Origin of the sequence: Nocardioides glacieisoli (genome assembly GCF_004137245.1) — a bacterium.
In the GTDB taxonomy this organism is placed as follows: Bacteria; Actinomycetota; Actinomycetes; order Propionibacteriales; family Nocardioidaceae; genus Nocardioides; species Nocardioides glacieisoli.
In genome coordinates this window covers 170,170-225,447 of sequence record NZ_SDWS01000008.1, presented here as the reverse complement: position 1 = coordinate 225,447, position 55,278 = coordinate 170,170, and the positions used below count along the sequence as shown (strand labels likewise).

Below are 55,278 nucleotides of genomic sequence, written 5' to 3'. Positions count from 1 at the left end.
GGTAGCTCCACACCTCACTCGGAGGTCTTCGTCATCGCCAAGCAGAAACGCCGTACCTAACGTCCGTGGTCAGAACAGCTAGAGCGTCGGCGCGTCCGGGCCGACCCGCTCCGCCAGCCACTGGGCGACCTGCGCCTCGGTCGGCGCCAACCCGTCGGAGATGACGTGCGGCGCGACGCGGGAGAAGTAGTCGGTGACCATCCCGTCGGACTCGCGGACCAGCATGCCGGCGGCCTCGCCGCCGACGATCCACGAGCCGAGCACGACACGGTTGCCCTCGAAGCTCGGCAGGTCGGTGTAGGCCTGGTAGACCCAGCCCTCCTCTCCGTAGCCGCCCGGCATCACGACGTCCTCGATCATGTCGTCGAGGTGGATGCGGATGTTGTCGCCCTCGCGCCCGTGGAGGGGCTTGGCGACCCAGCGCTCGAGGTCGCGCGGCTCGTCGAAGTACGCCGGCAGCAGGAGACGGTGGCGCGGGAAGAGCTCCCACAGGACCGGCAGGAGCGCCTTGGTGCTGAGCAGCGCCTTCCACGCGGGCTCCACCCACCTGACCGGCCTCGCCTCGGCCCGGTCGACGATCATCCGGCCGAAGGGCTCGGCGAGCATCGCCTCCCACGCGTAGAGCTTGAACGCGTTGCGGACCGGCTCGTCGTGCACGTCGCGGTACTCACGGTCGTCGGGGTTCCAGCCGACCTCGGCCATCGGGTGGGCGAGCGCGAGCCAGCCGGCCTGCACGGCGGTGTCCATCAGGTAGTGGACGGTCATCTCCATCTCGCCGCCGTCGTAGGAGTCCTCCTCGCCCAGGTCGTAGAGGAAGTGCATCCGGTCGCCGTCGAAGTGCCCGGAGCGGCGCAGCGTGCGCCAGGTCTCGACCAACCGGTCGTGGACCGAGTTCCACTGGTCCATCTCCGGCATCACGTCCTCCATCCACTTCCACTGGATGACGCCGGTCTCCACGAGTCCGGTGGGGGTGTCGCCGTTGATCTCGAGCATCTTGATCGCGCCGTCGGCGCCGTAGGCCAGGTCGAAGCGCGCGTAGAGCGCCGGGTCACCGGCCTCGATCGAGCGGCGTACGACGTCGATCGAGCCCGCAGGCAGGCCGAGCCGCTCGTCGGTCATCGTCGTGGCCATGTGGGTCACCGCCTGCAGGCACATCGCCCACAGCTCCTCGGTGGCGACCTCGAGGGCGTCGACCTCCTCCATGGTCACCTCGTACCAGGCGTCCTCGTTCCAGTAGGGCAGCTCGGAGCCGTCCGGCATCTTCGTGGTGGGGAAGACCAGGCCCTGCTCGACGACGCGCTCGCGCCAGCCCTCGCGCGCCCGCGACCGGTGCCGCCACATGGTGGGTGTCCCGCCCGCTCAGGCGATGCTGGCGCACACGATGGCGCCGACCGAGACGGCCACGGAGGCGGCGACGTAGGCGAGCGGACGCACCGGTCCGGGCTCGGTCACGATCGTGCGCAGGCTTCCGGGCGTGATGGCCTCGATGGCGAAGAACATGATCGTGTTGAGGACGATGCCGACCACGCCGAAGGCGACGGTCCAGCCGAGCGCCCAGCCGAGCGACGTCTCCCCGTTGGTCCAGATCGCGGTGAACAGCACCGCGGCGTTGGACAACAGCCAGGCCGACGTGACGACGCCGGCGGAGCGCGAGTGGGCGTGGACGGACTCCATGCCGTTCTCGTCGACGCCGCGCAGGTGGGTGCCGAGGTGGCCCGGCGTCGCGAGGTCGAGCACGTAGTAGGCGGCGACGAGCATCGCTCCGCCGACGAGGGCGTAGGCCACGGCGTGGAAGAGGGCGTTGAGCAGGTCGGTCACGAGGTCTCCTGGGGGCAGGGATGGGAGGGGCGTACGGGGTGGCGGGCTCAGCCGCCGAAGCTGCGGCCGCTGCCGCCGAACCCGCCCTTGGTCGTGCTGGACTTGACGGTCGACCCGCCGGTGGTGGGCAGTCCGCCACGCTGGACGGAACCGTTGAGCGTGCTGCCGCGGTAGGTCCCGCCGGTGACGGTCGAGCCGACGCCGGGCACCACCGACCGCGCGGCGAGGTAGTACCAGAAGAACCCGGTGCCGGTGCCGTTGTAGTCGGAGTCGTCGTCGCACTGGTCGTCGTCGACCCGCTCCTCGGTCTGCGGGTCCACGCACACGGCGGCGTAGTCGGCGCTGGACGAGCAGCCGGTGAGGCTGGAGGCCATGAGCGCGGTGATGCCCAGCGAGATGCTGGTGGACCGCATGCGGCGGCGGGCAGTGGTGGTCATGAAGCGGCTCCGGGAAGGTCCTGTGGGTCGTTCTTCTGGGCGAACATCGCGAGCATCTGCTCGGCGACGTCGGTGGTGGCCGCATCCGCGGCCTCGTGCTCGGCGAGCCGGCGCTCGAGCCACTCCCGGCCGTGCTGCGCCTCCAGGGAGGCGAGGGTCAGGTGCTCGAGCCGGCTGATCCGCTCGTGGACGTCCTCGAGGACCGCCGCCACGGCCAGCGACTCCTTGTCGAAGACGAGGTTGGCGATCACGTGGCCGATCGCGATCGGCACCAGCACGAGCATCGAGACGATGAGGACCGCGCCGATCGCGCGGCCGGCGGTGGAGGAGGGGTAGAAGTCGCCGTAGCCCACGGTCGAGCCGGTGACGATGCCCCACCAGAGTCCCTCGATCGGGCCCTTGTCCTCGAGCACGGCGTAGGCGAGCGAGCAGGACACCCAGATCCCGAGGACCACGAGCACCAGCAGGTGCGGGGCGTTGACCAGCCCGCGGACCGGTCGCGTCACGAAGCCGATGCGCCGCGCGACGGCCCTCTCCGCCTCGTCGACCTCGCTGTCCACGTCAGACGCCACCTCACCCATTGCGCACCCCCCGGATCCCCCCGCGCTGTCGCGGCGACTATAGGGCTTCCCTCCGGGAGCCCCGCCAAACGCGTCGGGCAGGCGCTCAGCGCACCAGGTCGGCGTACTCCTGGTGCTTCTCGATGTACGACGCCACGTAGGGGCACGACGGCACGACCGCGAACCCGCGCGACCGGGCGTCGTCGAGCGCGCCGCGGGCGAGCGTCGCCGCGTGGCCCTGGCCGCTGTGCGCGGGGTCGACCTCGGTGTGCACGAGCGTGATCACGTCGTCGCCGAGCCGGTAGACGAGGAAGCCGACCACCTCGTCGCCGGCGCGCAGCTCGTAGCGGTGGTGGTCGGGGGAGTCGACGAACACTATGTCCACAACCCGAGCCTAGGCCCCCCGAACCACGAGGTGACTTGTGCGTAACCCCGGCGGGGCGGGAGGGTGCACGACATGGCAGCCACTGCGTCGTCGTACTCGATCACCATGCGGCTGTACACCGCGCCCGACCACGGCGTCGTCGGCGCCGTCGCGACCCAGATCGCCGCGTCGGGTGGTGTGGTGACCGCGATCGACGTGACGGAGTCGCGCCACGACCGGCTCGTGGTCGACGTGACCTGCTCGGCGTCCGACGCCTCGCACTCCGAGGAGCTCGTCGCCGCGGTCGCCGGCGTCGAGGGCGTGACGGTGCACAAGGTCAGCGACCGCACCTTCCTGCTGCACCTCGGCGGCAAGATCTCGGTGCAGTCCAAGGTGCCGCTGCGCACCCGCGACGACCTGTCGATGGCCTACACGCCCGGCGTCGGGCGGGTGTCGATGGCGATCTACGAGAACCCCGAGGACGTCCGCAAGCTCACCATCAAGGGCAACTCGGTTGCCGTCGTCACCGACGGCTCCGCCGTGCTCGGCCTCGGCAACATCGGCCCCGGTGCCGCGCTGCCGGTGATGGAGGGCAAGGCCGCGCTGTTCAAGCGGTTCGCCGACATCGACGCGTGGCCGATCTGCCTGGCGACGCAGGACACAGACGAGATCGTGCGCGCGGTCGAGATGATCGCCCCGGGCTTCGGCGGCATCAACCTCGAGGACATCGCCGCCCCGCGCTGCTTCGAGATCGAGCGCCGGCTGCGCGAGTCGCTCGACATCCCGGTCTTCCACGACGACCAGCACGGCACCGCGATCGTGGTGCTCGCCGCGCTGACCAACGCGCTGCGCTGCGTCGACAAGGAGCTCGCTTCGGTGCGGATCGTGGTGTCCGGGGCGGGCGCCGCCGGCACGGCGATCGTCACGCTGCTGCTCGCCGCCGGGGCGAAGGACGTCGTGGTCGTCGACCGCGTGGGCGCGCTGTCCGCCGACGACTCCTCGCTCTCGAGCGCGCACACCGAGCTGGCCGCCGCCACCAACCCGCGCCGCGCGACGGGCTCGCTGCAGGAGGTGCTCGTCGACGCCGACGTGTTCGTGGGCGTCTCCGCGCCCAACATCCTCGACGCCGAGTGGATCCCGACGATGGCACCCAAGCCGGTCGTCTTCGCGCTGGCCAACCCCGACCCGGAGGTCGACCCGGCCCTCGCCGGCAAGTACGCCGCCGTCGTCGCGTCGGGTCGCTCCGACTACCCCAACCAGATCAACAACGTGCTGGCCTTCCCCGGCGTCTTCCGCGGCCTGCTCGACGCCGGCGCCGAGGACGTCACCATCGACATGCTGCTCCGCGCGGCCAAGGCGATCGCCGACACGGTCAGCGCCGAGGAGCTCCACCCGGCGTTCATCATCCCGAGCGTCTTCCACCCCGACGTGACCAAGCGCGTGGCGTCCGCGATCAGCGGCCGGGAGAGCTAGCCCGTCACCTTCCGGGGCCACCAGAACTTCTCGCCGAGGGTCAGCGCGAGCGCCGGCACCAGCACCGTGCGTACGACGAGGGTGTCGAGCAGCACGCCGACGAAGATGATCGCCCCGAGCTGGGCGAGCACCACGAGCGGCAGCACACCGAGGACGGCGAACACCGCGGCCAGCAGGATGCCGGCGCTGGTGATCACGCCGCCGGTGGCGGTCAGCGCGCGCAGCATCCCCTTCCGGGTGCCGTGCTCGCGCGCCTCCTCGCGGGCCCGGGTGACGAGGAAGATGTTGTAGTCGACGCCGAGCGCGACGAGGAAGAGGAACGCCAGCAGCGGCACCCCGGTGTCCATCGCCTCGAAGCCGAAGACGCCCTGGAAGAGCCACCACGAGGCGCCCATGCTGGCGGCGTACGTCGCGACGACGGTGGCCACCAGCAGCAGTGGCGCCACGATGGAGCGCAGCAGCAGGAGCAGCGCGCCCAGGACCAGCAGCAGGATCAGCGGCAGGATGAGCAACCGGTCGCTGGCGGCGAAGTCCTTGGCGTCGAGCGCCTCGGCGTCACCACCGCCGACGTGGGTGTCGCTGAAGTCGGCGACGGCAGAGCGGACGTCGACCACGATCGCTTGTGCCGCGTCGCTGCCGGGGTCGGCATCCGGTACGGCGTCGATGCGGGCGATGCCGTCACCGCTCGTCGTGATCCGGGCCGAGTCGACGCCGTCCACACCTTCGACGGCCGTCAGCACCTGCTCGGGATCGTCGCGGGTGACGACCTGCACCGGGTCGCTCGTGCCGGCCGGGAAGGACTCGCCGAGGCGCTCGGCGGCCGAGATCGCCTCGGGCTTCTGGAGGAACTGGTCGGCCGGGTCGAGCCCGGTGGTGATGCTCAACGTGCCGCTGGCGAGCACGGCCAGGGCGAGCACGGTGCCGACGACGAAGGTGCGCGGCCGTCGAGCCACGGCGTCGCCGACGCGGTGCCAGAGCGAGGAGTCGGAGTCGACCAGGACGGTGTCGCCGACGTGGGGGACCTTGGGCCAGAACACCCAGCGGCCGAACAGCACGAGGGCGGCGGGGAGGACGACCAGCGCGAACGTCGCGGCGATCACGACGCCGACCGCACATGCGAGGCCGAGCCCGCGGGTCGTCGGGATCGCCGACAGGAGCAGCGTCAGCAGGCCGAGCACCACGGTGATCGAGCTCGAGGCGACCGCCTCCGCGGTGCGGGAGACCGCGCGCGCCATGGCGACGTGACGCGACTCCTCCTTCTTCAGCTCGTCGCGGTAGCGCGAGATCAGGAGCAGGGCGTAGTCGGTGCCGGCACCGAAGACCAGCACGCTGAGGATGCCGATGGTGGACTCGTCCCAGGCCACGCCCGTGACCTGCAGGACGTTGGTCGCGACGATGGCGGACAGGCGGTCGGCGATGCCGACGACGGCCAGCGGAACCAGCCACAGGACGGGGCTGCGGTAGGTGATGATCAGCAGCAGGGCGACCACGCCGGCGGTCGAGAGCAGCAGGCGGAAGTTGGCGCCGTCGAAGACCTTGCCGAGGTCGGCCTGGATGCCCGCGGGCCCGGTGACCTGGACGTCGAGGCCGTCGGGGGCGTCGTCACGCAGCTGGTCGCGCAGGTCCTCGACCTTGTCGATGTTGTCCGTCGCGGACGTGGAGGTCACCGGGATCGCGGCGAAGGCCGCGGTGCGGTCCTCCGACACCACGACCGGGCCGGCCTGCCCGCCACCGGGGCCTCCGCCCTGGCCCGGCTCGCTTCCGGGCCGCCCGCCTCCGGGCTGGCCGCCCTCGCCACCAGCAGTGGAGAGCAGCTCGACCGCCTGGGCGGTGAGGTCCTCCTGGGCGGCCTGGTCGATCTCCCCGGACGCGGCCGTCCAGAGCACGATCGCGACCTGGCCGTCGTCCTCCGGGAGCTGCTCGGCGAGCTCGACGGCGAAGGTGCTGTCGGCGCCCGCGGGCAGGGTGTCGAGGGCGCTGTTCTCCCGCTCGCCCTCCGGCACCAGGGCGATGACCGCCAGGGCGAGGAGGATGGGCACGAGGGCCACGAGCCATGCCGTACGACGTCCGGACACGAAGCGGGCAGGAGCGGGGGGCTGGTGACCGGGCACGTGAGTTCCTAGGCTGTAGTGGCTAACCGAGTAGATTGCTAAGTAAGTTAGCCATTATGAACGCGACACGCAAGACGAGAGGAACGCCGTGACTCGACCGGGGGAGCCCGAGCAGGGCTGGGACCAGTCCGGCAGCCTCGAGGCGCTGCGCGAGCTGGTCACGACCGGCGCGCGGGTCAACCACGTCGTCGCCCGGCGGGCCGGGATCAGCGACACCGAGCTGGTGACGCTCGAGCACCTCGCGCGCGAGCAGATCGGGCCGGCCGAGGTGGCGCGCCGCCTGGAGGTGTCCACCGCCGCGGCCACAGGCATCGTGGACCGCCTCGTCTCACGCGGCCACGTCGAGCGTCGTCCGCACGAGGCCGACCGGCGCCGTACGGAGCTCGTGCTCACCGAGTCGGGCCGGGGCGAGGTGGTGGGCCACCTGCTGCCCATGTTCGTCGCGCTCGACCAGCTCGACCGCGGCTTCACCGCCGAGGAACGCGAGGTCGTCGAGCGCTACCTGCGCGGCGCGATCGCGGCGTTCGAGCGGGTGCTGGAGCCGTAGGGCTCAGTCGTCCTGGCCGGCCTTGCGGTGGGCGACGAGGGCGGCGCCGACGATGCCGGCGCGGTTCTCCAGCCTGGCCGGGATGATCTCGGTGTCGATCTCGATGAGGTGGCCGAACTTCTCCCACGACTTGCTCACGCCGCCGCCGACGACGAAGAGGTCGGGGGTGAAGAGGCGCTCAAGGTGGCGGAAGTAGGCGGTCAGGCGCTCCGACCAGTCCGCCCAGCTGAGGCCCTCGCGCTCGCGGGCGCTGGTCGCGGCGCGGGACTCGGCGAGCACGCCGTCGAGCTCGAGGTGGCCCATCTCGGAGTTGGGCACGAGCACGCCGTTGTAGATCATCGCCGAGCCGATGCCGGTGCCCAGGGTGATCACCATGACGAGCCCCGTGCGGCCCTTGGCGGCGCCGTACTCCGACTCCGCCAGGCCGGCGGCGTCGGCGTCGTTGACGACGTGGACCTCGCGCCCGAGCGCCTCGGTGAAGATCGCGTCGGCGTCCTCGCCGATCCACGCCTTGTCGATGTTGGCGGCGGAGAGCACCACGCCGCGCTGGACGATGCCGGGCACGGTCACACCGACCGGGGTCGTGGACGAGGGGAAGCTGTCGACGATCTGCTGGAAGACGGCGGCGACGGACTGCGGGTCGGCCGGCTTCGGGGTGTCGATGCGCACCCGGTCCTGAGCGAAGTCGCCGCGCTCGAGATCCACGGGCGCGCCCTTGATGCCGGTGCCGCCGAAGTCGATGCCGATGGGGTGCTCCATGGGGTGCTCCATGGGGCAAACCCTAGGGCAAACCTCAGGGCATCTCGCGGCGCGTGCTCACTGCTTGTTCTTGTAGGGGAGCGGGTAGGCGGTGCCGTCCATCGTGAAGGTCGGCGCGATCCCCATCGCCTCCAGGATCGTCGGCATGATGTCGATCGAGGTCACCTCCGCGTCGAGGTCGCGGTGGGAGAGGTAGGACCCCGCGAAGACGATCGGGATCTGCTGCGACGTGCGCTGGATGCCGCCGTGGTCGCCGAGGACCGAGTACGTCGTGTCGTCCGGCAGCGTCGCGATCAGGTCGGGGCCGTGGTCGGCGGCCTGGGTGTCGACGAGCTCCTGCGCCTTGGCGTCGAACCACGCCCGCTCGGCCGTGCCCATCCGGTCGTGGCGCACCGGCGTGATCCGGGTGAAGTGGTCGCCGTCGCGCCGCCACACCGCGGTGACGTCGGGCATGTCCTCCATGATCGCCGCCGCCTCGGCGACCTTGGCGGGTGACTGGTCGGTGAGCCAGACGTTGAGCGAGGAGTCGCTGTAGGAGAGTCCGAGGTTGCCCGTGGCGACCAGGGGTTGCAGCGAGGGCTGCGGCTTGTCGTAGAAGACGTCGTTGAGCGGGTCGCCGTAGTACCAGTTGTAGTAGCCGTAGTCGTTCCCGGCGCCGAGGGTGCCGTGGAAGTGGCCCTCGTCCGCGGCGACCGAGCCGTGGTCGGCGGTCAGCACGACGAGGGTGCTGTCGAGCTCGCCGCTGTCCTTGAGCGCGCGCATGATGCGGCCGACCTGGGCGTCGGCGGTCGCCGTGGCGTACTCCATGTGCGTCATCGGGTCGTAGCCGGGCGTGGCGTCTTCCGGGTCGTTGATGCCGCCCCACATGTGGGCCGCCTTGTCGACGCCGGGCAGGCTCACGAAGATGCCGCTCCAGGCGTCCTTCTCGTGGCCCATGATGTCGAGCACCGCGTCGGTGGCCCAGACGTCGCCGCCCTGGTGGGCGGGGTCGTTTCCGACGACGTACCGGTCGTCGGTGGCGGGGTAGAGCGAGGCAGGCAGTTGGCCGGTGTCGTAGATCGTGTCGCGGGCCACGACGTAGCGCGAGCCGCACTCAGCGGAGATGTAGGCGGGGACGTTGATGCCGGTGGGCGCGCGGCGCCGCTGGGTGGCGCCGGTGGTGCTGCCGGGGACCGGACACGTCTTGCTGGCGAAGGTGATGACCGAGGTGTTCGCCGATCCCGGCCCACTGAGGCCGTAGGCGGCGTATCCCTTGGGGCTCACCGTGAAGACCTTGCCCGTGTCGTCGAGGTAGTCCGAGAGGTGCGGGGCGCCGGCGGCCCGCTGGAGCGGCGCCATCTCCGCGGCGCCGAAGTTGCTGGTGATGTAGAGGCCGCCGGCGGGACCGATGAGCCCGCGGACGTCGCGGTAGCCCTCGTTGGTCCACCCCATGTTCCTGGGCTGCATGCCGGTGGTGAGGACGTTGTGGGTGGCGACGGTGACCGAGCCGGTGTGGCCGAGATAGCCGTTCGGGGTGTCGACGCCCTGCGCCATCAGATACTCGACGTTCTTCATGTCGTACTTCTCGACGATCTCCTTGCTGAGCGCGTCGACGACGATGATCACGACCTTGTCGGGCGGGCTCGCCTTCGGCTTCGCCGCGGCGCCCGGCGACCCGGCGGCGGCGATCGAGGCCACCACGGCGGCGGCGGTCAGGGAGACGAGCAGACGTCGACGGGCCATGGGCACTCCTGGGGTAGCGCGGTCCAGAGGCCGCTGCCGATCTCGGCACGGTAGTCCTCGTCGGCGACCCCGGATAGGGCCGTCTAGTCACGGCGCAGCGGTTGACAAAAGGCAGGCTCTTGTCAAGACGGTTTACAGATCGTATGGTCTTGTAAACCCGATGCAGGAGGTCAGAAGATGCCTGGCTACCCCACCCGACTCGCCCCCAGCGGCACGGTGCCCGAGGGCACGACCGAGCTCTGGAAGGACCAGAAGCGCTACCTGTGGCTGATCGGCCTCGTCGTGCCGAGCCTCGCGTTCGTCGCCTTCGGGGGCTACGTCGCCACCGGCTGGAGCGTCTTCTTCTGGATCGGCCCGATCGTGATCCTCGGCGTCGTCCCGGCGATCGACCTGATCGCCGGGCTCGACCGCTCGAACCCCCCGGACGACGTGATCGAGGCGCTCGAGGAGGACCGCTACTACCGCTGGATCACCTACCTCTTCCTGCCGATCCAGTACGTCGGCTTCCTCGGCGCGATGGCCGTCGTCGGCGGGTGGGACGTCTTCAGGGTGCTGGCCGACGCGCCGCTGACCACGATCGACAAGATCGGGCTCGCGATCTCGATCGGCTGCATCGGCGGCATCGGCATCAACACCGCCCACGAGCTCGGCCACAAGAAGGAGGCCAACGAGCGCTGGCTCTCCAAGATCGCGCTGGCCCAGGTCTTCTACGGCCACTTCTACATCGAGCACAACCGCGGCCACCACGTCCGGGTCGCGACCCCGGAGGACCCGGCCAGCTCGCGTCTCGGCGAGAACTTCTACCAGTTCTGGCCGCGCACGGTCGGCGGCTCCCTGAAGTCCGCCTGGCGGCTGGAGAAGCGTCGGCTCGCGCGCCGCAAGCAGAGCCCGTGGCGCCTCGACAACGACGTGCTCAACGCGTGGCTGATGTCGATCGCCCTCTGGGTCGCCGTGGTCGCGGCGTTCGGCCTCGAGGTGGCGCCGTACCTCGTCATCCAGGCCGTCGTCGGCTTCTCGCTCCTCGAGGTCGTCAACTACATGGAGCACTACGGGATGCTGCGCCAGAAGGTCGGCGAGGGCGACCGCCAGCGCTACGAGCGGGTGCTGCCCGGCCACAGCTGGAACTCCAACAACATCGCGACCAATGTCCTGCTCTACCACCTGCAGCGCCACAGCGACCACCACGCGAACCCGACCCGGCGCTACCAGACGCTGCGCGACTTCGAGGAGAGCCCGGTCCTGCCGACCGGCTACGCCGGCATGATCGTGCTCGCGATCGTCCCCGCGATCTGGCGCCGGGTGATGGACCAGCGCGTCGTCGACCACTTCGGCGGCGACGTGACGCTCGCCAACATCAGCCCGCGCAAGCGTGAGCTCTACCTCCGCCGCTACGACGCCGTCGGCCACGCCGAGCGGGCCGAGGCGGCCCGGGTCACCGCCGAGGTGCTGCCGGGTGCGGTCGCCGAGGTGCTGGCCGCCCGGTGCCCCAGCTGCGAGTACGTCTACGAGGTGGCCGCCGGCGACGAGCACGAGGGCTTCGCGGCCGGCACCGCCTGGGCCGACATCCCCGCCGACTGGTGCTGTCCCGACTGCGGCGTGCGCGAGAAGGTCGACTTCGTGCCGGTCGAGCCCGAGCGGTCGGTCGCCTGAGCACCCTGCTGCAGCGAGCGGCGTACGCACCGGGGCGGGTGCCGCGGCTGCTGCCTAGACTCGCGGCCATGGCCTCCACCCGCGACCGCATCGTCGCGGCAGCCGTCGAGATGATCACCTCGTCGGGCTGGGCCTCGGTCACCATGGCGCGGCTGGCCGAGGCGGTCGGTGTCAGCCGCCAGACCGTCTACAACGAGGTCGGGTCCAAGCCGGCGCTCGCCGAGGCGATGGTGCTCGGGGAGCTCGCCCGCTTCCTCGGGATCGTGGAGCAGGCCTTCGACGCCGAGCCCGACGACCTCACCCGCGCGATCGGGCGGTCGGTGCGCGACGTGCTGACCTACGCCCGCGCCAACACCCTGCTCCACGCCGTGGTCAGCGCCACCCACGGTGCCGACACCGAGCTGCTCCCGCTGCTGACCACCAACGCCGGCTCGCTGCTCGAGGTGGCCAAGGACGTCGTGCGCGCCCGCGTCGCGCCCTACAGCCCCGGCATCGACCCCGCCCACCTCGACCCCGCGATCGACATGGTCGTCCGGGTGGTGCTGAGCCACGTCATGCAGCCCTCGTCGTCGCCCGAGGAGACCGGCGCCGACATCGCCTGGCTCGCGGGCCGCGTCCTCGGCGGTTGAGCCCTAGGGCGTGTCTCTCAGCTCCATGGCCTGCTGCGCGCCGCCCTGCGGGCACCTCGCTGCGTTGTCGTCAGTCGTCGATGCTGGCGCATCGCCTCCCTCCTCCGCCTTGCGAGGCACTCCGCAGGACGACGCTCGCGACGGCCGAGAGCTGAGAGACACGCCCTAGGCTCGGCTCGTGAGCGGAGTCGAGTGGGGTACGCCGACCGCGCGGGGGATCGTCGCCGCCGCGACCCTCGGGTCGGGGCTGACGCTGCTCGACGGCACGGTCGTCAACGTCGCGCTGCGGACGATGGGCGACGACCTCGGGGCCTCGCTGGAGCAGCTGCAGTGGATCACCAACGGCTACTTCCTCTCGCTGGCCTCGCTGATCCTCCTCGGCGGCTCGCTCGGTGACCGGCTCGGCCGGCGGCGGGTCTTCGTCATCGGCACGATCTGGTTCGCCCTGGCCTCGCTGCTCTGCGGTGTCGCGCCCAACGCCGAGGTGCTGATCGTGGCGCGGGTGCTGCAGGGCATCGGTGGCGCGCTGCTGACGCCGGGCAGCCTGGCGATGATCCAGGGCGCCTTCCGCGCCGAGGACCGCAGCCGCGCGATCGGTGCGTGGTCCGGCCTGGGCGGGATCGCCGCGGCGCTCGGTCCGCTGGTCGGCGGCCTGCTCGTCGACCACGCCTCGTGGCGCTGGATCTTCCTCATCAACCTCCCGCTCGCCGTGCTCACCGTGCGGCTCGCGCAGACGTGGGTCCCGGAGACCCGGGACCCCCGCGCGCACAGTCGCTTCGACATCAGCGGCGCCGCGCTGGCCTCGGTCGCGCTCGCCGGGACCACGTGGGCGCTGACCGACGCGGGCGGGAGCGCGACGTGGTGGGCGGCCGGCATCGGGGTCGTGGCCGCCGTGGCGTTCGTCGTCGTCGAGCGCCGCACCCGCGAGCCGATGGTGCCGCTCGGTCTCTTCGCCGACCGCACCTTCAGTGCGGCCAACGCGATGACGCTGCTCGTCTACGCCGCGCTCGGCGCGATCCTCTTCTTCCTGGTCCTGCAGCTCCAGACGGTCGGTGACTACAACGCCCTCGAGGCAGGGCTCTCCACCCTCCCCATCACGGTCTGCATGCTGTTCCTCGCCGCGCGCGGCGGCGCCCTGAGCGAGCGGATCGGCCCGCGGATCCCGATGACGTTCGGCCCGATCGTGATGGCTGGCGGGACGATCTGGCTGCTGGCGGTCGGTCCCGACGTCGTGTGGTGGCGCGACGTCCTGCCCGGGCTCACCGTCTTCGGCCTCGGCCTCGCGCTGATGGTCGCGCCCCTGACGGCGACGGTGCTGGCGGCGGCGCCCGACGAGGTCACCGGCATCGCCAGCGGCATCAACAACGCCGTCGCGCGCGCCGGCTCCCTCCTCGCCGTCGCGGCCCTGCCGATGGCGGTCGGCCTGGCGGGTGACGACTACCGCGACCCGGCGGTCTTCGACGCGTCCTACGGCCAGGCGATGATCGTGTGCGCCGCTCTCCTGGTGGTGGGCGGTGTGGTCTCGTGGTTCGCGATTCCCAGCCGGATCCGCCAGACGCCTGCCTAGGCTCTGCCCATGCGCGCACGACGGGGGTCGAGGTCGAGGGGAGCGGTGGCGGCGAGTGCTGCCCTCCTTCTCCTTTCGCCCCTCGTGCTCACCGCGTGCAGCGGTGACGGCGGCGCCACGGAGCCCGACCCCACGCCCGCCGGCGAGACGTCGAAGGCCGGGAAGCCGAAGCCGGTCAAGGAGACCAGGGACGCGGTGCCCGTCGCCGACCCCGAGCACGCGGTCGATCCACCCGGAAAGCGCGACGGCCGGCTGTGGAGCGCCGACATCCTCGTGCAGTGGGACAAGCCCCTCGACGACGCGCTGGTGAAGAAGATCGAGAAGATGAAGGGCGTCGCGCACACCGAGCGGATCGGGCTCGGCCAGGTCAGCCTGGAGAACCGCGTGCTCACCGTCGCGGCCGTCGACCCCGGTGGCTACCGCAACTTCACCGAGGTCAAGGTCGCCGACTTCCAGGAGGCGTGGGACCGCGTCGCCGGGGGCGAGATGGCGATCGACCAGAAGGTCGCCAAGCGACTGGCCGACAAGGCCGGGATGATCCGGCTCGGGTCGGAGGAGTCGGCACCCACCCTTCACGTCGGGGCCTACACCCCCCAGATCCCCACCATCGACATGGTCGTCAACACGGCCTGGGCCGACGACATCGAGATGGCCACCGACAACGGCCTGCTGATCTCGACCGACAACATCGCGCCGGCGACCATCCGCAAGCCGCTGGAGAAGCTGGTCGGCAAGGACGTGTCGGTCCAGATGCTCGACATCGCCTCGCTGATCGGCCTCGACCCCGACGCCACCCTCACCGCGATCCCGACCGGCGGCAGCATCGGCACCGTGGTCGGCACCTACCGCTACCGGGTCATCGGCGGTGGTCGGATCGCCCCCGAGTCGTCGTGGGTCGCGGCCAACATCCGCACCGAGGTGGTGCCGATCCTCGGCAGCGTCACCTGCCACAAGGACCTGTTCCCCCAGCTGCGCAACGCGCTGCTCGAGGTGCAGCAGACCGGGCTGGCGGCGGAGATCAACCCGGACGAGTACGCCGGGTGCTACTACCCGCGCTTCATCGCCAACACCACGACGCTGTCCAACCACTCCTTCGGCCTCGCCCTCGACCTCAACGTCCCCGGCAACGGTCGCGGCACGGTGGGCGAGATGAACCGCGCAGTGGTGGCGATCTTCGAGAAGTGGGGCTTCGCCTGGGGCGGCGACTGGCGCTACACCGACCCCATGCACTTCGAGCTGAGGGAGATCAAGCGCGCCGGCTGACGCCGTACTTAGCACCCGAGTCCTACGGTTGTCGGCCGAGATCTCACCTGACAAGCGTGGCGGTCACCGGACATCCGGTGACTCCAGCCTCCGTAGGCTGCCCCCATGAAGGCAGTCCAGGTCGTCACGCTCACCGGTCCCTCCGACATCGACGTGCGCGAGGTCCCCGAGCCCACACCGACCGCGCACGACGTGCTCGTCGAGGTGCACAGCGTCGGCATCTCGTTCCCCGACCTCCTGCTCAGCCGCGGGGAGTACCAGTTCAAGCCCGAGCCGCCGTTCACCCTCGGCGTCGACTTCGCCGGCGTCGTCCTCGACCCGGGCGCGGCGGAGTCGAGCGGGTTCACCGTCGGCCAGCGGGTCGCCGGCGTGAACCTCCACGGCGGCGCGGCCGAGCAGGTCGCCAACCCGGTGGTCTTCACCTTCCCCCTCCCCGACGCCATGTCGTACGACGAGGGCGCAGCGCTGCCGATGAACTACCTCACCGCCCTGTTCGCGCTCGAGGAGCGCGGCGGGCTGCGCGACCGCGAGACCGTCCTCGTCCACGGCGCGGCCGGCGGGGTCGGCACGGCGACGCTCCAGGTCGCCAAGGGCCTGGGCGCCCGCACGATCGCGGTCGTCAGCACGCAGGAGAAGGCAGACTTCGCCCGCGCCGCCGGTGCCGACGACGTCGTCGTCGGCCCCGACTTCAAGGACGCGGTCAAGGAGCTGACCGGGGGCAGGGGTGTCGACGTGGTCCTCGACGTCGTCGGTGGCGACGCCTTCACCGACTCGCTGCGCTGCCTCGCCGAGAAGGGCCGCATCCTCGTGGTCGGCTTCGCCGCCGGCCAGGGCATCCCCGAGGTCAAGGTCAACCGCCTGCTGCTCGGCAACACCGACGTCCGCGGCGTCGGCTGGGGCGCGTACGCCATGACCCGGCCGGGCTACATGCAGAAGCAGTGGCACCGGCTCGCCCCGATGATCGACTCCGGTGTCATCAAGCCGCCGATCGGCGCGACCTACGACCTCGCCGACTTCGGGCGGGCGCTCGTCGACATGGACGAGCGCCGCACCCTCGGGAAGTCGGTCGTACGGGTTCGGTGACGCTCAGCGCCGGACGGTGAGCCTCACCTGTGCTGCGTCGTAACCGGCCTTCGTGGCGCGTGCGGTCACGCGGCCCGGCCGCCTGGCGGTGAACCGGACCGTGCACCGGCCCGCACGGTTGGTGGTGCAGCGCTCCCCACCCGCGCGCACGCGTGCCCGGGCGACGCCACCGTCGACGTCAGTGACCTTGAAGACGACCCGCTGCGTGCGGCCGCTCGGCCACCGCCGCGGGGTCGCCTTGAGCACCATCTGGGCCGCGACCGACCGGGCGTTGAGCTGAATCGAGTCGCCGTCGTCGTTGCCGACCATGAGCATCTCGGCCCGCAGCGCCGTCGAGGCGGACACCGAGATCCCGAAGCTGTTGACCATGTCGGGCAGCAGGGTCGGTCGCCGGTCGACGGCCCAGCCGCGTGCGGCCACGCGCGAGGCGCGGGGCGCGTACCCGATCGGGCCGACCGCGGACACCCACAGGTGACCGTCGGGCAGCACGGCCAGCTCAGGCGCGCTCGCCCCACGCATGCCCGGCACGCGGCGGGTCCGGTTGGCGAGCACGTCCCAGAGCACGACCTCGTCGTCGAGCAGGTACGCCGCCACCGGGCCGACTCCCGGCCGGTTGACCACGGCCATCGGCTGGCCGGGGTTGGTGAAGCCGCCGGGTGCGCGGATCGCGGCGCCGAGCGAGGGCCAGACCTGGCGGGCGTACACCCCGTCGCCGCGGATGCTCTGGTAGAGCACGTAGACCGCTGAGCCGGTGCTGACCAGCGAGGCCGCGAGGGCGTCGTGGTCGGTGAACTCGGAGTTGACGGCGGTCGGCTCCGCCGCCTCGGAGATGGTGCCGACGTGCCAGTGGAACCCGCCGGTGTCGCCGAACCCGCCGAGGATGCTGCCGTCGGGCAGGTGGACGAAGGTGCTCCCGCCGCCGCTGGCGTCGGTGACCGCGAGCACCTCGCGCGGCACCACCCACGTCGCACCTCCGTCGGTCGAGACGGCGGAGTAGACGCCGCGGTAGGTGAAGAAGTTGGCGGTGTCACCGTCCGGGGTGCCGCGGAAGGACATCCGCAGCCCGCCCGCGGCGTCGGCCTCGAGGTCGACGGGCGTGCTCAGCTGACCCCACGTGGTCGGCAGGACCCGGGTCACGGTGCCTTGCCGGCCGGCGGCGTCGATGGTCGTGTGGAGGTAGTTGGCGCCGCCCGCCTCGTCGACGACCCACACGATGTGCTGGAGCCCGTCGCCCGTGCGCACCGCGCTGGCCTGGGCGAAGTTGGGTGTGGAGGCGGGGGCGAGCGCGGTCCAGGCGCGACCCGTCACGCGTGGGTCCGCGTCGCGTGCGCTGCCGGGCGGTGCCGCCAGCGCGGCGGTGACCGCCACGGTGACGAGGACGGTGATGGACCTGGTCGTCGCGCGCATGGTGGGCTCCCTGATGCTCGGCGGACGTCCCTCCCGGCAGGCGCCCGACTGGTCCCCACACTCACCCATACGGGTGGTCCCCGTCAGTGGTGCCAGCACGTGGTCTGGACCGGTCTGTACCGCGAGGTCATCGAACCTTGCGGATGCGTCCGATGACGCAGTAGGACCTCGGAGTTAGGGTCGCACTCGTGACGATCCTCGACTCAGCACGCGACGGCATGGACCCCGACATCCGTCCCCAGGACGACCTCTTCGGCCACGTCAACGGACGGTGGCTGGAGGAGACCGACATCCCCTCCGACAAGTCGAGCTGGGGCGCGTTCATCGCGCTCGCCGACGCCGCGGAGCAGCAGGTGCGCGACATCATCACCGAGCTCGCCGACCGGCCCGCCGACCAGCTCGACGCCGACGAGCGCAAGATCGGCGACCTCTACGCCTCCTTCATGGACACCGACACGATCCAGGCGAAGGGCCTCCAGCCGATCGAGGGCCTCCTCGACCGCGCCCGCCGGCTCGAGGACCTCACCGGGCTCGCCGCGTTCCTCGGGATGTTCGAGCGCATCGGCGGCCCCGGCCTCTTCGGCTCCTACATCACTCCCGACCGCGGCGACGCCTCGAAGAACATCGTCTACCTCGCCCAGGGCGGGCTCGGCCTGCCCGACGAGTCCTACTACCGCGACGACAAGTTCGCCGAGATCCGCTCGAAGTACGTCGACTACCTGACCACGCTGCTCACCCTCAGCCACCACGACGACCCGGCCGGCGCCGCCGCCCGCGTGCTGGCGTACGAGACCCGCGTCGCCGAGGGCCACTGGGAGGCCGCCGAGACGCGCGACGTGCAGAAGACCACCAACCACAAGACGCTCGACGAGCTCCGCGAGCTGTGCCCGGCCTTCGACTGGGTCACCTACGTCACCGCCCTCGGCGGCACCGAGGAGACGCTGCGCACCACGATCGTGATGCAGCCCGACTTCTTCTCGCACCTCTCCGCGGTGCTCGAGGAGACGCCGATGGAGACCTGGCGCGACGTGCTCCACCTGCGCATCGTGCGCAGCTCGGCGCCGTACCTGCCCGACGAGTTCGTCCAGGCCAACTTCGACTTCTACGGCCGCACGCTCAACGGCACCCCTGAGCTGCGCGCCCGCTGGAAGCGCGGCGTCGACTTCGTCGAGGGCGCGATCGGCGAGGCCGTCGGCAAGGTCTACGTCACCCGCCACTTCCCGCCGACGTCGAAGCAGATGATGGACGAGCTGGTCGCCAACCTCGTCACGGCCTACCGCCGCTCGATCGAGACGCTCGACTGGATGGGCGAGGACACCAAGCAGAAGGCGTACGACAAGCTCGACCGCTTCTACCCCAAGATCGGCTACCCGACGGAGTTCCGCGACTACAGCGCGCTGACCGTCTCCGCCGACGACCTCCTCGGCAACGTCAACTCCGCCTCGGCGTTCGAGACCGACCGCCAGCTCGAGAAGGTCGGCCAGCCGGTCGACCGCGACGAGTGGCTGATGCTGCCGCAGACCGTCAACGCCTACTACCACCCGGGCACCAACGAGATCTGCTTCCCGGCCGCGATCCTCCAGCCGCCGTTCTTCAGCCCCGACGCCGAGGAGGCCGAGAACTACGGCGGCATCGGCGCCGTCATCGGCCACGAGCTCGGCCACGGCTTCGACGACCAGGGTGCGCAGTACGACGGCGACGGCAACCTCCACGACTGGTGGACCGCCGCCGACAAGACGGCGTTCGAGGCCAAGTCGCAGGCACTCGTGGCGCAGTACGACGAGTTCGAGCCGCGCACGCTGCCCGGCGAGCACGTCAACGGCAGCCTCACCGTCGGCGAGAACATCGGCGACCTCGGCGGACTGACCATCGCCCACAAGGCCTACGTCATCAGCCGGGACGGCAACGCCTCGATCGACGAGCGGCGCACCCTGTTCCTCAACTGGGCGCACGTGTGGCGCACCAAGCGCCGCAAGGAGCAGGAGCTCCAGTACCTCACCATCGACCCGCACAGCCCGGCCGAGTTCCGCGCCAACATCGTGCGCAACCTCGACGAGTTCCACGAGGTCTTCGACACCCAGCCCGGCGACGGCCTCTGGCTGGAGCCCGAGGGTCGCGTCCGGATCTGGTGATCAGGGCGTCCTGAGCGTCCTGCCAACTCACCAGTTGGCGCGCCAACTCGTGAGTTGGCGACTTGGGGGTCGAATCCGAGGGTCAACACCCACCCAAGTCGCCAACCGACGAGTAGGTCTTGGCGTCAGCCGGCGACCTTCGCGCAGACGACGCTGAGCGAGAGGGTCTGCGGCGTCGGGAGCAGGTTGAGCCCACTGGTGCTGAAGGCACTCTCCGCGGTGCGGGTCACCTGGCTCAGCAGGCTGGCGAGGCTGGCGGGGGCAGCTCCGTAGCTGGAGGCCGCCGAGATCGCCTTCTCCCCAGCTGCGCACGCCGCCGCGACCGATGCCGTTCCGCCGAGGCCGGGGACCTGCACCGTGTCGGTGATGATCCGGAAGCCGCTGAGCCCGGGCAGGCCCGGGAGCCCGGAGGTGCCGGCGGGACCCGCAGGTCCGGCCGGTCCGCGGTCGCCGGTGGCACCGGTCCGGCCCTTGAGCTTGGCCTGCGCCTTGCGCGAGAGGTCCTTGACCTTGAGGCTCTTGTTCTTGATGTCCTGGCTCGTGACCGAGTTGTCCTTGATCTGCTTGCCGGTGATCATCAGGGCGGCCGTCGCGCCGGCGCCGGCGGTGGCCATGAGGGCGATGGCGGCGACGATCACCACGAGCGCGGTGCGGGGCGTGAACTTCATGTGGGATCTCCTGGTGAACGTGTCCGAGATCGATGTTGACGTGCTGTGGACGTCCATTGGAGATCGAGGTTAAAACCAGAGGCGGGTCGCTCACCGGCGTTTCGCGGAATCCGCTGACGGTCGATCGCGGAGTTCCCGATCCCGCCGCACGGGTTGTTCAATGAGTCCGTGACACTGCCCGGCCACGACCAGTCCAGCTCGCGGGTCCGCATGGAGTGGGGACCGACGGGCGCCGCGGCCGTCCCGGCCGACTACGCCGTCGTCGTCGACGTGCTGTCGTTCACCACCACGCTCAGCGTCGCCCTCGAGCGGGGGATCGAGGTCTTCCCGTTCCGCTGGCGCGACGCGCGGGCCGCCGAGCACGCGATGCGCCACGGCGCGACGCTCGCCGTCGGTCGCTTCGAGGCGATGTCCCGCGGCGACGCGCGGCACGTCTCGCTCTCGCCGGCGAGCCTGTCGGAGGTGGAGGGGATCCAGCGGCTGGTGCTGCCGTCGCCCAACGGCTCGACCATCGCGTTCGCCCTCGCCGACTCCGGTGCGCAGGTCGTGGGTGCGTGCCTGCGCAACGCCGGAGCCGTCGCGCGCTGGCTCGCACCTCGGGTCGCGGACGGTGCCAGCGTGGTCGTCGTACCCGCCGGGGAGAGGTGGCACGACGACACGCTCCGCCCCGCCGTCGAGGACCTCTGGGGCGCCGGAGCTGTGCTCGACGCACTCCTCGACGCCCTGGGCGGCGAGGACGAGGTCACCAGTCCGGAGGCCCGGATGGCCGTCGCTGCGTGGCGAGCAGCCCGGTTGCCAGACGACCTGCTCCGGTGCGCAGGCGGGGTGGAGCTGACCGACGTGGGCTTCGTCGCCGACGTGGAGATCGCCGCACAGCACGACGTGAGCGAGGTCGTGCCGGTGCTGGTGGGCGAGTCCTTCCGCGACGCGACCGAGGTCCAGCCGGCCGCGCCGAAGCTGCGTCGCGTCGACGGTTGACCTGACCGATCGCCTCTGGTGGCGGGGCTCGTGAGTCCCTACTGTGATCGTGGCCACACTCGGGTGGCCACTGTCTCGGAGGACACCAGAATGATTCGCACGTCTCGCTTCGCGGTGCTCGGCGCCGCACTCGCCGGCCTCGTCACGCCGCTCCTCGTCCTGCCGGCCCAGGCTGCCGCCCCCGCCTACGTCGCACTGGGCGACTCGTACGCGTCGGGCACCGGCACCCGCTCCTACATCGCCGACGGCACCAGCTGCCAGCGCTCCACGGCGGCCTACCCCAGCCTGATCGCCGCGGCCCGCGGCTATGCGCTCAACTTCCGCGCCTGCTCCGGCGCGACCATCACCGACGTCACCAACACCCAGCTCTCCGCGCTGACCTCGGCGACCAACTACGTCTCGATCTCGGTCGGTGGCAACGACGCCGGCTTCGCCGACGTGCTCACCGAGTGCGCGCAGCCCGGCTGGATGAGCAACTGCGACGGCGCGATCAACACCGCGCAGTCCTTCGTCAACGCGACCCTGCCGTCGCGGTTGAGCACCCTCTACTCCGGCATCCGCAGCCGTTCGCCCTACGCCAAGGTGGTCGTGGTCGGCTACCCGCGGATCTTCAACGGCGAGGACTGCAACGCCTTCACGTGGTTCTCCCCGGCCGAGGAGTCGCGGCTCAACCAGACCGCCGACCTGCTCAACAGCCGGCTCGCTGCTGCCGCCTCGGCAGCCGGGTTCTCCTTCGCCAACCCGACCAGCCGCTTCATCGGGCACGCGGTCTGCGACGCCGACGAGTGGATCAACGGCCTCTCCAACCCGATCAGCGAGAGCTACCACCCCAAGGCGACCGGCCACTCGGGCGGCTACACCCCCGCCGTCAGCCCGCTCCTCACCGGTGCCGCCGTCGCCGTCACGTCCCAGGTGATGGCCGACTCCGCCGCCAGCGGTGACAGCCAGGCCGCGCTGCAGCAGCAGTACGCCGACGCGGACCGCACGATCGAGCCGGAGACCTTCGTCGCCCCCGACCTGTCCACCCCCGCCGCCCGCAGGGCAGCGCGCAGGGCAGGGGTCGACATCGAGCGCTTCGTGGAGAACAGCAGGCGTTGATGACAACCTCCGGGGATGCCGGGACGTCGAGGGGACATGAGTCCTGAGACCGACCTGCTGACCCGGCTCGACCACGAGCTCGGCGGGTTGCCCGCCGTCCCGGCGGAGGACTACCTCCGCGAGGGGCGGCGGGCACGCCGTCGTCGTACGGCCGCGGTGGCCCTGGCGGCACCAGTGGCGGCCGCGGCCGCGATCGCCCTCGCCGTGTCCCTCGGCACGGGCGGACAGGGCAGGGAGGCGTCGCTCGCTGAGGAGCCCACCGCTCCAACGACGACGCCCCCGCCGGCGATCGACTACACCTACGACCCGGACTTCGTCGCCCCCGAGCCCAACAACCCGCTCGAGGCGCAGGACGGGCTCGACGGGATCGACTGGTTCACCTCCGACGAGATCCCGTCGTGGGCGCAGGAGTACGGCAACCACGGCCCGATCGCGTACTCGCCGGACGGACGGTTGTGGGTGGCGCCCGATGCCACGGTGCAGCGGGTAATCGTCGACCCCTTCACCTACGGGAAGGCGGACGGTGAGCGGTCGGTCGCCGTCGAGGCGAAGTGCTCCTGCGCTCCGGAGGACATGGAGGACGACGTCGTCTGGGTGTGGCTGTCCGAGGGCGGCTCGGGACACATGGACGTCCCGGGCTGGGCGACGGACGACTTCGAGCTGTGGGTCGACGCCGCGACGGCGAGCCATCAGGGGCGGCCGTCGGTCGCCGAGCGGTTCGCCCACTTCGCCGATGGCGACACCGGCCGCATGGTCGCCGGTGCCCCCGGTGTGACCCTCGTGCAGCAGGAGGCCGAGCCCGACCTGGGGTCCGGCCGGGTCGAGCACACCCGGGCCGGTGCGGCGGAGGTGGTCTACGCCGGCCAGACGTTCTACGTCGTCGGCGTGGATCCCGAGGAGGGTGCGCCCTGGTTCCAGTACTGGCCGGGTGACTCGCAGACCGACTTCGCCTCGTTCCTGACGATGCTGCGGGGGAACTGGTCGTGAGGACCCACGACGCGGACTACATCGAGTTCGTCGAGGCGCGGCAGGGCGTGCTGCGCCGCATCGCGTACGCCGTGTGCCGCGACGACGCCCGCGCCGAGGACGTGCTGCAGGAGACGCTGGTCAAGCTCTACCTGGCCTGGCCCCGGGTCAACGGCACCGGTCGCGAGGAGGCGTACGCCCGGCGCATCATCGTCAACGCCGACCTCGACCAGCGCCGACGGCCCTGGCACAAGCGGCGCTCCGCGGTGCCGGTCGAGCTGCTCGACACCCCGGCGCGCGGCGGCGCCGACACCGAGGACCGCCTCGAGCTGCTCGCCGAGCTCCGCCGGCTGCCGCCGATGCAGCGGCGGACCGTGGTCCTGCGCCACTGGCTCGGCTTCTCGGTGGAGGACACCGCCCGCGAGCTCTCGATCAGCGAGGGAACGGTCAAGAGCCACTCCTCCCGAGGTCTCGCGACGCTGCGTGCGCGGATGGGCGAGCAGGTCGGCACCGGCTGAGCTCACCTGTGGATGCGCCGGTGCGGGCGTCGGTGGCGGTTGGTAGACAGGGCGCATGAGCACCCCACGGCCTTCTTCTCCTCCGCTTCGCTCCCCCGAACAACGCCGCGGGGACCCCGCATGACGACCACTGACGTACGGCTCTCCGCGCGGGAGGCGGCCGAGCGCCACCTCAAGGCCCTCGTCGGCAGGGACGACGCCGTGCTGCGCGAGGACCAGTGGGCCGCGATCGAGGCGCTCGCCGTCGACGCCCGACGCGCACTCGTCGTGCAGCGCACCGGGTGGGGCAAGTCGGCGGTCTACTTCGTCGCGACCAAGCTGCTGCGCGAGGCGGGCTCGGGGCCGACCGTCATCGTCAGCCCGCTGCTCGCGCTGATGCGCAACCAGATCGCCGCGGCGGAGCGGGCCGGCATCCGCGCGGTCACGATCAACTCCACCAACATCGACCAGTGGCAGCCGATCAATGACCAGATCCAGGCCGGTGAGGTCGACGTCCTGCTCGTGAGCCCGGAGCGGCTCAACAACCCCGGCTTCCGCGACGAGGTGCTGCCGCGGCTCGCCGCGACCTGCGGGCTCCTGGTGGTCGACGAGGCCCACTGCATCTCCGACTGGGGCCACGACTTCCGCCCCGACTACCGCCGCCTCCGCACGCTCCTCGCGGAGCTGCCGGCGGGGATCCCGGTGCTCGCGACCACGGCGACCGCCAACGCCCGGGTGACCGACGACGTCGCCGAGCAGCTGGGCGTGCACGCCGATGGCGCCGCCGGCTCGCAGGTCCTGGTCCAGCGCGGCACCCTCGACCGCGAGTCGCTGCGGCTCGGTGTCGTCCAGCTGAAGACGCCGCAGCAGCGGCTCGCCTGGCTCGCCGACCACCTTGCCGAGCAGCCCGGCTCCGGCATCGTCTACTGCTTGACGGTCGCGGCGACCCAGGAGGTCGCGGGCTACCTCCGCGACCGCGGGCTCGAGGTCGCGGCGTACTCCGGGCAGACCGACCCCGACGAGCGGCACGCGCTCGAGCAGGCGCTGGTGGACGGCAGGGTCAAGGCCCTCATCGCGACGAGTGCCCTGGGCATGGGCTTCGACGCGAGCCTCGGCTTCGTCATCAACCTCGGCGCGCCGCAGTCGCCGGTCGCCTACTACCAGCAGGTCGGCCGCGCCGGCCGTGGCACGGACGAGGCCACCGTGGTGCTGCTCCCGCAGATCGAGGACCGCGACATCTGGGCCTACTTCGCCTCGCTCGGGTTCCCGCGCGAGGAGCAGGTGCGCGAGACGTTGGCCGCGCTCGCCGAGTCGGACCGCCCGATGTCGACCGCCACCCTCGAGACCCGCGTCGAGCTCGGCCGCAACCGTCTCGAGTCGATGCTCAAGGTGCTCGACGTCGACGGCGCCGTCCAGCGGGTGCAGGGCGGCTGGGTCGCCACCGGCCGCTCGTGGGACTACGACGCCGAGCGCTATGCCCGGGTCTCGGAGGCGCGCGAGCGCGAGCAGCAGGCGATGCTCGACTACCTGGGGACCGACCAGTGCCGGATGCGGTTCCTGCGCGAGCAGCTCGACGATCCCGAGGCGACCGACTGCGGCCGGTGCGACAACTGCGGCGGTCTCTCCCTCTCGACCGACGTCAGCGAGGCCTCGGTCGCCGAGGCGGGTGAGCGGCTCGCCCGGCCCGGCGTCGTCGTCGAGCCCCGCAAGATGTGGCCGACCGCGCTCGCCAACCTCGGTCTCGACCTCAAGGGCAAGATCGCCGAGGGTGCCGAGCCCGGACGCGCCGTCGCCCGGCTCACCGACCTCGGCCACGGCCAGGCGCTGCGCGCGCTGTTCCGTGAGGACACCCCCGACGGCCCGGTGCCGCCCGCCCTCGCGCAGGCGGTGATGGAGGTGATGAAGGACTGGGCGCCCGAGTGGGCGTCGCGTCCCGACGCCATCGTGGTCGTCGAGTCCGCGACGCGGCCGACCCTGACCCGCGACCTCGCCGACGGACTCGCTCGCGTGATGCAGGTGCCGGTCGTCGGCACCTGGGCGATCCGCGACCACTCCGTCCCTCCGCGGGCCGGCCAGACCAACTCGGCCCAGCGCGTCGCCGCCACCCGGCGCCGGGGCGGGCTCGACGCCGAGGTGCCTGCGGGTGCGACGGTGCTGCTCGTCGACGACCAGGTCGCCACCGGATGGACGCTGACGGTCGCTGCCGCCGCGATCCGCGAGGCCGGCGCGAGCGCCGTGCTGCCGCTGGTGCTGGCGACCCAGAACTGACCACTCGGCCGGGACGGGCGGGCGTCAGCGGGAGCTCGCCACCGCCCGCTCGAAGGAGTCGCGCTCGAGCTCGCCGCGCAGCAGCTCGGGGCGGGCCGCCACCTCGACCGCCAGGCGCTGCAGCAGCGGCTGGAGCGTGTCGACGTACAACCGGGACACGAGGACGGTGCCCGTGCCCGTCCGGAGGTCGCCGCTGAGGAGGACGTTCTCGCGCGGCAGGAGCCTCCCGCCCTGGCCGGTGGCGGCCACGCGCACGTCGGTCAGGTCGGCGAAGGCGACCTGCTGGCGGACCTCGCCGCGGGAGACGACCGACACCGCGTCGTCGGACACGTAGGTGTGGCGGCCGAGGATGCCGCGGGCCAGGAGCAGCGGCACGACGACGAGGACGAGCGCCATGACGGCCGCCATCGCCCAGGCCCCGACCGCTGCTCCGCCGGTCTCATCGAGCGCCGCGGAGACCGTGCGGACGACCGGGACGGCGAACACCAGGGCCGCGCCGCCCAGCGCCCACCCGAAGGTGCCGCGCTGGGGCAGCTCGGTCCCGAGGCGGTCCATCGGGGTCAGTGACCCATCATCGCCGTCGGGTCGACGGGGGCGACCTTCTTGCGCGGCAGGAAGGCGGCCGGGATCAGGCAGCAGGCCACGAGCACCGTCGCGACGATGAAGACGGTGGCGAACGAGTCGGCCAGCTCCACCTTGCCCGACGCAGCGAAGGAGGTGAACTGCTCGACGGTCAGGCCGAACTGCTCCGCGATGCCGGCCAGGACGTTCTGGTCACCCTCGGCCGAGCGGGAGGCGAGGTAGGCGCCGGCGGTGTCGCTGGCCTTGATCTGGTTGGTGAGGATCACCGAGAAGAGCGCGGTGCCGATGGACGCTGCGACCTGCTGGGTGATGTTGAGCAGCGTCGAGCCGCGCGCCACGTTGTGCGCGGTCAGCGTCGCGAGCGCGGCCGTCATGATCGGCATCATCGTGCCGCCCATGCCGAGGCCCATGATGAACAGCGCGCCCAGCATGTAGGTGTACGAGGTGTCTGCGCTGATCTGGGTGAACATCGCCATGCCGACGGTGATGACCGTGATGCCGACGAGCACGATCTTCCCGGGACCGATCTTGTCGGCCAGGATCCCCGCGATCGGCATGGTGATCATCGCGCCGACACCCTGGGGGGCGAGCAGCAGTCCGGCACCGAGGGCGTCCTCGCCGCGGACCTGGATGAAGTAGAGCGGGAAGAGGAGCGACGCCCCGAAGAACGCGATCGCGAACAGCGCCATCGCGATGATGGCGACGGTCATGTTCTTGTTGGCGAACAGCCGCAGCTCGACGAGCGGGTGGATGTTGCGCTTGGCGAGCGCCCACGGCACGAACGCGACGATCAGTGCGATCCCCAGGACGGCGGGCAGCCAGACCTCGGTGGCCGTGACCGTGCCGTGCTCGGGGATCGAGCTGACGCCGTAGAGGAACGCGGCGAGACCGGGGGACAGCAGGACCATGCCGAGCCAGTCGAAGGTCTCCGACGGCTCGACCTCGTCCTGCGGCAGCACGATCCAGGCGTAGACGATCGCGGCGAGGCCGATGGGCAGGTTGATCAGGAAGATCCAGTGCCACGAGGCGCTGTCGATCAGGGCGCCGCCGAGGATGGGCCCGAAGATCGGGCCGAGCAGCATCGGGATGCCGAGGACCGCCATCACGCGACCGACGCGCTCGGGGCCTGCGGCGCGGGTCAGGATCGTCATGCCGAGCGGCATCAGCATGCCGCCACCGAGGCCCTGGAGGACGCGGTAGAGGACGAGCAGCTCGAGCGAGTCCGCCGTCGCGCACAGCACGGATCCGGCGGTGAAGAGGAGGACCGCGAGGAGGTAGAGCCGCTTGGTGCCGAAGCGGTCGGCGGCCCAGCCGGTCAGCGGGATGACGCTCGCGAGGGCAAGGGTGTAGCCGGTCATCGTCCAGGCGACCTCGGCCGCGGTGGCGTCGAACTCGCGCTGGAAGGTCTCGAGCGCCACCGAGACGACGGTGATGTCCAGGATCGACATGATGGCGCCGAGGACAACCACACCGGCCACCATCAGGACGTTCTTGTCGAGCTTGTCGGAGCTGCCGGGCTGCGTCTCACCGGGCTGGATCTTGGTGTCGGTCACCCGCCAAGATTATTGGTTGCCTGCGACAACGACCCAATCCTTTTGCCGACTCGGCAGGGTGCGCTGCGTCACCCCTGCCTCACCCGGCGGGGTGTACGCCGTCGAAGTCCTCGATCCGCGCCAGGCTCGGGCCTCGGACGGCCTGGATCCGACGCGCGGAGTCCTCCACCTCGCGCATCACGCGCAGGGTGTTGCGGCAGGTCAGCTTCGCGAGGTCGGCGGCGGACCAGCCGCGGTCGGCGAGCGCGGACAGCAGCGCCGGGTAGGTGGAGACGTCCTCGAGGCCGACGGGCAGCACCTCGACGCCGTCGTAGTCGCCGCCCAGCCCGATGTGGTCGATCCCAGCGACCTCGCGCACGTGCTCGCAGTGCGCGACGACGTCCGCCAGGGTCGCGGTGGGGGCCGGGTGGTCGAGCACCCACTCCGCCTCGAAGGCCGCGAACCGTACGCCGTCGGACTCGAGGATCCCCTCGGCCTCGGCCGCCGCCACCGTCTCGCGGTGCGCGTCGGCGCAGGCGGCGTTCACGAACTTCGGCACGAACGTCACCATGCAGACCCCGCCGCCCGCGGCCATCCGCTCGAGCACGTCGTCGGGGGCGTTGCGCCGGCTGTCGGTGACCGCGCGAGCCGAGCTGTGGCTGAAGATCACGGGCGCTTCGGCCACCTCGAGCGCGTCGCGCATCGTGTCCGCGGACACGTGGGAGAGGTCGACCATCATCCCGATGCGGTTCATCTCGCGGACCACCTCGCGGCCGAACTCGGTCAGCCCGCCGGCGACCGGTCGGTCCGTGGTCGAGTCGGCCCACGGCGTGTTCGCGTTGTGGGTCAGCGTCAGGTAGCGCACGCCGAGCTCGCGCAGCCGGCGCAGCGTGCCGAGGGAGCTGTTGATCGAGTGGCCACCCTCCGCTCCCACGAGCGAGGCCATCCGGCCCGACGCCCACGCCGCCTCGACCTCGTCGGCGGTGGTCGCCCACGCCAGCTGGTCGGCGTACGAAGCAGTGAGGTGACGGGCCGCGTCGACCTGCTCCAGGGTCGCGCTGACCGCGTCGTCGCCGGTGAGCCGGCAGGGCACGTAGACCGACCAGAACTGCGCACCCATCCCGCCGGCGCGCATCCGCGGGAGGTCGGTGTGGGTCGGGGTTCCTCCGGTGCCGACGTCGAGCCGTGTGCCGACCCGATCCAGGAGGGCGTACGCGTCCCGGGCGCGCGCCTCCCACAGCAGGTCGTTGTGGCCGTCGATGACGGGGTGTTCCGCGAGCAGCGCCGAGATGTCCATAAGCCGGACGTTAGTCGTCGGGAACCGATCGTCGGTGCGGAGCGTTACCGTCCCTGTTGCAACGTTCTGCGAGAGGCCACTGCATGAGTCTTGTCCCGGTCACCGGTCCCGCCAGGCTGCTGGTGGGGGAGCCGCCCCGGGAGGGCTCGATCGAGTTCACCGACGAGCGCCGCACGATCGTCATGCCGATCCGCGGGGCGCTTCCGGTGCTCGGCAAGGTGCGCGACCAGGACGACCTGCACCCGTCGGTCGCGCTGCTCGCCGGCGCGGCGCTGATGGGCCTGCAGCTGGTGGCCTCCGGCCGCTTCGCTCCCGACCCCGAGGGCCGGCACTGGCAGGTGGCCGGCCTCGGTCCGGCCGACGAGCGACGGATCACCGACCTGGCGCGGTCGCGCGCGTCCGACGGCTTCGACGCGGCCACCGCCGAGGGCATGGTCCGCGGCCTGCTCGACGCGGTCGTCGACACGATGCCGCGCACCACGCCCGGACGGTCGCGCCTCCGGGCGCAGACCCCGACCGGTCGGACGCCCCCCGGCCCGTCGACGCCCGACGACTTCAGTGACCAGCTCCAGCAGCGCATCGCCCGCATCCGCTCGCGCGGTCGCGACGACCGCCCGCACCTGGTGTCCATCTCGTTCCGGATCGAGGCCGACGAGGAGGAGCTCGTGGCCGGCGCCGTACGCCTGGTGCTCCAGGTGCACGCGGTGGACAACGCGGCCCACATGGCCGACGCCTCCGAGCTCTGGGCCGACGCCGGCCCCGAGGCGGCGCACGGCTTCGGCGAGCGCGCGCGCACCCACGCGGCCATCGCGCTGCGGTCCGCCGCCGACGCGTGGCCGGTGCTCGAGCGGCTGCTCGATCTCCGGGTCCCCGACGAGATCGTGCTCGACTCCGACGAGATCCTGTCGCTGCTCGACAGCGGGGCGGCTGCCCTGACCGAGGCGGGGCACCCGGTCATGTGGCCGAAGTACCTCGACCGCGAGGTCACCCAGCGCGTCGAGCTCGGCCGGCAGCGCTCGTCGGCCGGTGTCCGCGAGGAGCCCCTGCAGGACGGGCTCTTCGGGCCGCAGGCCCTGTTCGGCTTCGAGTGGCAGCTGTCGCTGCACGGCGAGGAGCTGACCGAGGACGAGATGGACGAGCTGTCGCGCGCGACGAGCCCGATCATCAAGTTGCGCGACAACTGGGTCGCGGTCGACTCCTCGGTCATCAAGCGCGCCCGCAAGCGGCTGATCCGCACGATCACGCCGGTGCAGGCGCTGGCTGTGACGCTGACCGGGGTGGTCGACGTCGAGGACGTGCCCTACGAGGCGATCGTCGGCGCCAGCCTGCTGAAGGTCCGCGACCGGCTGCAGGCGGCGGCGACCGGCGAGCTGGTCGCACCACCCACCGCGCTGCACGCCGACCTGCGCGACTACCAGCGCCGCGGGCTGAGCTGGCTGGCCGAGCTCACCTCGCTCGGGCTCGGCGCCTGCCTCGCCGACGACATGGGCCTCGGCAAGACGATCACGCTGATCGCCCTCCACCTGCACCGACAGGGTCTCGATACGCCCGGCTCGTCCCTCGCCCGGCACTCGACCACCGCTCCGCGCCCGACGCTCGTGGTCTGCCCGGCCTCCCTGCTCGGCAACTGGGAGGCGGAGATCCGCCGCTTCGCGCCTGGCGTGCCCGTGCGCCGCCACCACGGCAGCGCGCGCGACCTCGGCGGCGTCAGCGGCTTCGTGCTGACCACCTACGGGACGATGCGCAACGACGCGGCGCTGCTCGCCGAGGTGCCGTGGGACCTGGTCGTCGCCGACGAGGCGCAGCACATCAAGAACTCACGGTCCGCCGCGGCCCGAGCCCTGCGGACCATCCCCAGCGCCGCGCGGGTGGCGCTCACCGGCACGCCAGTCGAGAACGACCTCACCGAGCTCTGGTCGATCCTCGACTGGGCGATCCCCGGCCTGCTCGGCAGCCGCAACGCCTTCCGCAAGGTGTGGGCCGGCCCGATCGAGTCCGGCCTCGAGCCCACCAAGGCGCGCCAGTTCGCCGACCTGATCGGCCCGTTCCTGCTGCGTCGTCGCAAGTCCGACCCGGGCATCGCGCCCGAGCTGCCGGCCAAGACCGAGACCGACCACCTGCTCGGGATGACCCGAGAGCAGGTCGTCCTCTACGAGACGCTCGTGCGCGAGTCGATGCGCCGCATCGAGGAGGCCGACGAGGAGACCCGGCGCGGGCTGGTGCTCAAGCTGCTCACCGGGCTCAAGCAGATCTGCAACCACCCCGCCCACTACCTGCGCCAGCCCAACCCCAAGCTGCGCGGCCGCTCCGAGAAGCTCGAGCTGCTCGACGAGCTCGTCGGCACGGTCATCGCCGAGGAGGGGGCAGTCCTCGTCTTCACGCAGTACGTCGCGATGGCGCGGCTGCTCGAGCGCCACCTCGGCACCACCGGCGTACCCCACCAGCTGCTGCACGGCGGGACGCCGGTGCGCGAGCGCGAGGCGATGGTCGCCCGCTTCCAGGCCGGCGAGGTCCCGGTCTTCCTGCTCTCCCTCAAGGCCGGCGGCACGGGGCTCAACCTGACCGCCGCCGACCACGTCCTCCACTTCGACCGGTGGTGGAACCCGGCCGTCGAGGACCAGGCGACCGACCGGGCCTACCGGATCGGCCAGACCAAGCCGGTGCAGGTGCACCGCTTCGTCACCCAGGGCACGATCGAGGAGAAGATCGCCGAGCTGCTCACCCGCAAGCGCTCCATCGCCGACTCGGTGCTCGCCGGCGGTGAGACCGCGCTGACCGAGCTGTCGGACGCCGAGCTCCGCGACCTCGTCGAGCTCCGTCGATGACCGGCACCACGCATCCGCGACTGCCGGCCAGGCGCGGTGGAGGCAGTGGCACCTGGTGGAGCAAGGCGGTGCTCCGCGCGGTGGAGGAGGCCGCCTTCGGCGAGAAGGACCTCCGCGCCGGCCGCGCCCTGGCCCGGGCCGGGGCCGTCGGCTCGATCACCGTCAGCGACGGCGGCGCGGTGGCGGCCGTGACGCAGGGCCACGACGCGTACACGGTCGAGGTGACCGTCCCGGTGCTCGACGACTCCGACGCGGCCGCCTTCACCGAGCTGGTCGCCGCGGAGTCCGGCCGGATCGGTGCCCTGCTCGCCGGGCAGCTGCCGCACGCGCTGGTCGAGGCGGTCGAGGAGGCCGGCGTCGAGCTGCTGCCGTACGGCGGCGAGCTGGGCTCGGCCTGCAGCTGCGACGGGTGGCTCGACCCGTGCCCCCACGCCCTCGCCGTGCTGACCCAGCTCGCGTGGCTGATCCAGGCCGACCCGTTCGTGCTCACCCACCTGCGCGGGCTGTCCCGCGACCGGGTGCTCCGCGACCTGCACCGCATCACCACGCCCCGCGAGGAGCCGCACCCGGGCCCGCGATCCCCCCGGAGCCTCGGGCCCGGGCACGACGTCGAGGTGGACGACCTCGGCGTGGCCGAGGACGCCGCTGTCCGGGCGGCCCGCCTGCTGGAGCAGGACCGGCCGTTCGACGCCTGGTGAACCCATCGTCAGGGCAGGGAGACCCGGAAGTCAGTGGTGCAGGCACCACCCTCGGTGGCCCTCAGCCGGCGTCGGCGGTGCCGGTGCGCGCGCCGAGCTCCTCGTCGAGACGCAGCAGTCCGGGGCCGTCCTCGTTGATCATCTTCACGCGGCCGACGATCTCGCTGACCGTGGCCTCCTCCTCGATCTGCTCCTCGAGGAACCAGTTGAGCAGCGGCCGGGAGTCGAGATCGCCCTCGGCCTCGGCCTGCCGGTAGAGGCCGCGGATCGAGTCCGACACCTTCTGCTCGTGGGCGTAGGCCGCCTCGAACGCGGCCAGCACGCTGCCGACCACGGCGGAGGGTGCCTGGACGGCACCGATGCGCGGGTGGTTGTCGCGGTCGGCGACGTGGTCGATGAACTTGTGGGCGTGGAGGATCTCCTCGTCCGCCTGCTGCCGGAACCACCGCGAGATGCCGGACAGGTCCATCAGGTCGAGCTCGATGGAGAGCTGGCGGTAGACCAGCGACGCCTGGAACTCCAGGGTGATCTGGGCGTTGAATGCGGCTTCGAGGCTCTCGCTCAGCTTCATGGCCACACCCTATCGGGGGTGTTCGTGCAGTCCGACGGCGTCGTCCGGACCGTGGCGTCAGGAGAGGCCGAGGGCGCCGTGTGCCATGTCGCGCAGCACGTCGTGCAGCTGTGGGTCGGGCAGCCGGCCGCTGTGCGGGGTCGAGTTGAGGAGCCCGAACAGCACGTGCGCCCGCGTGCGAGAGGCCTCGGGGCTCATTGAGCCGTCGTGGCGGCGCACCTGCGTGGCCCACACGTCGACGTAGGCCCGCTGGAGGGCGCGGACGCGCTCGCGGGCTTCGTCGGGCAGGCTGCTCCAGTCGCGGTCCTGGACCACGATCAGCGCACGGTGCTCGATCGCGAACTCGATGTGCCACTCGACGAGCGCCTCGAGCGCCTCGCGCGGACCCTCGGCGCCGGCGACGCGGGAGCGGCCCTCGGCGAGCAGGGTCTCGCTGATGCTGACCAGCATCTCGGCAAGCATCGCGTCCTTGGACTCGAAGTGCTTGTAGAGCGCGGGTCCCGAGATGCCGCAGGCCGAGCCGAGCTCGGCGACGGACACGCCGTGGAACCCGCGCGCGGCGAAGAGCTCGGCCGCGATGTCGAGGATCTGCTGGCGACGGCTGGTCACGTCGTCGAGGTTAGTGCCTGTTAACCCGTCGGCGGTCACACCGTCCGCGCCTTGACGTGGCGCAGGCAGCGTCACATCGCTTCGCAGCGGTCGCTTCGGTTGCTCCCAGACGGCGAGCGGAATCACACGTGCCTCCCCTGGGCGCTTCCGGCGAGCCGTACCCCCGCAACGGCCAACCGGTCGATCCCCACGATCGACGCGCCCTGTAGCTGTCCAGAGTCTCGCTCGCGACCGGGCAGAAATCCAGTGGTGCCACCACCACTTTGGTCGGAGGTGCGATCCCCGACCCGGCGTCGGGCCCCTCGCGAGGGTGGTGCCTGCTCTACCGACAGGCCCCGCGGCTCGTGGCTACAGTGCCCGCATGTCGCAGATCCGAGTCGTCCTCGCCGAGGACGGTGACCTCCTCCGGGCGGGCGTCCTCGCTCTCCTCGACGGGTTCGACGACATCGACGTGGTGGCCACCGCGACGAACCTGCCGGAGCTGCTGGCGGCGGTCGACGAGCACCGTCCAGACGTGCTGCTGACCGACATCCGGATGCCGCCGGACTTCACCGACGAGGGCATCCGCGCGGCGAGCGAGCTGCGACGTACGCACCCCGGCACCGGGGTGGTCGCGCTGACGCAGTACTCCGACGTGGAGTACGCCCTCGACCTGGTGCGCGACGGCAGCGACGGTCGCGGCTACCTCCTCAAGGAGCGGGTGGCCGACGTCGACGAGCTGGTGGCCGCGCTCCGTACGGTCGCGTCCGGCGGCTCGGTGATCGACCAGATCGTGGTCGACGCCCTCGTGGCGACGGGGACCCGGCGCAACGACTCGCTGCTCGACCGACTGACTCCCCGGGAGCTCGAGGTCCTCTCGATGGTCGCGCGGGGGATGACCAACGGCGCGATCGCGGGCCAGCTGGTGGTCACCGACCGGGCGGTGGAGAAGCACATCAACTCGATCCTCACCAAGCTCGACCTCCCGGCCGACTCGGCCGTGCACCGCCGGGTCGCGGCGACACTCGTGTTCCTGAGCGAGGCCGGGGTGGGCGGCGGGGTCCGCGGCGGGGTGGCACCACGCCGATGAGGCGCGCGCTCGCCGGGTGGGACTCGCTCGACCCGTCCCTCGTGCGGCTGCTGCGGATCAACCTGCTGGCGCTCGTCGTCTCGACCGCCATCCTCGCATCGGCGTACGCGCTGGGGTTCCGGCACACGTCGGTCCTGGTGGACGTGGCGGTGATGCTGTTCGCGACGGCCCTGATGCTCGCGACTCTGCCGCTCACGCCGCGATTCGGCGCACCGGCGGTGCTGGTGGGCTTCGCACTCTCAGCCGGTTCGTTCGCGGTCGGTGGCACCTGGGCCACGCCGAACCTGTCGCCACTGACGGCCATGCTGATGCTGATCCCGATGCTGGTCGCCATCCCCTACGTCTCGCGCGCGTGGCTCAACGCGCTGCTCGTCTACGCAGTGGTGGGCAGTGCCGGCGTGGCCGCGCTCGCGGAGGTGCGTCGCGACGACGCGCTCAACGACGTCTGGTGGATCAATGCGGTCGTGGTCGCCGCGTCGTTGCCCGCCGTGGTGCTCGTCGTGACCTATCTCGTTCGCGACGCCTACCGGCGCCTGGCCGAGCGGACCGACCAGCTCGAGGAGTCGCGCACCCTCATCGTCGAGGTCGCCGACGCCGCGCGCCGCAGCATCGAGCGCGACCTGCACGACGGAGCCCAGCAGCGGCTGCTGACGATGAGCGTGACGATCGAGCGCGCCCGAAAGGAGCTGCAGGCCGGACGCCAGGAGGGGGCGGCGTCGCTGCTCGCCCAGCTGGCCACCGACAACCGCCAGATCATGGGCGAGCTGCGTGAGCTCGCGCGCGGGATCTATCCGCCGCTGCTCGTCGAGCGCGGACTGGTCATCGCCCTGCAGGCGACGGCGCGCCGCTCGGTGGTCCCGGTGACGCTCGAGGCCTTCGACGTCGAGCGCCAGACGCCGCAGGTCGAGGCGGCGGCGTACTTCTGCATCCTCGAGGCGCTGACCAACGCGGCCAAGCACGCCCGTGCGACCAAGGTCCTGGTGACCATCCGCGGGCTGCCGCACCTCGAGTTCAGCGTGACCGACGACGGTCAGGGGTTCGACCGCCGCCACGTCGAGCCGGGTGGCCTGCTCGGGATGGAGGCGCGGATGGCCGCCGCCGGCGGCACCCTCGAGGTCGCGTCCTTCCCGGGTCGGGGCACCACGGTGCAGGGCGCGTTCCCACCACTGGACCCGCAGGTTAACGATCGCTAACCTAGGCGGGTGTCCGAGCAGCCAGTCCCACCCTCCGGCCCCCCGACCATGCGCGAGCTCGTCGACGACCTGCGCTCGCGGCTGGCCCGCGTCCGCCAGGGCGGCTCGGAGCGCGCGCGGCAGAAGCACACCGACCGCGGCAAGCTGCTCGCACGCGACCGCGTCGACCGGCTGCTCGATGCAGGCAGCCCGTTCCTCGAGCTGGCGCCGCTCGCGGCCTACGGCATGTACGCCGGCGACGCGGGCGACGACTTCGCCGTCCCGTCGGCGGGGGTCGTCGCCGGCATCGGTCGGGTCTCGGGCCGCGAGTGCGTGATCGTCGCGAACGACGCCACGGTCAAGGGCGGCACCTACTACCCGATGACGGTGAAGAAGCACCTCCGAGCGCAGACGATCGCCGCGGAGAACCACCTGCCGTGCATCTACCTCGTCGACTCAGGTGGGGCGTTCCTGCCGATGCAGGACGAGGTCTTCCCCGACCGCGAGCACTTCGGCCGGATCTTCTTCAACCAGGCCAACCTGTCGGCGAAGGGGATCCCGCAGATCGCCAGCGTGATGGGCTCCTGCACCGCCGGCGGGGCGTACGTCCCCGCGATGTCGGACGAGACGGTCATCGTGCGCAACCAGGGGACGATCTTCCTCGGCGGCCCGCCGCTGGTGAAGGCCGCGACCGGCGAGGTCGTCTCGGCCGAGGACCTCGGTGGCGGCGACGTCCACGCGCGCACGTCCGGGGTCGTCGACCACCTCGCCGAGGACGACGCCCACGCGCTGGCGATCGTGCGCTCGATCGTCGACACGCTTCCGGCGGCGCGGCCCGCCCGCGAGCCGGCCGCCGAGGTCGAGGAGCCGCACGAACCGGCCGAGTCGCTCTACGACGTCGTGCCCACCGACACCCGCACGCCCTACGACGTGCGCGAGGTCATCCGTCGGCTGGTCGACGGCAGCCGCTTCCACGAGTTCAAGAAGCTCTACGGCGACACGCTCGTCTGCGGGTTCGCCCGGATCGACGGCTACGAGGTCGGCATCGTCGCCAACAACGGCATCCTCTTCAGTGAGTCCGCCCTCAAGGGCGCGCACTTCATCGAGCTGTGCAACCAGCGCAAGATCCCGCTGGTCTTCCTGCAGAACATCACCGGCTTCATGGTCGGGCGGGAGTACGAGAACCGGGGCATCGCCCGCGACGGTGCGAAGCTCGTCACCGCCGTCGCGTGCAGCGTCGTGCCCAAGTTCACCGTCGTCATCGGCGGCTCGTTCGGCGCCGGCAACTACGGCATGTGCGGGCGCGCCTACGACCCGCGCTTCCTCTGGATGTGGCCCAACGCGCGGATCTCGGTGATGGGCGGCGAGCAGGCCGCGTCGGTGCTCGCCACCGTCCGCACCGACCTCGAGGACGACGAGGCGGTCGAGGCCTTCAAGGCGCCGATCCGCGAGCAGTACGAGACCCAGGGCTCGCCCTACTACGCCAGCGCCCGGCTCTGGGACGACGGGATCATCGACCCCGCCGACACCCGCCGCGTGCTCGGCATGGCCCTCGCCGCGACGTCGTACGCCCCGATCCCCGAGCCGTCCTACGGCATCTTCCGGATGTGATGACCTTGAACACCCTCTTGATCGCCAACCGTGGCGAGATCGCCCTGCGCGTGATGCGCACGGCGAAGCGCCTCGGTTGGGCGTGCGTCGCGATCCACACCGACCTCGACGCCGACGCGCCGCACGTGCGCGCCGCCGACCGGGCGGTGCGGGTCGGCTCCTACCTCGACATCGACGAGGTCGTCGCGGCCGCGCGGGAGACCGGCGCCGGCTACGTCCACCCGGGCTACGGCTTCCTGTCCGAGCGCGCGCCCTTCGCGCGGGCGCTGGCCGACGCCGGCATCACCCTGGTCGGGCCGTCGGCCGACGTGATGGACGCGATGGGCCGCAAGGACGCCGCCCGGGAGGTCGCGGTGGCGGCCGGAGTGCCCGTCGTGCCGTCGTACTCCCTCGACGACGACGACAAGGACTCCTTCTCCTACCCGGTGCTGGTGAAGGCGGCTGCCGGCGGTGGCGGCAAGGGCATGCGGGTGGTGCGCACTGCGAGCGAGTACGACGAGTCGTTCGCTGCGGCGCAGCGCGAGGCGCGGTCGTCCTTCGGCGACGACACGATCCTGGTCGAGAAGTACGTCGAGTCCGGCCGCCACATCGAGGTGCAGGTGCTCGGCGACAGCCACGGCACCGTGCTCCACTTCTTCGAGCGCGATTGCTCCACGCAGCGCCGGCACCAGAAGGTGCTGGAGGAGGCGCCCGCCCCGACGATCAGTGACGATCAGCGGACCGCGATCACGGCGTCGGCCGTCGCGCTCGCCGCACAGTGCGGCTACACCGGCGCCGGCACGGTCGAGTTCCTGCTCGACAACGCGACCGGGGAGTTCTACTTCCTCGAGATGAACACCCGCCTCCAGGTCGAGCACCCCGTCACCGAGGAGGTCGTCCGGGTGCAGACGGACACAGGAAGCGAGCGGGTCGACCTCGTCGAGCTGCAGCTCTTCGTCGCGACCGGCGAGCCGCTGCCGTTCGCCCAGGAGGCGATCACCCTGGACGGCCACGCAATCGAGGCCCGCGTCTACGCCGAGGACTCCTTCAACGGCTTCCTGCCCCAGGCCGGTCGCACGTCCGTCGTGCGGTGGGGCTCCGGCGACCACGTCAGGGTCGACCACGCCCTCGAGCCCGAGCAGGAGGTCAGCACGTCCTACGACCCGATGCTCGGCAAGGTCATCGCGTGGGGCCCCGACCGCGAGGCCGCCCGCGCCGCGCTGGTCGACGCCCTCGGCGAGACCGCGATCCTCGGCATCACCACCAACACCGGCTTCCTGCGCGCGCTCGCCGCGTCTGACGAGTTCCGCGACACCACCATCGACACCGCCTGGCTCGACCGCAACGAGGTGCCCGCGCCCGACGCCGACCTGGCGCGCGTGTTCGGCGCGTGGACCGAGGTGCTCCTCGACACGATGGGCACCACGGGCCCCTGGCGTGCCGACGGCTGGCGGATGGGCGGGGAGCCCGCCGCCGACTCGGTCGTGCTGGGCGACGAGCTCGTGGTCGTCGACCGGCCGCGCGGCCGCGTGTCGCTGTCCGACGGCACCGCCCACGACGTACGCATGGTCGACGCCGCGAACCACACCGTGCACCTGCTCGTCGACGGTCGCGCGGAGCACGCCGTGCTCAACGTGCAGCGCGACTTCGTCGAGGTCGTGCACCGTGGCCAGCGCTGGGTGTGGGAGCGCCCCGACCCGTTCGGCGACCACGCCGCTGCTGCCGGGGACGGCACGCTCCTCGCTCCGATGCCGGGCACCGTCCTCGCGGTCAACGTCGCCGTGGGCCAGGGCGTCGCCGAGGGTGAGACGCTGGGCGTGATGGAGGCGATGAAGATGGAGCTCGCGCTCAAGGCGCCCTTCGCCGGCACCGTGACGTCCGTCGGCGCCGCCGTCGGCGACCTCGTCAAGCTCGGTGCCGCCCTCTTCACGGTGGAGCCGTCCGATGACTGACCTTCCGATGACGGTCACCACCGACGGCCTGCCCTCCGCGGTCACGATCTACGAGGTCGGCCCGCGCGATGGCCTCCAGAACGAGAAGGCGATCGTCCCGGTCGAGGTGAAGGCCGAGTTCGTACGCCGCCTCGTGTCCGCCGGCCTCCCGATCGTCGAGGCCACCAGCTTCGTGCACCCGACGTGGGTCCCCCAGCTCGCCGATGCCGCTGAGCTGATGGCAGCCCTCGGCGCCGAGGGACGTCGCCTCCCGGTGCTGGTGCCCAACGAGCGCGGCCTCGACCGCGCGCTCGAGCTCGGCCTGGAGCACATCGCGATCTTCGGCAGCGCCACGGAGACCTTCGCGACGAAGAACCTCAACCGCACCTTCGACGAGCAGTTCGCGATGTTCGAGCCGACGGTCGCGCGGGCCCGCGAGGCCGGGATGGACGTCCGGGCCTACGTCTCCATGTGCTTCGGCGACCCGTGGGAGGGCGCCGTGCCGATCGAGCAGGTCGTCACCGCCGGCACCCGCCTCCTCGACCTCGGCGCGAGCCAGCTGAGCCTCGGCGACACCATCGGCGTCGCCACCGCGGGCCACGTCACGGCGTTGGTCGACGCCTTCGCCGACGCGGGTGTGGGCACCGACCGGCTGGCGATGCACTTCCACGACACCTACGGCCAGGCGCTCGCCAACACCCACTCCGCGCTGCAGTCCGGCATCACCACCTTCGACGCGAGCGCGGGCGGCCTCGGCGGCTGCCCCTACGCGAAGTCGGCCACCGGCAACCTCGCCACCGAGGACCTCGTGTGGATGCTGACCGGGCTCGGCATCGACCACGGGGTCGACCTCGACGCCGTGGTCGCCACCAGCGTCTGGATGGCCGGGCACCTCGGCCGTCCGAGCCCGAGCGCCGTCGTACGAGCGCTCGGCTCGTGACTGGCACAATCAGCGACATGAGCCGTGTCCACCTGCACATCGGTGCGCCCAAGACCGGGACGACGTACCTCCAGGACCGGTTGATGCTCAACGCGTCGTCGCTCGCGTCGCACGGCGTGACGATCCCCGGCCCCCGCGTCGGACGCACCGACACCTTCCACTTCCGCGCCGCGCTCGACCTGCTGGACCAGGACTGGGGCGGCGCGCCCGGCCACGCCAACGGCTCGTGGGACGCGATGGTGAAGCGGGTGCGGCGGGCCGACGGCGACGTGGTGATCAGCCACGAGATCCTCGCCGGCGCCAAGCCCGACAAGATCGCCCGGGCGATGAACGACCTCGCCGGCAGCGAGGTGCACGTCGTCTACTCCGCGCGCGACCTGGGCCGCCAGCTGCCCGCCGCATGGCAGGAGTCGATCAAGCAGGGTCGCAAGTGGCCGTTCCGCCGGTTCCTCAACAAGGTGGAGCGCGGGCAGACCTGGTTCTTCAACGCGATGGACCTGCCGCGCGTGCTGTCGCAGTGGGGCGCGAAGCTGCCGCCCGAGCGCGTGCACGTGGTGACCGTCCCGCACGACCGCGGCCCCAACGGCGACGAGCTGTGGCTGCGCTTCTGCCGCGCCTTCGGCATCGACCCGGCGTGGGCGCTCCTCGACTCCGAGCGCGACAACCGTTCGCTCGGCATCGCGGAGACCTCGATCCTCCGCAAGCTCAACCGCCGCCTCGAGCTGGGCGTCTGGCGTGAGCCGGCCTACGACAACCTGATCCGCGAGGTGCTCGCCCAGGAGGTGCTGGTCTCCCGCAAGGCGATCCCGGTGCGGCTGCCGCCCGACCGCTACGACTTCGCGGAGCAGCAGGCCCAGCTCTGGATCGACTTCATCACGGGCAGCGGCGTCGACGTGATCGGCGACGTCGAGGACCTCCGTCCGCGCCGTCCCGCCGACGACGAGGACTGGAAGAACCCCGACCGGGTCCGCGCCAAGCTCGAGCTCGGGGCCGCCCTCGACGCGCTCGCCGTGATGACGCAGGAGGCGGCCAACGGGTCCGCCCACGACTCGATGGGCGCCAAGCTGCAGAAGACCGCACGCCGGTTGCGCGTCCGTTGACCAGCCCCTCCGGGTCGGTCGACGCCGACGCGACCGCGCGTGCCCACGGCTGGGTCGCGCACCTCCGCGACGGGGGTACGACGCCCTGGCTGGCGTGGTCGGGCACCGGGGCTCCGACAGCTCCTGCAGTGCCGGGCGCCCAGCAGCTCGAGCTGCTGCGCCGGCTCAACCTGGCCTCCACGTCGAGTGCGCGGCCCCGCGGCGACCACGACCGCGAGCGCACTCGACTCGCCGACCGGGTGCTCGTCGCGCCCGCGGCCGGACGCGGCCAGGCCGACCTGCCCCTGGTCGGGCTCGCGCACCGCGGCTTCGGGGCCGCCCCGGTCGACCCGTCGACCATCAGCGCCCACGAGCTGCTGCGGGTGGCGAGCGTTCTGCTGGCCGACGACCTGGTCGCCCTCGGCGCCGACCCGGTGGCCACGAGCTGGCCGCGGCCGTGGCGCCGCCGGGTCCGCCTCGTCGGCGACCCCCTGGTCGCCGCCGCCACGCGTCGGCACCTGCTGGGGCTGGGGCGTCCCGAGGGCGGTCCGCGACCGTTCGTCGTGGCGATCGGTGGTCCCCTCGACGAGCTGCTCGCGCACACCTGGACGCAGCGCTGCTTCGAGACCGGCGCGACACCATGGGCCGAGTGGTTGCGCTTCTGGCGCGAACGCGACCAGCTGCCCGACCGCGCCGACCTGCTGGAGTCCGTACGCCGCTGGGGTGGGCGCCGGCCCTTCGTCCGGGTCGTCACCGACCTCGACCTGCTGCCCCGCCAGGTCGGGGTGCGCTCCCTCCCGCCGGTGCGGGTGCCGGGCGCCGACCAGGCCGAGCTCGCGCGCCGCGTCGCCGCCGTCGTCGGCCTCCGGGTCGAGCGGCACGAGCGGCCCGCGCTGATGCGGACGCTGCAGCAGCGGATCCCCGACAGCGGCGCCACGCCCGTCGGCGTACCCATCGGCGAACGTGAGTGGGTCGCGCGGTCGGCGGCCCGCACCATCCGTGCCGTGACCCGTCGTGGCTACTCTGTCGTCGGCGACCTCGCGGACCTCGCACCGAGCGCCGCGGCACCCTCCGCTCCGGGGGGACCCGACGACCGGCAGGTGCTGGACCTGGCCATCCGGATGGTCGTGGACCCGAGCTGGCGACGCGAGAGGCGGCGACAAGAGGAGGTGGAGCGATGAGCAAGCGGGTGCTGCTCCACGTCGGCTGCCCCAAGACCGGCACGTCCTACCTCCAGGACGTCCTCCTCCGCAACCAGTCGGTGCTGCGCGACCACGACATCCTCTATCCGGCGGACCGCTTTGACGCCCACTTCCTCGCGGCGCTCGACCTGATGACGCTGCCGTGGGGCGGGCTCGAGACCGAGGCCGTCGGCGCGTGGGACCGGCTCGCCGAGCAGGTGCGCGACTGGCACGGCACGTCGATCATCAGCCACGAGATCTTCGCCCGGGCGACGCCGACGCAGGTGGCACGCGCGCTCGACTCGCTCGGTGACGCCGAGGTCCACCTGGTGCTGTCGGTGCGCGACCTGGTGCGCCAGATCCCGGCGGAGTGGCAGGAGAACGTCAAGCACCGCAGCCACATCACCTACGCCAAGTTCCTCCGCACCATCCGCGACCCCGCGCGGGAGTCGAAGATCGGCTCGTGGTTCTGGGCGGTGCAGGAGATCCCCGACATCCTCGACCGCTGGGGTGCCTCGCTGCCGCCGTCGCAGGTGCACCTCGTGACGGTGCCGCCGTCGGGCTCCGACCGCGGTGAGCTGTGGCGACGGTTCTCGCACACCTTCGGCCTCGACGGCCTCGACCTCGACCTCACCGCGGAGCGCGAGAACCCGTCCCTCGGCGTCCCGGAGACCTCGCTGCTGCGCACGATCAACCAGCGGGTCACCTCGATCATCGCCCCGCCCGACTACCGACCGCTGGTGCGCGAGCTCCTCGCCCACCAGACGCTGTCGCGCGGCGTCGCCTCCGCCCGCCTCGGCCTGGCGCCCGACGACCACGCCTGGGCGCAGGACCTCTGCCGCAGCTGGGTCGAGGCGATGGCGGGCCGGGGGTACGACGTCAGCGGCTCGCTCGACGACCTGATCGGCCCCGACCTCGGCGCCTTCGCCGACCCCGACACCGTGCCCGCCGACGAGCTGCTCCCGCCGGCCCTCGACACCATCTCGGCGCTGCTGGTCGAGGGCGCCCGCCTCCGCGCGGTCGAGGAGCGGCTCCACGAGGAGCTGCGCGAGGCCCGCGAGGAGCGCGACCGTGCGCGGCTCACCCCGTCGTACCGCGTCAAGCGCAAGATCGTGACCTCGCTCGAGGACAGCGCCGCCGGCCGCGGCACCCTCGACGCCTACCGGCGAGCGCGGGGCCGGAAGTAGCTAGGGGCCCCAAGCTTCGACCGCGGAGTGTGGCGGCAGATCGCAGTCACAAGCCCTCATAACGTGCAATGTGCCGCCACCCCCGACGTACGGGCGGGGGAGGGGTGGCGGCAGATCGCAGCTCCCACCGGGCTGATGGTGCGATGTGCCGCCACCCCGCCCGACACACCGCGGATGACATGCTGCCTCGCGTGAACAACGGCGGCCAGGGGGGCGACAGTGGTGACGACATGCGTGGCCGATTCCCCCTCGGCCTGGTGCGCTAGGGACCGACCAGCTCGCACTGCCTGACCTGCTCGCCGGCGCGGCAGGTGTCCCGGCCCACGGACCCGCGGAGGAAGTCACGTCCCGGCCCACCGTCGAGCACGTCGTCGCCCGCGCTCCCGACGAGGACGTCGTCCCCGCCACGTCCGAGCAGCAGGACCGCGGACGCGCGGTAGGAGGCACGGACGTGCTCGTCGGCGGCCGAGCCGCGGAAGGTCCACCGCACCCCGTCGTCGAGGGTGAGCCGCTCGTAGCCCGACGTGCGCCCCAGCAGCGTGGCGCCGGACCGGACGCGACCCCGCCCGTTGTCCCAGGTCACCGGCACGTCCCCGAGGGCGCGGGTGATGACCGAGATCTCGTCGCGACCCGGACCGCCGGCGACATCGAACGCCACCGGGTCACGGTGCACAGACATCTGCAGGTCGTCGTTGCCGCCGCCGGTCCTGATCTCGCCGGCGGACTCCGTCAGGACGGAGTCCCGTCCGCTCCCGGTCAGCACCCGGGACGGTGCGCCGGTCCTCCCGATCGTGATGCCATCGTCGTCCGCGCCGGTGGTGACCACGTCCGCGCCGCGCCCCACGAAGACGTAGTCGTCGCCGTCTCCCGTGTCGACGACGTCGTCGCCCGACCCGCCGGAGACGGTGTCCATGCCGCCTGCGGTGTCGACGACGTCGTCGCCCGGTCCGGTCTCGACCAGGTCTTCCTGATCGGACCCCGTGACGGTGTCGGCGTGCTTCGATCCCACGATGCCGATCGCAGGTTGGAGGACGATCGTGTCGGTGCCCTCACCCACCGCGGTGCCCGCGACGAGGTCCACCGTGACGCCTGACGGGCTGTCCTCCCAGCTGATCGGGTCAAACCCCCGCCCGTTGTCCTCCGGCCCCGTCGTGAGCGCCTCCGGGTCGAGTCCCACGTCGATGAGGTCGTCTCCCGCGCCGGGGACGACCCGGTCCGCCAGGTAGGTCCCGTTCTCGTCGCGGCCGCTGAGGCCACCGAAGAGCCGGTCGTCACCCGCTCCGCCGGACAGCGTGTCGCCACCGCCGAGCCCGCAGACGACGTCGTTGCCACCGAGCGCATCCACCACGTCGGGTCCGTCGGTGCCGACGATGACGTCGTCGCCCTCCGTGCCCGTCGTGGGTCGTCCTGCGGCGGCGACGATCGTCGCCGGCCGTCCGTCGCACGACTCGCCCACCGCGGCGCCGGGCGCGGACGCGATCGTGAAGGCCGCCGTCAGCGGCAGCAGGGCCAGCACGGCGGCGCGCATCACTTCTTCCGCGGCAGGAGCTCCCGGTCGGCGTAGCGCCCGACCCGCCAGGTCGCGAAGCCGTCAGCGCCGGCGCCGACGACGCCGCCGACCACCGGCACCCGGCGGCCGACCGTGGTCGCGAGCCGCTTGCCGGCGACCCGGGCGATGATGTCGGTCGCCACGACGGCCGAGATGACGCCGTCGATCGTCGGGTCGTGGGCCGGCGCGGTGGCGAGGGCCATCGGCGTGCTGGGGATCTTCTTGCGCTTGACCAGGTCGTTGACCTGGTCCTCGCCCAGCAGCAGCGCGAGGATCGCGTTGCGCACGCGCGGGTCGTCGAGGTCGTGGCCGCGCAGGTGCGCGATCCCGGCGACCATCCGGCACTGCAGCAGCGCGAGGCCAGTGACGTTGGCCGGGATCGTCACGGCCATCGTCACCAGACCGCCGACGTTGGTCACGAAACCCTGCGCACCGGCGAGGCGCACGTTGTTCTCGATGACCTCGTGGATCGCCCGGTCGACGCTGCCACGCTGCTCCGCGAGCTGCTTGTCGGCGGCTACGGCGGCGGGCTGCAGGGGTCCGACCCCGTCGATCGCCCGGTTGAGCGCCTCCCGGACGAATCCCGACGTCATGCCGGGCGCGAGCTCCTGGAGGCGCGGCGCGAGCTGGCGTCCGACGGTCTGCTTGAGGCCCATGCCCCGATCGTACGGCTCGGACGCCAGCCCGGCGCGCTTCTGGCGGAGGGGTCAGCGACGCCGCTCGCAGGACGACAGCCGCTCACCGCGCAGGCAACGATCCCGACCCAGGCTCCCGTCGATCACGTCGCGACCGCGTCCCCCGTCGAGGACGTCGCGCTTCCAGCTCCCGGTGATCGTGTCGTCACCCCCGCGCCCGTACGCGCGCACCGCTCGGTTGCTGTTCTCGAGGTCGACCACGTCGTCCCCACCGGTGCCGTACCAGGTGATCGGGCCGACGTGCATCGAGTTCAGGCCGAATCGGGGTGCGGAGGCGAAGCGCACCACCCGCTCGCCCTCGATCGCCACGACGCCGCGCGTGCGGCCGATGACCACGCGCGTGCCCTTCGGCAGGTCGCGATCGACCTCGAGGCGCACCTCGTCCCGTCCAGCGCCGCCGTCGACCCTCACCACACCGGGACCGTCGACCACGGGCCACAGAGAGTCGCGACCGCCCTGGCCCTCGGCGACAGTGTCACCCGAGCCGCCGACGATGTCGCGACCGGGACCGCCGAGGACCCGGGTCCCGCTGCCGGCGTCCGAGCGCAGCCAGTCGTCGCCGGACCCGCCGGCAAGTACGTCCGCACCGTGCCCGCCGACGATGTCGTCGTCTCCCTCGCCGCCATCGACCACGTCGTCGCCTGGCCGGGGGTCGGCGCCGTAGGAGCGGTAGCGGCTCAGGTCGTCGGCGTCGATCAGGTCGTCACCGCCCCGGCCGTCGACGGTGTCGTCGCCACCGGCGGCGCTGATCCAGTCCGGACCGTCGTGCCCGGTCAGGATGTCGTCGTACGCCGATCCCTCGACGCCGCCGCCGTAGGTGATCGCGGCGATGGTGTCGGTCCCCTCGCCGGTCGCGGTGCCGGCGGCGAGGTCGACGGCGACCGGGCCGGCGGCGTCCTCGTAGGACACCTGGTCCCAGAACCCGATGTCGAGGTCGAAGAGGTCTTCGGACTGCGGGTCGTGGCCGAGGTCGACGTGGTCGTTGCCCGGCCCGGGCGTGAGGGTGTCGCCGAAGTAGTCGTCGTCGGGCGAGTAGTCCTCGTCCAGACCACCGAACAACCGGTCGTCGCCCGCGCCACCGGTCAGGTCGTCACCGCCCGCGAGGCCGCAGATCGTGTCGTTGCCGCCCGCGCCGTCGATGTCGTCGGCCTGCGCGGACCCGACGATCACGTCGTCGCCCGGCGTCCCGACGACCGGGTCGGTCGTGAACGAGCCCGGCTTGGGCGCGACCACGATCGTGGCGACCTTGCCGTCGCACGTCTCGGCAGCCTGGGCGGGTGCCGCGGCGAGCCCGAGGGGGGCGATCGCCAGCGAGGCGAGGGCGGTCAGGGTCGTCGTACGTCGCATGTCGTCCTCCGGGACGGCGCAGGGATCGGGGTTCGGCCAGTACGACGCGCCGCAGCGCTGATTGGTTGTGGTCTAGCGTTCCAGACGTGCCGATCGCCCCCGCTCCGACGCCGTGGGGGTTCCCGCCCCGCTCGTCGTGGGACCCCGACGACGACCTCGTCGCGGTCGGCGCCGACCTCGAGCCGGGCACGCTCGTGACGGCGTACAGCCTCGGCCTCTTCCCGATGCCGGTGACGCTCGACGCCGAGGAGCACCTCGGCTGGTTCTCGCCGGTCGAGCGGGGCGTGCTGCCGCTGGACGGCATGCGGGTGTCGCGGTCGCTGCGGCGCTCGGCCCGTGACTTCGAGATCCGTATCGACACCGCCTTCGACGAGGTGGTCGCGGCCTGTGGCAGTCCGGACCGCCCGGACGGCTGGATCACCGACGACTTCCGGCAGGCCTACGGCCGGCTCCACCGCCTCGGCTGGGCGCACTCGGTCGAGGCGTGGCGCGACGACCGGCTCGCCGGCGGGCTCTACGGCGTGAGCGTCGGCGGGCTCTTCGCGGGCGAGTCGATGTTCCACGTCGAGCGCGACGCCTCCAAGGTCGCGCTGCTGGCTCTCATCGACCTGCTCTCCGACCAGCACGCCGACTGCCGGGTGCTCGACGTGCAGTGGCAGACGCCCCACCTGGCCTCCCTCGGGGTCGTACGCCGCCCACGGGCGGAGTACCTCGAGGCGCTCGAGGCGGCCCTGCGCCTACCGCTGCCGGCACCCTTCCGGGTGGACGACGAGGGGTGAGACGCGCAAAGGTGGGCGCCGACCAGCACGCCACCGCGTGCGACCGAGCGCAACTTGGGGGAGAGCCATGGCCACCCGCACCACGTCCCGCACCCGTCTCACCGTCAGCACCGCCGCCCTCCTGATCGGAGCCGCGGCCTCCGCCTGCGGCGGTGGCGGAGCCGGTGGCGGCGCCCCCAGCGACGCGTCGGAGAAGGAGTTCTGCCAGACGCAGTCGAGCCTGCTCGAGGACCTGATGCCCGACATGTCGAGCACCGAGCTTCCCAGCGACGAGCAGATGGCGAAGGCCGTGAAGGACTGGGCGAAGAAGATCGAGCAGGTCGGCACGCCTGACGACATCTCCGACGACGCGCGCAAGGGCTTCGAGGCGATGGTCGAGCAGGCCAACGAGATCGACGCCTCCGACTTCTCGATCGAGAAGCTCGAGCAGCTCGAGGCCGGCGGCAAGGACGCGTCGGCCGAGGCCAAGAAGCAGGCGGACGCCTTCGAGAAGTACCTCACCGACACCTGTGGCAACCCGCTCGACAACCTGGACCTGCCGGAGATGCCCGAGTCCAGCTAGGGCGTGCCTAGTCCGTCCGGGGGGTGCTAGACCGGCTCGTTCGGGCCCCGACAACGTCAGGGTCGGGCGAGTAGCATCGTGACTGCGCCAGGGAGAGGGACACCATCATGGTCACGCGCCACGGGAAGATCTGCTCGTTCTGCGGCGAGCCCGGATCGAAGGACCTCCAGCTCATCGGCGGCCTCGGCGCGCAGGTCTGCGTGACCTGCATCGACGACTTCCACGCGATCGTCCACGACGAGGAGAAGCGAGCAGAGGCCAAGGGCACGTTCCCCTGGGAGACGATGTCGGACGCCGAGGTGCTCGCCACGCTCCCGCAGATCATGGCCTCCGCCGAGCAGAACACCGCGTTCGCGCACGAGTGGGTCGACCTGCTGCGCGAGCGCAACATCTCGTGGGCCGAGATCGGCCGCACCCTCGGCGTCTCCCGCCAGGCCGCCTGGGAACGATTCGCGAGAAAAGGTGGCGACAAGTCCGAGTCGGCGTGAGACGATCGGCTCTAGGTCAAGGTACGCTTGACGTTGCCGGGCGTCGGTCGGACTTCACGGGGGTGGGTCGGACCGACGCCCGTTGCTTCATTTCCGGGCGCGGTCGTCACTTCAGGAACTTCGACGTCCGCCGGTCCGCGAGCGGCTTGCCGCCGGTCTGGCACGTCGCGCAGTACTGCAGGCTCGAGTCGGCGAACGACACCTCGCGCACGACGTCGCCGCACACCGGGCACTTCTCGCCGGCCTTGCCGTGCACCGCGAGGTTGGTCTTCTTCTCGCCCTTGAGCTCGCTGGCCGCGAGCCCGCTCGAGCGCCGGACCGCGTCGCCCAGGGTGCCGCGCACGGCGTCGTACAACGTCTGCAGCTCGTCGCCCTCGATGCTGCTGGCGGGCTTGTAGGGCGACATCCGCGCCGCGTGCAGGATCTCGTCGGAGTAGGCGTTGCCGATGCCGGCGATGATCGACTGCATCCGCATCACGCCCTTGACCTGCTTGCGTCCCTCGCGCTGGAGGATGTCGGCGAGCACCTCGATCGTGAAGTCGTCGCTGAGCGGGTCGGGCCCGAGCCGGGCGACTCCTTCCACCTCCTGCGGGTCGCGCACGACGTAGATGGCCAGTCCCTTGCGGGTGCCGGCCTCGGTGATGTCGAGGCCCGGCTGGACGTCGAGGTCGGGGTCGTCGATCACGACGCGCGCGGCCAGCGGGTTCTTGCTGTTGGGTCGCGCGGGCAGGGCCGGCACCTCGTCCCGCCAGCGGATCCAGCCCGCCCGGGCGAGGTGGATGACGAGGTGCACGCCGCTCGCGTCGATGTCGAGGAACTTGCCGTGCCGCGTCACGTCGTCGACGAGCGTGCCGTGCAGCGCGTGCAGCGGCGGGTCGAAGGTCTTCAGCGCGCTGAACGCGGTCAGGTCGACGCGGCTGATCGCGCGGCCGACCAGACGACCGCGCAGGTCCTGGACCAGGGCTTCGACCTCGGGCAGCTCGGGCACGGTGGAAGTCTAGGCAGATCGCCGCGCTCCGGGTCAGAATGGCGCATGGCACAGCCGCGCACTCCTCGCACCGGGTCGGTCTTCCTCGACCCGCGCGGTGAGGACCGCACGCTGCGCGTCACCTGGCACCAGGACGCGCAGCTCGTCGTGCTGTCGCTGTGGCGCGACAACGTGTGCGCCGGCACCTTCCGGCTCGCCGCCGACGAGGTGCCCGACCTGATCGCGCTGCTGCGCCAGGGGCTCGACGAGGCGTACGACGCCGCCCGCGAGCGGGTCGAGCGCGTCGAGCGCCCCAGCGAGGTCGGCTAGCTCACTTCTTCGCCCGCCACTCCCGCTCGAACGGCAGCCGCCACGCGTGCGGCGCGACGAGCTGATGGATGGCGTTCGGCCCCCAGGTGCCCGGGGCGTAGGGCTTCACCGGGGGCGGGTCGTCGAGCAGCGCCCGCGACCGGTCCCACAGCGACTCGATGCCCTCGGCGGTGGTGAAGAGGGTGTGGTCGCCGCGCATCGCGTCGAGGATCAGCCGCTCGTAGGCCTCGAGCACGTCGCCGGCGGTCTCGGTCTCGCCGGTGGAGAACTGCATCGACAGCTTCTGCAGACGCATCCCCGGCCCCGGCCGCTTGCCGTAGAACGACAGCGACACCTTGGACTCGTCGGCGAGGTCGAACGTGAGGTGGTCGGGCCCGGCCGACCCGACGCCGGAGTTGGCGGGGAACATCGAGCGCGGCGCCTCGCGGAAGGCGATCGAGATGATCCGCTTGCCCTCCGCGAGCTCCTTGCCGGTGCGGAGGTAGAACGGCACGCCGGCCCAGCGCCAGTTGTCGAGGCGGCACTCCATCGCGATGAAGGTCTCGGTGTCGGAGTCGGGGGAGACGCCGGGGAGGTCGGTGTAGCCGGTGAACTGCCCGCGCACGACGTCCCGGGGCTCGATCGGCATCAGCGAGCGGAAGACCTTGTTCTTCTCCTCGCTGATCGCGCGCGGCTCCAGCGCCGTCGGCGGCTCCATCGCGACGAAGGCCAGCACCTGGAAGAGGTGCGTGACCACCATGTCCTTGTAGGCGCCGGTGGACTCGTAGAAGTTGGCCCGCTGGTCGAGGCCGAGGGTCTCGGGGATGTCGATCTGCACGTGGTCGATGAAGTTGCGGTTCCAGATCGGCTCGAAGAGCCCGTTGGCGAAGCGGAACGCCAGGATGTTCTGCGCCGCCTCCTTGCCGAGGAAGTGGTCGATCCGGAAGACCTGCGACTCGGCGAAGGTCTGGTGGACCTTGGCGTTGAGCTCGATCGCCGAGGAGAGGTCGGTGCCGAACGGCTTCTCCATCACCACCCGCGCCCGCTTCACCAGGTCGGCCTCGCGGAGCATGTCGATCACCGGCAGCGCTGCCTTGGGCGGCACGGAGAGGTAGTGGAGACGGCGTACGTCGTCACCGAGCGCCTGCTCGGCCGTGCGGACCGCCGCGGCCAGGGCGTCGGGCCCCGCGGACTGCGGGACGTAGGTGAGGTTGTCGTCGAAGTGGTCCCACTGCTCGGCCGTCAGCTCCGTGTGGGCGAACTGCTCGACCGCGGTGCGGGCGAACTCCTTGAACTGGGCGTCGTCGAGGTCCTCGAGCGACGTGCCGACGATCCGGATCTCCGGCGCGAGGTCGGAGACGACGAGATGGGCGAGCCCCGGCAGCAGCTTGCGCCGGGCGAGGTCGCCGGTCGCCCCGAACAGGACGATCACGTGCGGGTCCATCCGCTCGTGCGCGTAGCGCGAGGTCGCCCGCGCCTCCGCCGGGTAGGAGATGGTCTGCGGCTCGTGCGGCTCGGTCACGGGTCGATCGTGGCACCGAATGCGTGACTCGCCGAGTATCCCCATGTCTACGGAGCAGCATAGATTCGTCGATAGTGTCTGATCGTGGACCCCATTCGGAACCCGTACGCCCCCGGCGCGGGCCAGCGCCCGCCCGAGCTCGCCGGCCGCGACGAGCAGCTCGCAGCGTTCGAGGTCGTCCTCGAGCGCGTCGCGAAGGGCCGTCCCGAGCGGAGCCTCGTGCTCACCGGGCTGCGCGGCGTCGGCAAGACCGTCCTGCTCAACGCGCTGCGCGGCACCGCCGTACGCAAGGGGTGGGGGACCGGCAAGCTCGAGGCCCGGCCCGGCCAGGGACTGCGGCGGCCCCTCAGCAGCGCGCTCCACCAGGCGGTCCGCGAGCTCGGTCACGGTGACGAGGAGTCGGTCGACCACGTGCTCGGCGTCATCAAGTCCTTCGCCCACCGCGATGCAGGGACCGGGGCGAAGCTCAAGGACCAGTGGAGCCCGGGCATCGACGCCCCGGCCGTGCGGGGTCGCGCCGACTCCGGCGACATCGAGATCGACCTCGTCGAGCTCTTCACCGACCTCGGCGGCCTCGCTGCCGACGTCGGCAAGGGGGTCGGGATCTTCATCGACGAGATGCAGGACCTCGGCGTCGACGACGTCTCGGCCCTGTGCGCGGCCTGCCACGAGCTCAGCCAGTCGGGCCTACCAGTCATCGTGGTCGGTGCCGGCCTGCCCCACCTGCCCGCCGTGCTCAGCGCGAGCAAGTCCTACAGCGAGCGGCTCTTCCGCTACCAGCGCATCGACCGGCTCGCCCGCGAGGCGGCCGACCGCGCGCTCGAGGCGCCCGCCGCCGACGAGGACGCCGCGTTCGAGCCTGATGCGCTCGCCGCGATGTACGACGCGACCGGCGGCTACCCCTACTTCATCCAGGCCTACGGCAAGGCCGTGTGGGACCTCGCGCCGCGCTCGCCGATCACCGCCGCCGACGTCGCGGTCGCAGCGCCTGAGGCCGAGTCCGAGCTCGCCGTCGGGTTCTTCGGTTCACGCTACGAGCGCGCGACGCCGGGGGAGCGGGACTACCTGATGGCGATGGCCGACGTGGCCCTCGCCCAGTCCGGTGGGGCTGGCGACGAGGACTCCGTGCCCAGCGCCGACGTCGCCGCGTCGTTGGGCAAGAAGCCGCAGTCCCTCTCGCCCGCCCGGGACTCCCTGCTCAAGAAGGGGTTGGTCTACTCCGGTGAGCGCGGCCGGATCGCCTTCACGGTGCCCCACTTCGGGCGTTACCTGCGCGAGCGCGGCTGAGGGCTCGGAGCCAGGACCTGGCGTAGGCCGACGCTGCCGCCGGCGTGGCTCCAGGCAGGACCCACCTCGGACAAGGGGCGCACCTCGTGCGCCACCGACATCCGTCCTCGCGCCGCCTCACCGACCACGGCCGTGAGCGCGGACGCGCGCTGTTCGGGGGTCAGCGCGTTGTTGGTGTAGCCCAGCACCGAGAGCCCGGTGCCGCGGAGGAGAACGTGGCCGAGTCGGACGCTGAGCCGCCGAGGTTGACCAGCCGACCTGCAGGGGCCATCGCCCGGGTGGCGGCCTCGGCGACCCAGCCGAAGACGGGGTCGAGGACGACGTCGGCCCGGTCCGGCATCGCCCGTCTCAGCGCCTCGGCCAGCGTCGCCACGTCCGGCTCTCCGATCTCCACGACGTCGTCGGGCTGCTGGGCGGCCGCTCTCGCTACCGACGCTCCAGGCCGGCACACGGCGACCACCCGGCCCGCCCCCTGCGCCCGGGCGGCGCCGATCGCGGCCTGGCCGACGGCGCCACCGGCGCCCAGCACCAAGACGTTCTCGCCGGCGCGCAGCCCGGCGCGCCACCCGAGGGCCTGCCACGCAGCCACCCCGGAGAGCCCGAGGGCTGCAACGTCCGCGTCGTCGATCTCGGCCTCCCGACGGGACAACGGCACCACCGCGGACCGCGGGACGACGCACAGGTCGGCGAACGCTCCGTCCCCGTCCGTCATCCCGGCAGTGGTGGCGACGAACACCCGCGACCCCGGGGCCAGTCCTGCGCCGGACACGACCTCACCCACGCCCTGGACCCCCGGCACGTACGGCAGCCGACGCGTGCCGAAGTACGACGTGCCGCTGGCGCACAGCAGGTCCAGGGGGACGATCGGTGCCGCGGTGATGCGCACCAGCACGCCGTCCGGTCCGGGCTGCGGGTCCGCGTGCTCGGCGTACGTCGGTGCGGCCCCGTGTGCGGCCAGGACGGCGGCGTGCATCAGGTGGCGATGTCGGGATAGGGCATGGACAGGTGCTGGAGCGCCGCTCCGTAGGCGAGCTGGTACTCGAGCGGTCCGTGGTCGCGCTCGAACATCGCGATGAAGAGCGTGAGGGTGAGGAACGGGTGTGCCCCGAGCTCGAACAGCCGCACGTGGTCGTGGGTCGCCAGCGCCTCGCGCTCGACGTCGTCGAAGGCGAGCCACGTGGAGCGCTCGTCGGCGATGCAGCTGAGGATCCGGTTGGCCTCCTCGGCCTCCCACCACTCCACCGTGGCGCGCGGTTCCCCGCGGTAGCGCTCGACCAGGGCGGGGTCGCGGTCGATGGTGAACAGGAACTTGTCCAGCAGGTACTTGCTCACACCGGCGCTCCGTTCGGGTACCACGTGAAGTAGGCCTCCATCGTGTGGAACAGGTCGAGCGAGTCGACGTGGTGCGCCTTCGCCCCCTCGCCGGCGACGCCCATCATCAGCATGAAGTCCATGAAGCCGTGGGTCGCGTTGCCCGGCAGGTGGAGGCTGTCGAGGGTGACCTCGCGGCAGC

The 55,278-nt window shown here is 71.8% G+C and carries 51 protein-coding genes (1 of these 51 only partly in view); 28 read left to right on the top strand and 23 right to left on the bottom strand.

Annotation, left to right across the window (positions count from 1 at the left end):
• Positions 1–78: 78 nt before the first annotated feature.
• The 5 genes from EUA06_RS17620 to EUA06_RS17600 all read right to left on the bottom strand — a co-directional run bounded on the left by EUA06_RS17620 (position 79) and on the right by EUA06_RS17600 (position 3,200).
• The gene (locus tag EUA06_RS17620; RefSeq protein ID WP_129478195.1) at positions 79–1,341 is read right to left on the bottom strand and encodes a glutathionylspermidine synthase family protein; all 1,263 of its coding nucleotides are present in this window, start codon (positions 1,339–1,341) and stop codon (positions 79–81) included.
• 18 nt (positions 1,342–1,359) lie between these two features.
• Complete coding sequence (locus EUA06_RS17615; RefSeq protein ID WP_129478193.1) at positions 1,360–1,818, bottom strand: DUF350 domain-containing protein; 459 nt, start codon at positions 1,816–1,818, stop codon at positions 1,360–1,362.
• Between the two features lie 47 nt (positions 1,819–1,865).
• Positions 1,866–2,255 carry a hypothetical protein gene (locus EUA06_RS17610; RefSeq protein ID WP_242498218.1) on the bottom strand — a complete coding sequence of 130 codons (390 nt, stop codon included), beginning with the start codon at positions 2,253–2,255 and terminating at the stop codon, positions 1,866–1,868.
• Positions 2,252–2,827 carry a potassium channel family protein gene (locus tag EUA06_RS17605; RefSeq protein ID WP_207208409.1) on the bottom strand — a complete coding sequence of 192 codons (576 nt, stop codon included), beginning with the start codon at positions 2,825–2,827 and terminating at the stop codon, positions 2,252–2,254. Before EUA06_RS17605 ends, EUA06_RS17610 begins: the two co-directional genes overlap by 4 nt.
• A gap of 94 nt (positions 2,828–2,921) precedes the next feature.
• Entirely contained in the window at positions 2,922–3,200 is a 279-nt protein-coding gene (locus EUA06_RS17600; RefSeq protein WP_129478189.1) for a GNAT family N-acetyltransferase, read from the bottom strand.
• Positions 3,201–3,272: 72 nt separating this feature from the next.
• On the opposite strand from EUA06_RS17600, the gene EUA06_RS17595 reads away from it, so the two are divergent.
• The gene (locus EUA06_RS17595) at positions 3,273–4,652 is read left to right on the top strand and encodes an NAD-dependent malic enzyme (RefSeq protein ID WP_129478187.1); all 1,380 of its coding nucleotides are present in this window, start codon (positions 3,273–3,275) and stop codon (positions 4,650–4,652) included.
• Here EUA06_RS17595 and EUA06_RS17590 read toward each other — a convergent pair.
• The gene (locus EUA06_RS17590; RefSeq protein ID WP_129478185.1) at positions 4,649–6,763 is read right to left on the bottom strand and encodes an MMPL family transporter; all 2,115 of its coding nucleotides are present in this window, start codon (positions 6,761–6,763) and stop codon (positions 4,649–4,651) included. The genes EUA06_RS17595 and EUA06_RS17590 overlap by 4 nt on opposite strands.
• A gap of 88 nt (positions 6,764–6,851) precedes the next feature.
• Here EUA06_RS17590 and EUA06_RS17585 point away from each other — a divergent pair, with 88 nt between their 5' ends.
• A complete protein-coding gene (locus EUA06_RS17585; protein WP_129478183.1) occupies positions 6,852–7,310 on the top strand; it encodes a MarR family winged helix-turn-helix transcriptional regulator in 459 nt (152 codons plus the stop codon).
• A gap of 3 nt (positions 7,311–7,313) precedes the next feature.
• On the opposite strand, the gene ppgK is transcribed toward EUA06_RS17585, so the two are convergent.
• A complete protein-coding gene (ppgK, locus tag EUA06_RS17580) occupies positions 7,314–8,081 on the bottom strand; it encodes a polyphosphate--glucose phosphotransferase (RefSeq protein WP_129478181.1) in 768 nt (255 codons plus the stop codon).
• Between the two features lie 45 nt (positions 8,082–8,126).
• A complete protein-coding gene (locus EUA06_RS17575) occupies positions 8,127–9,791 on the bottom strand; it encodes an alkaline phosphatase family protein (protein ID WP_129478179.1) in 1,665 nt (554 codons plus the stop codon).
• A 177-nt stretch (positions 9,792–9,968) separates the two neighbouring features.
• Between EUA06_RS17575 and EUA06_RS23315 the strand changes: the two genes are divergently transcribed.
• The 5 genes from EUA06_RS23315 (at position 9,969) to EUA06_RS17550 (ending at position 15,983) form a co-directional block, all read left to right on the top strand.
• Entirely contained in the window at positions 9,969–11,441 is a 1,473-nt protein-coding gene (locus EUA06_RS23315) for a fatty acid desaturase (RefSeq protein ID WP_129478177.1), read from the top strand.
• 68 nt (positions 11,442–11,509) lie between these two features.
• Positions 11,510–12,070 (top strand): TetR/AcrR family transcriptional regulator, encoded by a 561-nt coding sequence (locus EUA06_RS17565; protein WP_129478175.1) that lies wholly within the window; start codon positions 11,510–11,512, stop codon positions 12,068–12,070.
• Between the two features lie 178 nt (positions 12,071–12,248).
• Positions 12,249–13,637 carry an MFS transporter gene (locus tag EUA06_RS17560; RefSeq protein ID WP_129478173.1) on the top strand — a complete coding sequence of 463 codons (1,389 nt, stop codon included), beginning with the start codon at positions 12,249–12,251 and terminating at the stop codon, positions 13,635–13,637.
• A 9-nt stretch (positions 13,638–13,646) separates the two neighbouring features.
• Positions 13,647–14,900 carry a M15 family metallopeptidase gene (locus tag EUA06_RS17555; protein WP_129478171.1) on the top strand — a complete coding sequence of 418 codons (1,254 nt, stop codon included), beginning with the start codon at positions 13,647–13,649 and terminating at the stop codon, positions 14,898–14,900.
• 105 nt (positions 14,901–15,005) lie between these two features.
• Positions 15,006–15,983 carry an NADPH:quinone oxidoreductase family protein gene (locus EUA06_RS17550; RefSeq protein ID WP_129478169.1) on the top strand — a complete coding sequence of 326 codons (978 nt, stop codon included), beginning with the start codon at positions 15,006–15,008 and terminating at the stop codon, positions 15,981–15,983.
• A 3-nt stretch (positions 15,984–15,986) separates the two neighbouring features.
• Here the strand turns inward: EUA06_RS17550 and EUA06_RS17545 are convergent, their stop codons facing one another.
• Positions 15,987–17,390: a hypothetical protein gene (locus EUA06_RS17545; protein ID WP_129478167.1), complete on the bottom strand. Its 1,404-nt coding sequence runs from the start codon at positions 17,388–17,390 to the stop codon at positions 15,987–15,989.
• Between the two features lie 188 nt (positions 17,391–17,578).
• On the opposite strand from EUA06_RS17545, the gene EUA06_RS17540 reads away from it, so the two are divergent.
• On the top strand, positions 17,579–19,522 hold the full coding sequence (locus tag EUA06_RS17540; RefSeq protein ID WP_129478165.1) for a M13 family metallopeptidase: 1,944 nt from the start codon (positions 17,579–17,581) through the stop codon (positions 19,520–19,522).
• 125 nt (positions 19,523–19,647) lie between these two features.
• Here the strand turns inward: EUA06_RS17540 and EUA06_RS17535 are convergent, their stop codons facing one another.
• The gene (locus tag EUA06_RS17535) at positions 19,648–20,190 is read right to left on the bottom strand and encodes a hypothetical protein (RefSeq protein ID WP_129478164.1); all 543 of its coding nucleotides are present in this window, start codon (positions 20,188–20,190) and stop codon (positions 19,648–19,650) included.
• A gap of 168 nt (positions 20,191–20,358) precedes the next feature.
• Here EUA06_RS17535 and EUA06_RS17530 point away from each other — a divergent pair, with 168 nt between their 5' ends.
• The 5 genes from EUA06_RS17530 to EUA06_RS17510 all read left to right on the top strand — a co-directional run bounded on the left by EUA06_RS17530 (position 20,359) and on the right by EUA06_RS17510 (position 25,997).
• On the top strand, positions 20,359–21,168 hold the full coding sequence (locus EUA06_RS17530; protein ID WP_242498217.1) for a 2-phosphosulfolactate phosphatase: 810 nt from the start codon (positions 20,359–20,361) through the stop codon (positions 21,166–21,168).
• A gap of 90 nt (positions 21,169–21,258) precedes the next feature.
• Entirely contained in the window at positions 21,259–22,266 is a 1,008-nt protein-coding gene (locus EUA06_RS17525) for an SGNH/GDSL hydrolase family protein (RefSeq protein WP_129478162.1), read from the top strand.
• A gap of 36 nt (positions 22,267–22,302) precedes the next feature.
• Positions 22,303–23,253 carry a hypothetical protein gene (locus EUA06_RS17520; protein WP_129478160.1) on the top strand — a complete coding sequence of 317 codons (951 nt, stop codon included), beginning with the start codon at positions 22,303–22,305 and terminating at the stop codon, positions 23,251–23,253.
• Positions 23,250–23,750 (top strand): SigE family RNA polymerase sigma factor, encoded by a 501-nt coding sequence (locus tag EUA06_RS17515; RefSeq protein WP_242498216.1) that lies wholly within the window; start codon positions 23,250–23,252, stop codon positions 23,748–23,750. Before EUA06_RS17520 ends, EUA06_RS17515 begins: the two co-directional genes overlap by 4 nt.
• 120 nt (positions 23,751–23,870) lie before the next feature.
• Complete coding sequence (locus EUA06_RS17510; RefSeq protein ID WP_129478157.1) at positions 23,871–25,997, top strand: RecQ family ATP-dependent DNA helicase; 2,127 nt, start codon at positions 23,871–23,873, stop codon at positions 25,995–25,997.
• Between the two features lie 24 nt (positions 25,998–26,021).
• Here EUA06_RS17510 and EUA06_RS17505 read toward each other — a convergent pair whose 3' ends face one another.
• From EUA06_RS17505 to EUA06_RS17495, 3 genes are all read right to left on the bottom strand, one after another.
• A complete protein-coding gene (locus tag EUA06_RS17505) occupies positions 26,022–26,552 on the bottom strand; it encodes a hypothetical protein (protein WP_129478155.1) in 531 nt (176 codons plus the stop codon).
• Between the two features lie 5 nt (positions 26,553–26,557).
• Positions 26,558–28,060 carry a DHA2 family efflux MFS transporter permease subunit gene (locus EUA06_RS17500; protein WP_129478236.1) on the bottom strand — a complete coding sequence of 501 codons (1,503 nt, stop codon included), beginning with the start codon at positions 28,058–28,060 and terminating at the stop codon, positions 26,558–26,560.
• Between the two features lie 151 nt (positions 28,061–28,211).
• A complete protein-coding gene (locus EUA06_RS17495) occupies positions 28,212–29,408 on the bottom strand; it encodes a dipeptidase (RefSeq protein ID WP_129478153.1) in 1,197 nt (398 codons plus the stop codon).
• 83 nt (positions 29,409–29,491) lie between these two features.
• On the opposite strand from EUA06_RS17495, the gene EUA06_RS17490 reads away from it, so the two are divergent.
• On the top strand, positions 29,492–32,233 hold the full coding sequence (locus EUA06_RS17490) for a DEAD/DEAH box helicase (RefSeq protein ID WP_129478151.1): 2,742 nt from the start codon (positions 29,492–29,494) through the stop codon (positions 32,231–32,233).
• Complete coding sequence (locus tag EUA06_RS17485) at positions 32,230–32,931, top strand: SWIM zinc finger family protein (protein ID WP_129478149.1); 702 nt, start codon at positions 32,230–32,232, stop codon at positions 32,929–32,931. Before EUA06_RS17490 ends, EUA06_RS17485 begins: the two co-directional genes overlap by 4 nt.
• A 61-nt stretch (positions 32,932–32,992) precedes the next feature.
• Here EUA06_RS17485 and EUA06_RS17480 read toward each other — a convergent pair whose 3' ends face one another.
• Together EUA06_RS17480 and EUA06_RS17475 are read right to left on the bottom strand one after the other, a co-directional pair.
• Positions 32,993–33,502: a ferritin gene (locus EUA06_RS17480; RefSeq protein ID WP_129478147.1), complete on the bottom strand. Its 510-nt coding sequence runs from the start codon at positions 33,500–33,502 to the stop codon at positions 32,993–32,995.
• 57 nt (positions 33,503–33,559) lie between these two features.
• A complete protein-coding gene (locus EUA06_RS17475) occupies positions 33,560–34,111 on the bottom strand; it encodes a TetR/AcrR family transcriptional regulator (RefSeq protein ID WP_129478145.1) in 552 nt (183 codons plus the stop codon).
• Positions 34,112–34,472: 361 nt separating this feature from the next.
• Here EUA06_RS17475 and EUA06_RS17470 point away from each other — a divergent pair, with 361 nt between their 5' ends.
• The 8 genes from EUA06_RS17470 to EUA06_RS17435 are packed head-to-tail and all read left to right on the top strand — an operon-like array spanning position 34,473 to position 44,260.
• The gene (locus tag EUA06_RS17470) at positions 34,473–35,180 is read left to right on the top strand and encodes a response regulator transcription factor (RefSeq protein ID WP_129478143.1); all 708 of its coding nucleotides are present in this window, start codon (positions 34,473–34,475) and stop codon (positions 35,178–35,180) included.
• Complete coding sequence (locus EUA06_RS17465; RefSeq protein WP_129478141.1) at positions 35,177–36,373, top strand: sensor histidine kinase; 1,197 nt, start codon at positions 35,177–35,179, stop codon at positions 36,371–36,373. The genes EUA06_RS17470 and EUA06_RS17465 overlap by 4 nt, the downstream gene beginning before the upstream one ends.
• Positions 36,374–36,421: 48 nt before the next feature.
• Complete coding sequence (locus tag EUA06_RS17460) at positions 36,422–37,963, top strand: carboxyl transferase domain-containing protein (RefSeq protein WP_129478234.1); 1,542 nt, start codon at positions 36,422–36,424, stop codon at positions 37,961–37,963.
• Positions 37,963–39,894 carry an acetyl/propionyl/methylcrotonyl-CoA carboxylase subunit alpha gene (locus tag EUA06_RS17455; protein WP_129478139.1) on the top strand — a complete coding sequence of 644 codons (1,932 nt, stop codon included), beginning with the start codon at positions 37,963–37,965 and terminating at the stop codon, positions 39,892–39,894. The genes EUA06_RS17460 and EUA06_RS17455 overlap by 1 nt, the downstream gene beginning before the upstream one ends.
• Complete coding sequence (locus EUA06_RS17450) at positions 39,887–40,813, top strand: hydroxymethylglutaryl-CoA lyase (protein WP_129478137.1); 927 nt, start codon at positions 39,887–39,889, stop codon at positions 40,811–40,813. Before EUA06_RS17455 ends, EUA06_RS17450 begins: the two co-directional genes overlap by 8 nt.
• Before the next feature lie 17 nt (positions 40,814–40,830).
• Positions 40,831–41,913 carry a hypothetical protein gene (locus EUA06_RS17445; RefSeq protein WP_129478136.1) on the top strand — a complete coding sequence of 361 codons (1,083 nt, stop codon included), beginning with the start codon at positions 40,831–40,833 and terminating at the stop codon, positions 41,911–41,913.
• Positions 41,910–43,073 (top strand): hypothetical protein, encoded by a 1,164-nt coding sequence (locus EUA06_RS17440; RefSeq protein WP_129478134.1) that lies wholly within the window; start codon positions 41,910–41,912, stop codon positions 43,071–43,073. The genes EUA06_RS17445 and EUA06_RS17440 overlap by 4 nt, the downstream gene beginning before the upstream one ends.
• Complete coding sequence (locus EUA06_RS17435) at positions 43,070–44,260, top strand: hypothetical protein (protein WP_129478132.1); 1,191 nt, start codon at positions 43,070–43,072, stop codon at positions 44,258–44,260. The genes EUA06_RS17440 and EUA06_RS17435 overlap by 4 nt, the downstream gene beginning before the upstream one ends.
• 262 nt (positions 44,261–44,522) lie before the next feature.
• On the opposite strand, the gene EUA06_RS17430 is transcribed toward EUA06_RS17435, so the two are convergent.
• Genes EUA06_RS17430 through EUA06_RS17420 form a run of 3 tightly spaced genes read right to left on the bottom strand, consistent with a single transcriptional unit; the run spans position 44,523 to position 47,851 of the window.
• Positions 44,523–45,788: a calcium-binding protein gene (locus EUA06_RS17430; RefSeq protein WP_129478130.1), complete on the bottom strand. Its 1,266-nt coding sequence runs from the start codon at positions 45,786–45,788 to the stop codon at positions 44,523–44,525.
• On the bottom strand, positions 45,788–46,465 hold the full coding sequence (locus EUA06_RS17425) for an EcsC family protein (RefSeq protein ID WP_129478128.1): 678 nt from the start codon (positions 46,463–46,465) through the stop codon (positions 45,788–45,790). Before EUA06_RS17425 ends, EUA06_RS17430 begins: the two co-directional genes overlap by 1 nt.
• A 51-nt stretch (positions 46,466–46,516) precedes the next feature.
• On the bottom strand, positions 46,517–47,851 hold the full coding sequence (locus EUA06_RS17420) for a calcium-binding protein (protein ID WP_129478127.1): 1,335 nt from the start codon (positions 47,849–47,851) through the stop codon (positions 46,517–46,519).
• A gap of 86 nt (positions 47,852–47,937) precedes the next feature.
• Between EUA06_RS17420 and aat the strand changes: the two genes are divergently transcribed.
• From aat to EUA06_RS17405, 3 genes are all read left to right on the top strand, one after another.
• Entirely contained in the window at positions 47,938–48,630 is a 693-nt protein-coding gene (gene aat / locus EUA06_RS17415; RefSeq protein WP_129478125.1) for a leucyl/phenylalanyl-tRNA--protein transferase, read from the top strand.
• Between the two features lie 67 nt (positions 48,631–48,697).
• Positions 48,698–49,192, top strand: coding sequence for a hypothetical protein (locus EUA06_RS17410; protein WP_129478123.1), 495 nt, complete (start codon positions 48,698–48,700; stop codon positions 49,190–49,192).
• Between the two features lie 107 nt (positions 49,193–49,299).
• Positions 49,300–49,680 (top strand): ClpX C4-type zinc finger protein, encoded by a 381-nt coding sequence (locus tag EUA06_RS17405; RefSeq protein WP_129478121.1) that lies wholly within the window; start codon positions 49,300–49,302, stop codon positions 49,678–49,680.
• A gap of 106 nt (positions 49,681–49,786) precedes the next feature.
• Here EUA06_RS17405 and EUA06_RS17400 read toward each other — a convergent pair whose 3' ends face one another.
• Complete coding sequence (locus EUA06_RS17400; protein ID WP_129478119.1) at positions 49,787–50,668, bottom strand: Fpg/Nei family DNA glycosylase; 882 nt, start codon at positions 50,666–50,668, stop codon at positions 49,787–49,789.
• Positions 50,669–50,713: 45 nt separating this feature from the next.
• Between EUA06_RS17400 and EUA06_RS17395 the strand changes: the two genes are divergently transcribed.
• A complete protein-coding gene (locus EUA06_RS17395; RefSeq protein ID WP_129478117.1) occupies positions 50,714–50,977 on the top strand; it encodes a hypothetical protein in 264 nt (87 codons plus the stop codon).
• Between the two features lies 1 nt (position 50,978).
• Here EUA06_RS17395 and zwf read toward each other — a convergent pair whose 3' ends face one another.
• Complete coding sequence (gene zwf, locus EUA06_RS17390; protein WP_207208412.1) at positions 50,979–52,400, bottom strand: glucose-6-phosphate dehydrogenase; 1,422 nt, start codon at positions 52,398–52,400, stop codon at positions 50,979–50,981.
• A 162-nt stretch (positions 52,401–52,562) separates the two neighbouring features.
• Between zwf and EUA06_RS17385 the strand changes: the two genes are divergently transcribed.
• A complete protein-coding gene (locus tag EUA06_RS17385; RefSeq protein WP_129478113.1) occupies positions 52,563–53,765 on the top strand; it encodes an ATP-binding protein in 1,203 nt (400 codons plus the stop codon).
• A 160-nt stretch (positions 53,766–53,925) separates the two neighbouring features.
• Here EUA06_RS17385 and EUA06_RS17380 read toward each other — a convergent pair whose 3' ends face one another.
• The 3 genes in view from EUA06_RS17380 to EUA06_RS17370 are tightly spaced (each overlapping or abutting the next) and all read right to left on the bottom strand, a layout consistent with a single transcriptional unit that may run on beyond the window.
• The gene (locus tag EUA06_RS17380; protein ID WP_129478111.1) at positions 53,926–54,738 is read right to left on the bottom strand and encodes a quinone oxidoreductase family protein; all 813 of its coding nucleotides are present in this window, start codon (positions 54,736–54,738) and stop codon (positions 53,926–53,928) included.
• The gene (locus EUA06_RS17375; protein WP_129478109.1) at positions 54,738–55,097 is read right to left on the bottom strand and encodes a hypothetical protein; all 360 of its coding nucleotides are present in this window, start codon (positions 55,095–55,097) and stop codon (positions 54,738–54,740) included. Before EUA06_RS17375 ends, EUA06_RS17380 begins: the two co-directional genes overlap by 1 nt.
• On the bottom strand, positions 55,094–55,278 hold the end of the coding sequence (locus tag EUA06_RS17370; protein WP_129478108.1) for a DODA-type extradiol aromatic ring-opening family dioxygenase. It continues 679 nt past the right edge of the window; 185 of the gene's 864 nt are visible here — the last part of the coding sequence; the start codon falls outside the window, past its right edge — the gene reads right to left on this strand; the stop codon is at positions 55,094–55,096. The genes EUA06_RS17375 and EUA06_RS17370 overlap by 4 nt, the downstream gene beginning before the upstream one ends.

Excerpts from the sequence above, each read along its gene's own strand:
- EUA06_RS17595 (WP_129478187.1), top strand. The coding sequence starts at position 3,273 with ATGGCAGCCACTGCGTCGTCGTACTCGATCACCATGCGGCTGTACACC.
- EUA06_RS17480 (WP_129478147.1), bottom strand. The coding sequence starts at position 33,502 with ATGAAGCTGAGCGAGAGCCTCGAAGCCGCATTCAACGCCCAGATCACC.
- zwf (WP_207208412.1), bottom strand. The coding sequence starts at position 52,400 with ATGGACCCGCACGTGATCGTCCTGTTCGGGGCGACCGGCGACCTCGCC.
- EUA06_RS17470 (WP_129478143.1), top strand. The coding sequence starts at position 34,473 with ATGTCGCAGATCCGAGTCGTCCTCGCCGAGGACGGTGACCTCCTCCGG.
- EUA06_RS17525 (WP_129478162.1), top strand. The coding sequence starts at position 21,259 with ATGATTCGCACGTCTCGCTTCGCGGTGCTCGGCGCCGCACTCGCCGGC.
- EUA06_RS17450 (WP_129478137.1), top strand. The coding sequence starts at position 39,887 with ATGACTGACCTTCCGATGACGGTCACCACCGACGGCCTGCCCTCCGCG.
- EUA06_RS17505 (WP_129478155.1), bottom strand. The coding sequence starts at position 26,552 with ATGGACCGCCTCGGGACCGAGCTGCCCCAGCGCGGCACCTTCGGGTGG.
- EUA06_RS17510 (WP_129478157.1), top strand. The coding sequence starts at position 23,871 with ATGACGACCACTGACGTACGGCTCTCCGCGCGGGAGGCGGCCGAGCGC.
- EUA06_RS17500 (WP_129478236.1), bottom strand. The coding sequence starts at position 28,060 with ATGGTGGCCGGTGTGGTTGTCCTCGGCGCCATCATGTCGATCCTGGAC.
- EUA06_RS17420 (WP_129478127.1), bottom strand. The coding sequence starts at position 47,851 with ATGCGACGTACGACGACCCTGACCGCCCTCGCCTCGCTGGCGATCGCC.
- EUA06_RS17425 (WP_129478128.1), bottom strand. The coding sequence starts at position 46,465 with ATGGGCCTCAAGCAGACCGTCGGACGCCAGCTCGCGCCGCGCCTCCAG.
- EUA06_RS17430 (WP_129478130.1), bottom strand. The coding sequence starts at position 45,788 with ATGCGCGCCGCCGTGCTGGCCCTGCTGCCGCTGACGGCGGCCTTCACG.
- EUA06_RS17520 (WP_129478160.1), top strand. The coding sequence starts at position 22,303 with ATGAGTCCTGAGACCGACCTGCTGACCCGGCTCGACCACGAGCTCGGC.
- EUA06_RS17550 (WP_129478169.1), top strand. The coding sequence starts at position 15,006 with ATGAAGGCAGTCCAGGTCGTCACGCTCACCGGTCCCTCCGACATCGAC.
- EUA06_RS17555 (WP_129478171.1), top strand. The coding sequence starts at position 13,647 with ATGCGCGCACGACGGGGGTCGAGGTCGAGGGGAGCGGTGGCGGCGAGT.
- EUA06_RS17445 (WP_129478136.1), top strand. The coding sequence starts at position 40,831 with ATGAGCCGTGTCCACCTGCACATCGGTGCGCCCAAGACCGGGACGACG.
- EUA06_RS17435 (WP_129478132.1), top strand. The coding sequence starts at position 43,070 with ATGAGCAAGCGGGTGCTGCTCCACGTCGGCTGCCCCAAGACCGGCACG.
- ppgK (WP_129478181.1), bottom strand. The coding sequence starts at position 8,081 with ATGGAGCACCCCATGGAGCACCCCATCGGCATCGACTTCGGCGGCACC.
- EUA06_RS17610 (WP_242498218.1), bottom strand. The coding sequence starts at position 2,255 with ATGACCACCACTGCCCGCCGCCGCATGCGGTCCACCAGCATCTCGCTG.
- EUA06_RS17410 (WP_129478123.1), top strand. The coding sequence starts at position 48,698 with ATGGCCACCCGCACCACGTCCCGCACCCGTCTCACCGTCAGCACCGCC.
- EUA06_RS17620 (WP_129478195.1), bottom strand. The coding sequence starts at position 1,341 with ATGTGGCGGCACCGGTCGCGGGCGCGCGAGGGCTGGCGCGAGCGCGTC.
- EUA06_RS17485 (WP_129478149.1), top strand. The coding sequence starts at position 32,230 with ATGACCGGCACCACGCATCCGCGACTGCCGGCCAGGCGCGGTGGAGGC.
- EUA06_RS17380 (WP_129478111.1), bottom strand. The coding sequence starts at position 54,738 with ATGCACGCCGCCGTCCTGGCCGCACACGGGGCCGCACCGACGTACGCC.
- EUA06_RS17495 (WP_129478153.1), bottom strand. The coding sequence starts at position 29,408 with ATGGACATCTCGGCGCTGCTCGCGGAACACCCCGTCATCGACGGCCAC.
- EUA06_RS17575 (WP_129478179.1), bottom strand. The coding sequence starts at position 9,791 with ATGGCCCGTCGACGTCTGCTCGTCTCCCTGACCGCCGCCGCCGTGGTG.
- EUA06_RS17460 (WP_129478234.1), top strand. The coding sequence starts at position 36,422 with ATGCGCGAGCTCGTCGACGACCTGCGCTCGCGGCTGGCCCGCGTCCGC.
- EUA06_RS17465 (WP_129478141.1), top strand. The coding sequence starts at position 35,177 with ATGAGGCGCGCGCTCGCCGGGTGGGACTCGCTCGACCCGTCCCTCGTG.
- EUA06_RS17545 (WP_129478167.1), bottom strand. The coding sequence starts at position 17,390 with ATGCGCGCGACGACCAGGTCCATCACCGTCCTCGTCACCGTGGCGGTC.
- EUA06_RS17535 (WP_129478164.1), bottom strand. The coding sequence starts at position 20,190 with ATGAAGTTCACGCCCCGCACCGCGCTCGTGGTGATCGTCGCCGCCATC.
- EUA06_RS17405 (WP_129478121.1), top strand. The coding sequence starts at position 49,300 with ATGGTCACGCGCCACGGGAAGATCTGCTCGTTCTGCGGCGAGCCCGGA.
- EUA06_RS17565 (WP_129478175.1), top strand. The coding sequence starts at position 11,510 with ATGGCCTCCACCCGCGACCGCATCGTCGCGGCAGCCGTCGAGATGATC.
- EUA06_RS17455 (WP_129478139.1), top strand. The coding sequence starts at position 37,963 with ATGACCTTGAACACCCTCTTGATCGCCAACCGTGGCGAGATCGCCCTG.
- EUA06_RS17490 (WP_129478151.1), top strand. The coding sequence starts at position 29,492 with ATGAGTCTTGTCCCGGTCACCGGTCCCGCCAGGCTGCTGGTGGGGGAG.
- EUA06_RS23315 (WP_129478177.1), top strand. The coding sequence starts at position 9,969 with ATGCCTGGCTACCCCACCCGACTCGCCCCCAGCGGCACGGTGCCCGAG.
- EUA06_RS17395 (WP_129478117.1), top strand. The coding sequence starts at position 50,714 with ATGGCACAGCCGCGCACTCCTCGCACCGGGTCGGTCTTCCTCGACCCG.